The 57331-nt window shown below is 54.4% G+C and carries 56 protein-coding genes (1 of these 56 cut by a window edge); 21 read left to right on the top strand and 35 right to left on the bottom strand.

Translation table 11 applies throughout. The features are described from left to right. From rseP to X474_RS19130, 13 genes are all read right to left on the bottom strand, one after another. A protein-coding gene (gene rseP, locus X474_RS19190) for an RIP metalloprotease RseP (protein ID WP_044351207.1) crosses the window boundary here: on the bottom strand, window positions 1-1021 show its 5' portion. The gene continues 53 nt to the left of window position 1, outside the view; only the first 1021 of its 1074 coding nucleotides appear in the window; it begins with the start codon at window positions 1019-1021; its stop codon lies beyond the left edge, outside the window. A 6-nt stretch (window positions 1022-1027) separates the two neighbouring features. After that, window positions 1028-2194 carry a 1-deoxy-D-xylulose-5-phosphate reductoisomerase gene (locus X474_RS19185; RefSeq protein WP_044351224.1) on the bottom strand — a complete coding sequence of 389 codons (1167 nt, stop codon included), beginning with the start codon at window positions 2192-2194 and terminating at the stop codon, window positions 1028-1030. Further along, window positions 2191-3018: a phosphatidate cytidylyltransferase gene (locus X474_RS19180; protein WP_044351206.1), complete on the bottom strand. Its 828-nt coding sequence runs from the start codon at window positions 3016-3018 to the stop codon at window positions 2191-2193. Before X474_RS19180 ends, X474_RS19185 begins: the two co-directional genes overlap by 4 nt. Then, window positions 3018-3782 (bottom strand): undecaprenyl pyrophosphate synthase, encoded by a 765-nt coding sequence (gene uppS, locus X474_RS19175; protein WP_044351205.1) that lies wholly within the window; start codon window positions 3780-3782, stop codon window positions 3018-3020. Before uppS ends, X474_RS19180 begins: the two co-directional genes overlap by 1 nt. A gap of 60 nt (window positions 3783-3842) precedes the next feature. Beyond that, window positions 3843-4400 carry a ribosome recycling factor gene (frr, locus tag X474_RS19170; protein ID WP_044351204.1) on the bottom strand — a complete coding sequence of 186 codons (558 nt, stop codon included), beginning with the start codon at window positions 4398-4400 and terminating at the stop codon, window positions 3843-3845. 2 nt (window positions 4401-4402) lie between these two features. Beyond that, the gene (gene pyrH, locus X474_RS19165) at window positions 4403-5134 is read right to left on the bottom strand and encodes a UMP kinase (RefSeq protein WP_044351203.1); all 732 of its coding nucleotides are present in this window, start codon (window positions 5132-5134) and stop codon (window positions 4403-4405) included. After that, window positions 5134-5733, bottom strand: a complete 600-nt coding sequence (gene tsf, locus X474_RS19160) for a translation elongation factor Ts (RefSeq protein ID WP_052515414.1) — start codon at window positions 5731-5733, stop codon at window positions 5134-5136. Before tsf ends, pyrH begins: the two co-directional genes overlap by 1 nt. Before the next feature lie 145 nt (window positions 5734-5878). Beyond that, window positions 5879-6748 carry a 30S ribosomal protein S2 gene (gene rpsB, locus X474_RS19155; protein WP_044351202.1) on the bottom strand — a complete coding sequence of 290 codons (870 nt, stop codon included), beginning with the start codon at window positions 6746-6748 and terminating at the stop codon, window positions 5879-5881. 330 nt (window positions 6749-7078) lie between these two features. Then, window positions 7079-7675: a recombination mediator RecR gene (gene recR / locus X474_RS19150; protein ID WP_231688353.1), complete on the bottom strand. Its 597-nt coding sequence runs from the start codon at window positions 7673-7675 to the stop codon at window positions 7079-7081. 140 nt (window positions 7676-7815) lie between these two features. Next, window positions 7816-8136, bottom strand: a complete 321-nt coding sequence (locus tag X474_RS19145; protein WP_044351201.1) for a YbaB/EbfC family nucleoid-associated protein — start codon at window positions 8134-8136, stop codon at window positions 7816-7818. A 27-nt stretch (window positions 8137-8163) separates the two neighbouring features. After that, window positions 8164-10062, bottom strand: coding sequence for a DNA polymerase III subunit gamma/tau (dnaX, locus tag X474_RS19140; protein WP_052515413.1), 1899 nt, complete (start codon window positions 10060-10062; stop codon window positions 8164-8166). Between the two features lie 86 nt (window positions 10063-10148). Further along, window positions 10149-10877, bottom strand: a complete 729-nt coding sequence (locus X474_RS19135; RefSeq protein ID WP_044351200.1) for an SPOR domain-containing protein — start codon at window positions 10875-10877, stop codon at window positions 10149-10151. Window positions 10878-11191: 314 nt separating this feature from the next. Continuing rightward, entirely contained in the window at window positions 11192-12076 is an 885-nt protein-coding gene (locus X474_RS19130; RefSeq protein ID WP_044351199.1) for a hypothetical protein, read from the bottom strand. A 553-nt stretch (window positions 12077-12629) separates the two neighbouring features. Between X474_RS19130 and gap the strand changes: the two genes are divergently transcribed. The 4 genes from gap (at window position 12630) to coaD (ending at window position 16320) form a co-directional block, all read left to right on the top strand. Next, entirely contained in the window at window positions 12630-13640 is a 1011-nt protein-coding gene (gap, locus tag X474_RS19125) for a type I glyceraldehyde-3-phosphate dehydrogenase (protein ID WP_044351198.1), read from the top strand. A gap of 527 nt (window positions 13641-14167) precedes the next feature. After that, on the top strand, window positions 14168-15190 hold the full coding sequence (locus X474_RS19120; RefSeq protein WP_044351197.1) for an aspartate-semialdehyde dehydrogenase: 1023 nt from the start codon (window positions 14168-14170) through the stop codon (window positions 15188-15190). Window positions 15191-15199: 9 nt separating this feature from the next. Then, a complete protein-coding gene (gene rsmD, locus X474_RS19115) occupies window positions 15200-15772 on the top strand; it encodes a 16S rRNA (guanine(966)-N(2))-methyltransferase RsmD (RefSeq protein ID WP_044351196.1) in 573 nt (190 codons plus the stop codon). 20 nt (window positions 15773-15792) lie between these two features. Next, a complete protein-coding gene (gene coaD / locus X474_RS19110; RefSeq protein WP_044351195.1) occupies window positions 15793-16320 on the top strand; it encodes a pantetheine-phosphate adenylyltransferase in 528 nt (175 codons plus the stop codon). A 3-nt stretch (window positions 16321-16323) separates the two neighbouring features. On the opposite strand, the gene amrA is transcribed toward coaD, so the two are convergent. The 4 genes from amrA to X474_RS19090 are packed head-to-tail and all read right to left on the bottom strand — an operon-like array spanning window position 16324 to window position 18263. Continuing rightward, complete coding sequence (gene amrA, locus X474_RS19105) at window positions 16324-16893, bottom strand: AmmeMemoRadiSam system protein A (RefSeq protein WP_044351194.1); 570 nt, start codon at window positions 16891-16893, stop codon at window positions 16324-16326. A 35-nt stretch (window positions 16894-16928) separates the two neighbouring features. Continuing rightward, window positions 16929-17411, bottom strand: coding sequence for an NUDIX domain-containing protein (locus tag X474_RS19100; RefSeq protein WP_044351193.1), 483 nt, complete (start codon window positions 17409-17411; stop codon window positions 16929-16931). After that, on the bottom strand, window positions 17411-17809 hold the full coding sequence (locus tag X474_RS19095; RefSeq protein ID WP_044351192.1) for a hypothetical protein: 399 nt from the start codon (window positions 17807-17809) through the stop codon (window positions 17411-17413). The genes X474_RS19100 and X474_RS19095 overlap by 1 nt, the downstream gene beginning before the upstream one ends. 22 nt (window positions 17810-17831) lie before the next feature. Continuing rightward, complete coding sequence (locus X474_RS19090) at window positions 17832-18263, bottom strand: MOSC domain-containing protein (protein WP_044351220.1); 432 nt, start codon at window positions 18261-18263, stop codon at window positions 17832-17834. Window position 18264: 1 nt separating this feature from the next. Between X474_RS19090 and tilS the strand changes: the two genes are divergently transcribed. The 11 genes from tilS (at window position 18265) to X474_RS19035 (ending at window position 30732) form a co-directional block, all read left to right on the top strand. Then, entirely contained in the window at window positions 18265-19731 is a 1467-nt protein-coding gene (gene tilS / locus X474_RS19085; protein ID WP_082464504.1) for a tRNA lysidine(34) synthetase TilS, read from the top strand. 44 nt (window positions 19732-19775) lie between these two features. Then, window positions 19776-21716, top strand: coding sequence for an ATP-dependent zinc metalloprotease FtsH (gene ftsH, locus X474_RS19080; protein ID WP_082464503.1), 1941 nt, complete (start codon window positions 19776-19778; stop codon window positions 21714-21716). Further along, window positions 21688-22557: a dihydropteroate synthase gene (folP, locus tag X474_RS19075; protein WP_231688352.1), complete on the top strand. Its 870-nt coding sequence runs from the start codon at window positions 21688-21690 to the stop codon at window positions 22555-22557. The genes ftsH and folP overlap by 29 nt, the downstream gene beginning before the upstream one ends. Before the next feature lie 8 nt (window positions 22558-22565). Continuing rightward, a complete protein-coding gene (gene cdaA, locus X474_RS19070; RefSeq protein ID WP_044351190.1) occupies window positions 22566-23381 on the top strand; it encodes a diadenylate cyclase CdaA in 816 nt (271 codons plus the stop codon). Continuing rightward, the gene (locus X474_RS26305; protein WP_044351189.1) at window positions 23362-24057 is read left to right on the top strand and encodes a CdaR family protein; all 696 of its coding nucleotides are present in this window, start codon (window positions 23362-23364) and stop codon (window positions 24055-24057) included. Before cdaA ends, X474_RS26305 begins: the two co-directional genes overlap by 20 nt. Window positions 24058-24403: 346 nt before the next feature. Next, a complete protein-coding gene (glmM, locus tag X474_RS19060) occupies window positions 24404-25780 on the top strand; it encodes a phosphoglucosamine mutase (protein WP_044351188.1) in 1377 nt (458 codons plus the stop codon). Between the two features lie 8 nt (window positions 25781-25788). Beyond that, entirely contained in the window at window positions 25789-26556 is a 768-nt protein-coding gene (locus X474_RS19055) for a type III pantothenate kinase (protein WP_044351187.1), read from the top strand. Then, window positions 26553-27458, top strand: a complete 906-nt coding sequence (locus X474_RS19050; RefSeq protein ID WP_044351186.1) for a S66 peptidase family protein — start codon at window positions 26553-26555, stop codon at window positions 27456-27458. Before X474_RS19055 ends, X474_RS19050 begins: the two co-directional genes overlap by 4 nt. Then, window positions 27451-28515: a serine hydrolase domain-containing protein gene (locus X474_RS19045; protein WP_044351185.1), complete on the top strand. Its 1065-nt coding sequence runs from the start codon at window positions 27451-27453 to the stop codon at window positions 28513-28515. The genes X474_RS19050 and X474_RS19045 overlap by 8 nt, the downstream gene beginning before the upstream one ends. Continuing rightward, complete coding sequence (locus X474_RS19040; protein WP_044351184.1) at window positions 28512-29993, top strand: UDP-N-acetylmuramate--L-alanine ligase; 1482 nt, start codon at window positions 28512-28514, stop codon at window positions 29991-29993. The genes X474_RS19045 and X474_RS19040 overlap by 4 nt, the downstream gene beginning before the upstream one ends. A 19-nt stretch (window positions 29994-30012) precedes the next feature. Further along, window positions 30013-30732 carry a class I SAM-dependent methyltransferase gene (locus tag X474_RS19035; RefSeq protein ID WP_044351183.1) on the top strand — a complete coding sequence of 240 codons (720 nt, stop codon included), beginning with the start codon at window positions 30013-30015 and terminating at the stop codon, window positions 30730-30732. A gap of 48 nt (window positions 30733-30780) precedes the next feature. Here the strand turns inward: X474_RS19035 and xth are convergent, their stop codons facing one another. Beyond that, the gene (gene xth / locus X474_RS19030) at window positions 30781-31572 is read right to left on the bottom strand and encodes an exodeoxyribonuclease III (protein WP_044351182.1); all 792 of its coding nucleotides are present in this window, start codon (window positions 31570-31572) and stop codon (window positions 30781-30783) included. A 185-nt stretch (window positions 31573-31757) separates the two neighbouring features. Here xth and X474_RS19025 point away from each other — a divergent pair, with 185 nt between their 5' ends. Further along, complete coding sequence (locus tag X474_RS19025; protein WP_044351180.1) at window positions 31758-32018, top strand: FmdB family zinc ribbon protein; 261 nt, start codon at window positions 31758-31760, stop codon at window positions 32016-32018. A 79-nt stretch (window positions 32019-32097) separates the two neighbouring features. Here the strand turns inward: X474_RS19025 and X474_RS19020 are convergent, their stop codons facing one another. Then, a complete protein-coding gene (locus X474_RS19020) occupies window positions 32098-33108 on the bottom strand; it encodes a TIGR00266 family protein (protein WP_044351179.1) in 1011 nt (336 codons plus the stop codon). Window positions 33109-33551: 443 nt separating this feature from the next. Here X474_RS19020 and X474_RS19015 point away from each other — a divergent pair, with 443 nt between their 5' ends. Next, complete coding sequence (locus X474_RS19015; protein ID WP_197282191.1) at window positions 33552-34493, top strand: ROK family protein; 942 nt, start codon at window positions 33552-33554, stop codon at window positions 34491-34493. A 17-nt stretch (window positions 34494-34510) separates the two neighbouring features. Then, complete coding sequence (locus X474_RS19010) at window positions 34511-35212, top strand: tetratricopeptide repeat protein (RefSeq protein ID WP_044351178.1); 702 nt, start codon at window positions 34511-34513, stop codon at window positions 35210-35212. A gap of 80 nt (window positions 35213-35292) precedes the next feature. Here X474_RS19010 and X474_RS19005 read toward each other — a convergent pair whose 3' ends face one another. Further along, window positions 35293-35877, bottom strand: coding sequence for a D-sedoheptulose-7-phosphate isomerase (locus tag X474_RS19005; protein ID WP_044351177.1), 585 nt, complete (start codon window positions 35875-35877; stop codon window positions 35293-35295). A gap of 860 nt (window positions 35878-36737) precedes the next feature. Continuing rightward, complete coding sequence (locus X474_RS19000; RefSeq protein WP_052515411.1) at window positions 36738-38012, bottom strand: sensor domain-containing diguanylate cyclase; 1275 nt, start codon at window positions 38010-38012, stop codon at window positions 36738-36740. 132 nt (window positions 38013-38144) lie between these two features. On the opposite strand from X474_RS19000, the gene X474_RS18995 reads away from it, so the two are divergent. Next, entirely contained in the window at window positions 38145-38585 is a 441-nt protein-coding gene (locus tag X474_RS18995) for a hypothetical protein (RefSeq protein WP_044351176.1), read from the top strand. Window positions 38586-38668: 83 nt separating this feature from the next. Here X474_RS18995 and amrB read toward each other — a convergent pair whose 3' ends face one another. Beyond that, a complete protein-coding gene (gene amrB, locus X474_RS18990) occupies window positions 38669-39472 on the bottom strand; it encodes an AmmeMemoRadiSam system protein B (RefSeq protein WP_044351174.1) in 804 nt (267 codons plus the stop codon). Window positions 39473-39901: 429 nt separating this feature from the next. Here amrB and X474_RS18985 point away from each other — a divergent pair, with 429 nt between their 5' ends. Next, window positions 39902-40519 (top strand): Yip1 family protein, encoded by a 618-nt coding sequence (locus X474_RS18985; RefSeq protein ID WP_197282190.1) that lies wholly within the window; start codon window positions 39902-39904, stop codon window positions 40517-40519. Window positions 40520-40691: 172 nt separating this feature from the next. Here the strand turns inward: X474_RS18985 and X474_RS18980 are convergent, their stop codons facing one another. Further along, window positions 40692-42431 carry a glutamine--tRNA ligase/YqeY domain fusion protein gene (locus tag X474_RS18980; RefSeq protein WP_044351172.1) on the bottom strand — a complete coding sequence of 580 codons (1740 nt, stop codon included), beginning with the start codon at window positions 42429-42431 and terminating at the stop codon, window positions 40692-40694. A 414-nt stretch (window positions 42432-42845) separates the two neighbouring features. On the opposite strand from X474_RS18980, the gene X474_RS18975 reads away from it, so the two are divergent. Next, complete coding sequence (locus tag X474_RS18975) at window positions 42846-43373, top strand: type 1 glutamine amidotransferase domain-containing protein (protein ID WP_044351170.1); 528 nt, start codon at window positions 42846-42848, stop codon at window positions 43371-43373. A gap of 161 nt (window positions 43374-43534) precedes the next feature. Here X474_RS18975 and X474_RS18970 read toward each other — a convergent pair whose 3' ends face one another. From X474_RS18970 to X474_RS18915, 12 genes are all read right to left on the bottom strand, one after another. Next, the gene (locus X474_RS18970) at window positions 43535-43780 is read right to left on the bottom strand and encodes a phage tail assembly protein (RefSeq protein WP_044351169.1); all 246 of its coding nucleotides are present in this window, start codon (window positions 43778-43780) and stop codon (window positions 43535-43537) included. A gap of 175 nt (window positions 43781-43955) precedes the next feature. Then, entirely contained in the window at window positions 43956-44528 is a 573-nt protein-coding gene (locus X474_RS18965) for a transglycosylase SLT domain-containing protein (protein WP_052515410.1), read from the bottom strand. Window positions 44529-44534: 6 nt separating this feature from the next. Further along, window positions 44535-45086, bottom strand: a complete 552-nt coding sequence (locus X474_RS18960) for a hypothetical protein (protein WP_044351167.1) — start codon at window positions 45084-45086, stop codon at window positions 44535-44537. 245 nt (window positions 45087-45331) lie between these two features. After that, window positions 45332-46900, bottom strand: coding sequence for a purple acid phosphatase family protein (locus tag X474_RS18955; RefSeq protein WP_044351165.1), 1569 nt, complete (start codon window positions 46898-46900; stop codon window positions 45332-45334). 390 nt (window positions 46901-47290) lie between these two features. Continuing rightward, window positions 47291-48301, bottom strand: a complete 1011-nt coding sequence (locus X474_RS18950; RefSeq protein ID WP_044351164.1) for a P1 family peptidase — start codon at window positions 48299-48301, stop codon at window positions 47291-47293. Between the two features lie 213 nt (window positions 48302-48514). Further along, on the bottom strand, window positions 48515-49291 hold the full coding sequence (locus X474_RS18945; RefSeq protein WP_044351163.1) for an enoyl-CoA hydratase/isomerase family protein: 777 nt from the start codon (window positions 49289-49291) through the stop codon (window positions 48515-48517). 10 nt (window positions 49292-49301) lie between these two features. Further along, window positions 49302-50186, bottom strand: a complete 885-nt coding sequence (locus tag X474_RS18940) for a 3-hydroxyacyl-CoA dehydrogenase family protein (RefSeq protein ID WP_044351161.1) — start codon at window positions 50184-50186, stop codon at window positions 49302-49304. 39 nt (window positions 50187-50225) lie between these two features. Further along, window positions 50226-51059 carry a DUF169 domain-containing protein gene (locus tag X474_RS18935; protein ID WP_044351159.1) on the bottom strand — a complete coding sequence of 278 codons (834 nt, stop codon included), beginning with the start codon at window positions 51057-51059 and terminating at the stop codon, window positions 50226-50228. Beyond that, window positions 51043-53004 carry a TRAP transporter permease gene (locus X474_RS18930; RefSeq protein WP_052515409.1) on the bottom strand — a complete coding sequence of 654 codons (1962 nt, stop codon included), beginning with the start codon at window positions 53002-53004 and terminating at the stop codon, window positions 51043-51045. The genes X474_RS18935 and X474_RS18930 overlap by 17 nt, the downstream gene beginning before the upstream one ends. 81 nt (window positions 53005-53085) lie before the next feature. Beyond that, window positions 53086-54228 (bottom strand): TAXI family TRAP transporter solute-binding subunit, encoded by a 1143-nt coding sequence (locus X474_RS18925; protein ID WP_044351157.1) that lies wholly within the window; start codon window positions 54226-54228, stop codon window positions 53086-53088. A gap of 219 nt (window positions 54229-54447) precedes the next feature. Further along, complete coding sequence (locus X474_RS18920) at window positions 54448-55815, bottom strand: phenylacetate--CoA ligase family protein (RefSeq protein WP_052515408.1); 1368 nt, start codon at window positions 55813-55815, stop codon at window positions 54448-54450. Continuing rightward, window positions 55799-56590, bottom strand: a complete 792-nt coding sequence (locus X474_RS18915) for a FadR/GntR family transcriptional regulator (protein WP_044351156.1) — start codon at window positions 56588-56590, stop codon at window positions 55799-55801. The genes X474_RS18920 and X474_RS18915 overlap by 17 nt, the downstream gene beginning before the upstream one ends. Window positions 56591-57331 lie beyond the last annotated feature (741 nt).

The raw sequence follows: 57331 nt of genomic DNA, 5'->3' as shown, positions 1-57331 counted from the left end.
CCATGAACATCAGCAAAATGGCAAGTCCCGCCTGCTGGGCCCTTTCCCTGGTAACCACGCGAACCGGCTTTCTGCGCACCGCCTCGATCAGGAAGAAGAACAGATGCCCTCCATCCAACACCGGTATGGGCAGCAGGTTCAGAATAGCCAGGTTGATGGATATCAGGGCCATGAACTCCAAAAAGGAGGCCATGGAGTGTTTTGCCGCCACTCCGGCCACCTGGGCAATCAGTATGGGGCCTCCCAAATTTTCCATGGAGAGCTTGCGCTGAATCATATAAATTACAGAATTTATAATATTTTCAGTTGCTTGCCAGGTTTTTTCCAAAGCCATACCAAGGCTTTGGCCCAAGCCGATCTCTTGGATTATCACCTCTGGGCTGGCCTTGATGCCGATGCGATACACTTTTGTATCAGCCCCCAGGGCGTCCTTGGCCATTACCTGTTGCGGTTCAAGGCCTGCTATGGTGACAATCTTTCCCTGACGATCGACCGTCAAGTTGAGGGGCTTGCCCCCGCTGTTCCGCACCATATCCAAAAGATCATTCCAGGTGACAATCGACTGACCGTTTATGGTTTTGATCACGTCGTCTTTTTGGATTCCGGCTATGGCCGCCGGTTCACCGGGGATGATATCGCCCACCTTGGGGGTCAGGGCGGGGTTGCCCCAGGCGACAAGCACCAGATAATAGGCTAAAACCGCAAATACCACATTGGCCACAGGGCCTGCGGCCACAATGGCGATACGCCATTTCAAGGGCTTATGGGAAAATGAGCGGGGTATGTCTTCAGCCGCAAGTTCATCTGACGGATCTTCGCCCACCATGCGGACATATCCCCCCAGGGGAATTGCAGAAATACGGCAGTCTGTCCCTTTATAATCAAAGCCCCAAAGCCGGGGGCCAAAGCCAAGGCTGAAGGTGTTCACCCCCACACCTGCCGCTTTAGCTACCAAAAAGTGCCCCAGCTCGTGGAAAAAGATAAGCAGGCTTAAGCCCAAGACACCTATAACTATGCTCATTATTTTTTAAACTCCCCTGGCCTTGAGCCAGTCACTGGCTTTTTCCCTGGCCCATCGGTCCGCTTCCAGGACCTCGGCCACACTATCCGCCCCATTGTGCCCCGAACTTTCCAACACAGCCTGGACACAGGCGGTTATGCCGCAAAAATCAAGGTTGCCATTTAAAAAGCTGGCTACCGCCACCTCATTGGCTCCGTTTAAAACCGCCGGCGCGGCTCCCCCCGCACGCCCGGCCTCAAAGGCCAGAGCCAGGGCGGGAAAACGTGTCAGGTCAGGCTCCTCAAAGGTGAGATCACTCATGGCTGTAAGGTCAAGGGTCTCAAGCCCCCAATCCAGGCGTTCCGGGTAGCCCAGTGCAAAGGCAATGGGAATCCGCATATCAGCCGGACCCATTTGGGCTACAAAAGATCCGTCCACATACTCCACCAGAGAATGAATCATGGACTGGGGATGAATGACTACTTTTATCTCATTAAAACCTGTATCAAAAAGCCAGCGAGCTTCTATGACCTCCAGGCCTTTATTCATCAAGGTAGCTGAATCGATTGTTATTTTAGGCCCCATACTCCAATTGGGATGCTTAAGGGCCTGTTTGGCGGTGACCGCGGCCAATTCATCGGCCGGGTAATTTCTAAAAGGGCCGCCGCTGGCGGTAAGCCAGATATGGCGCACCTCGTTTTTGTGATTGCCCATCAGGCACTGGAAAATAGCTGAGTGCTCGCTATCCACCGGGATAAGGGAAGCGCCTTTTTCCCCGGCTTTGGCCATTACCAGTTCTCCGGCGGCCACCAGAGTCTCTTTATTGGCCAAGGCCACGTCTATTCCGGCCTCAACAGCGGCATAGGTGGGCAAAAGCCCGGCTGAGCCCACCATGGCGCTCAAGACAAGGTCGGGATCATTGGCCAGGGTGGCTTCAAGGTATCCTGCCGAGCCAAAGACCACCTTGTTTTTAAGGTTGGCGGGCAAAAGCTTTTTAAGGGCGCGGGCGGCCTGTTCATCCAAAACAGCCAGGATCTCCGGCTCAAACAGGCGGGCCTGCTCAGCTAAAAGCTCCACAGAGCGGGCGGCGGCCAGGCTGACAACCTCAAACATCCCGGACTTTTTTGCCACCACGTCCAAAGTGTTCCTGCCGATGGACCCGGTGGAACCCAATATGGCCAGACGTCTTTTCACCACAACAGAAACCTTGCCAAAAGAAGCGCCGGCATAGCCAATAAAAGCCCGTCCACCCTGTCCAGCACTCCGCCGTGACCAGGCAGCAGGCAACCGGAATCCTTGGCTCCGGCTCTCCTTTTAATTATGGACTCCAATAAATCTCCCGCAACACTGATCAAGGCCAGGACCAGGCCTAAGCCTGCGCCCCAGACAAAACCGGTGTCAGCCAGGAAAAGGGCCGTATAGGAGCCGCCCACCAGAAAAGCCAGCAAAACGCCACCGGCCATACCCTCAATTGTCTTGCCTGGACTCAAGTTGGGGGCCAATTTGTGCTTGCCTAAAAAACGGCCGGTGTAGTAGGCCCCCACATCAGCGGCAGCCACACAGGCGACCAGGAAAACCGCCAAAATCCGTCCCTGTTCCAGTCCTATCAAAAGGGTGAGGCAGGCCAGGTGACCACCGACATAAAGAACACCAAAAACCCTTTTGGTCAGGCGATCAAACAACTGGTCAAAATCACCGCCCTTGATCAAGGAAACCGCAAACAAAAGAGGCAGGCTTAGGCATGTCGCAGCCAGGGCCGCGGAAGGCCCGGCCAGGGCCGCCACGGGAACCAGGGCAGCGGCCAATAGCCCGGACATGGCCTCTACATCCCAGGCGGAGCCCAGGGCCAGGGCAGTGTATTCACGCATACCCAGCACAGAGACCAAGGCCACAACCAGGCCGATAATCCGGTACGGCGCAGCCAATACCAGGGCCAGGACTGCTGCGGCCAGGACAATCCCGGTGGCTATCCTGGCGCCATGGCCGGAGACCAGCCAGTCGAATTTTTTATTAGTCATTATTTTGCCACCTGTTCCCCGGTCTTACCGTAACGGCGCTGTCTGCCGGAATACTCGGTTAAAGCGGCTTTTAATTCCTCTTCACCGAAATCGGGCCAGGGTGTCTTGGTGAAATAAAACTCTGAATAGGCTAATTGCCAGGGAAGAAAATTGCTGATGCGGATTTCACCGCTGGTCCGGATCATCAGATCCGGGTCCGGTAGATCATGGGTGTAAAGGGCCTGGGAAAAATCCTCTTCCGAGATCTGTTCCGGGTCCAAGAGACCGGAAGCGACTTTTTGGCAAAGCTTTTTAGTTGCGTGCAAAAGCTCCGCCCTTCCGCCATAGGAGAGAGCCAGGGTGAGAACCATGTCGTTTAGGTGAGCGGTTTTTTCCATAGTGCCTAGAAGTGCCTGGCGCGTGTTTTCCGGAAGCAAATCAATATCGCCTATGGCGTTTAGCCTTATGCCCCTGGCCAAAAGCTCGTCGAGCTCCTTGCTCAAAAAACGCCTTAAAAGTGACATAAGTGCGGCGACTTCCGTCTTGGGTCTTCCCCAATTCTCGGAACTGAAGGCGTAGAGTGTCAAATATGGGATATTCAGCTTGCGGCAATTCCTGACGATCACCCGGACCGTCTCGGAACCAGCTTCATGGCCACGGATGCGCTGCCACCCCCTTTTTTGGGCCCAACGTCCGTTCCCGTCCATAATTATGGCTACATGACGGGGCGATATCGCCCCATCCGGCCCCTGGGGAGCCGGTGGTGTGATTAAGGGCTTCTTCATAAGTTTAAGGTATGGGGAAAAGGCCCAAGGGCGGTTTGAACCGCCCCTTTTCAGGCAGGCCTAAAACTCCATGATCTCCTTTTCCTTGCCTTCCACCAATTCGTCGACCTTGGTCACAAATTCATCGGTGACCTTTTGAATTTGATCCTGGCCGCGGAAGGCATCGTCTTCTGAGATCTCACCTTCTTTTTTGTATTCTTTCAACAAGTCGTTGGCATCCCTGCGAGCGTTGCGCACTGCCACCTTGGTGTCTTCGCCCATTTTGCGGACAACCTTGACCAGTTCTTTTCTACGTTCCTCTGTCAAGGGGGGCACTGTGATGCGCACCAGTTTTCCGTCGTTTGAGGGTGTAAGCCCCAAGTCGCTCTTAAGGATTGCTTTTTCAATGGCCCCACAGGTGCTGGGGTCCCAGGGTTGGATAACGATCTGTCTGGGTTCGGGGACTGAGATGCTTGCCATCTGGTTCAGAGGGGTGGGCACGCCAAAGTAATCGGCGCGTATTCCATCGAGCAAGGCCGGTGTGGCCCTTCCGGTGCGCACCCTCTTGAAATCCCTCTTAAGTGCTTCTATTGAGGCCTGCATGGCCTTTTGAGCGTCTTGCTTGGTCTCCTCGATCATAGTTATACCTCCACCCGGGAGCCGATCGGTTCCCCCATAAGCACCCGCTTGATATTACCCGGTTTACGCAGATCAAAAACCACTATGGGAAGCTGGTTTTCTCCGGCCAGACTGATGGCGGTAAGATCCATGACCCTCAGCTTGCGCAAAAGCACCTCGTCATAGGTAAGGGCCTCCAACTTGTTGGCATTGGGATCTTTCACCGGATCGGATTCGTAGATGCCATCGACTTTGGTGGCTTTAAGCAGCACCTCGGCCCCAATTTCCTCGGCACGCAGGGCGGCGGCCGTATCTGTGCTGAAATAGGGGTTTCCCGTACCTGCCGCCATGATGACCACCCTTCCCTTTTCCAGGTGGCGGACCGCACGGCGGCGGATATAGGGTTCGGCGACCTGGGGCATCTGCACAGCGGTCATAACCCTTACGGATATGCCCTTCTGCTCCAGGGCGTCCTGCAGGGCGAGGGAATTCATCACAGTGGCCAGCATGCCCATGTAATCCGCCTGGACTCTGTCCATGGACTGGGCGCTCTTGCTCACCCCTCTGAAAATGTTGCCCCCGCCCAGGACCACGCCTATCTGAACCCCAAGTTCGTGGGCGACCTGAAGTTCATGAGCCACATAGGACAGGACCTCCGGCTTGATGCCGAAACTTTCCTCCCCCATCAGGGCTTCACCCGAAATCTTCAATAATACGCGGCCAAAGGCGGGGCCGGCTTGATTGCCTTCCTGCATTATTTCTTTTCACCCAACTGGAAGCGGACAAAACGACGAATCTGAACGTTTTCACCGGTCTTGGCCCGCATCTCGTTCACCAGGTCGGAGATGGTCACGTCGTTGTCCTTGACAAAGGCCTGATCCATCAGGCAGACCTCGGAGACGAACTTCTTCATCTTGCCTTCAATGATCTTTTCCACGATCTTCTCGGGCTTGCCCTGCTCCAGCGCCTGGGCGCGGTAGATCTCTTTTTCACGCGCGATTACGTCTTCGGAGAGTTCTTCCGCATTGACGCAGATGGGGTTGGCAGCGGCGACCTGCATGGCCAGATCCTTGGCAAAGGTCATGAACTCATCGGTCTTGGCCGTGAAGTCGGTCTCACAGTTTACCTCGATCATCACGCCGAGTTTGCCTCCGCCGTGGATATAGGTCATGATCTGACCTTCGCTGACATCGCGGCCGGCGCGTTTGGCGGCCACAGCCAGGCCCTTCTGGCGCAGCCAGTCCACAGCCTTGGCCATATCGCCGTTAGCCTCGGTCAGGGCTTTTTTGCAATCCATCATACCTGCGTTGGTTTTATCACGCAGCTCTTTTACCATGGCAGCGGTGATGCTCACAGCTTTCGCTCCTTGCAAATAGGCTTAAGGGGCGTTTAAGAATCCGCCCTCGAATTTTGTTTATTCTTTCAAGTCTTTCAATCAAACCCGGCTTATAAGTCGGTTTTCAGGCCTCCTTAAAGCCGGGAATGTCTTTCGATCCGAATCAGCCCTCGGTCGGGGTCTCGGTCTTTTCGGTCTTCTCGGCAGCGCGGCTGGCGTAGACCACCTCAGGTCCGCCCTGTTCCTCGGGACGTCCCACCACCACTTCAGGCATATCCTTGGGCACCTCAACCTCGGCCGCTTTCGGGGCCTTTTCCTGACCCTCGTCCTTGAAGCCCCTGGAATCGCGCAAGGCAACACCCTCCAGGGCGGCATCGGCTATTTTACCGGCCACCAGGCGAATGGCGCGAATGGCGTCATCGTTTCCGGGGACCACGTAATCGATGTCATCGGGATCGCAGTTGGTGTCCACCAAGGCCACGGTGGGGATGCCCAGACGCCTGGCCTCGTTCACGGCGATCTTCTCTTTTTTGATATCCACCATGAAAATCACGCCGGGCAGCTTACCCATATCCTTGATGCCTTCCAGGTTGGTCCGCAGCTTCTCAAGCTGGCGCTCCATCTGGATGGCTTCTTTCTTGGGGAACTTGTTGATGGTGCCGTCTTCAAACATACCTTCCAGGTACTTGTAACGGTCAATGGATTTTTTGATGGTGGAGTAGTTGGTGAGCATGCCGCCGAGCCAACGGTGGTTCACATAGTACATGCCGCAACGCTGGCTTTCCTCTTTGATGATATCGGCAGCCTGGCGTTTGGTGCCCACAAACAGAACATCGGCGCCCTTGGCCACAGCATCTACCACAAAATTGTAGGAAGTGCGGAACTTGGCAGCGGTTTTCTGCAAGTCGATGATGTAGATGCCGTTCCTGGCCCCGAAGATGTAGGGCTTCATCTTGGGGTTCCAACGCTGGGTCTGGTGGCCAAAGTGCACGCCCGCTTCCAAAAGCTGACGCATAGTGACGTCGTAACTCATTCTATGAATCTCCTTTTCATGGTTTTTTCCACCGCCTTTATCCTCCGGCCTATGCCCTACCCGGAAAAACCCTTTTGCCGGGCACCAAGAGCAGCCGTCCAAAGGCGTGTGTGTTCAAATCGTGCAAAAATAACACAGCCTGTAAAAGGGTGCAAGTTGAGCGCACCCTATCCCTACGGGCGACATTAAAATGCCGCCATCCTGTCGGAAAAACCTTACATGACTGTCTGAGGGCAAAAGCCTTCCTGTCGGTAGCATACCAAAAAACCTTACTTCCGACAGGTTTGCTTTGCTCTTTTTTTCTACAAAAATATAAGAGGCGCTAATTTTTTAATCTATTTTACGCCTTGATTCCAAAGACCTGGATAAGGTAAGGCCATCCATGTATTTCAGATCGCCTCCCACCGGCATGCCATAGCCGAGCCGGGTCACCTGAACCTCCGCCCTTTCCAGAAGCCGGGCCAGCATATCCGCCGTGGCCTCTCCTTCGGTGGTGGGGTTTGTAGCTATCACCACCTCCCGCACCTTCCGGTCCCGCACCCGGCGTAAAAGATCACCGGGTTTCAACTCATCGGGGCCCATGCCCTCCATGGGACTCAAGGCCCCGTAAAGGACATAATACTTCCCCCTGTAACAACCGGCAGCCTCCAGGGCGGCCAAATCCGCAGGGGTCTCCACCACGCAGAGCACAGACTCGTCCCGGTCGGGGGCCCCACATATGGAACAGGGGTCCCTGTCGGCCAGGTTATGGCAGGACGAACAGGTGCAGACCTCATCCTTTAAGCGGGCCACGGCCTTGGCCAGGCCCAAAACTTCATTGGAAGGGGCGCGCACCATGTGAAGGGCGAGCCTTTCCGCACTTTTGGGGCCCAATCCCGGCAAACGGGAGAGATGGCTTATAAGGTTCATCACCGCACGGGGATACACGCTATGCACTCCGGATCAGGCCTTGAGCCTGGAATAAAGGCCAAATACAACTAAAGGCCCCTGCCCCGGTCAAGGGGCGGGCAACCATAATCAGTTTTAACAGTCAGCCGTCGCAAGCAAAGTTTGCAAGGGCCGGAAACTCAACCGAACAGGCCGGGAATATTCATGCCGCCTGTGAGTTTACCCATCTCTTCCTGCATCATCTCCTGGGCCCTGCGCTGGGCCTCGTTCACGGCGGCCACCACCAGGTCGGTCAGCATTTCAACATCCTCGGGGTCCACAACCTCGGGCTCCAGTTTGAGTCTAAGCATCTCGCCCTTGCCGTTCACCACAGCCTCGACCATACCGCCGCCGGCCTGGGCCGCGACTTCCTTTTCGCCCAGCTCCTCCTGGATCTTGGTCATCTGCTGCTGCATTTTTTGGGCCTGTTTAAGCATATTGCCCATGTTCTTGGGTAACATATCAAAATCTCCGTATGGTCATATGTTTCATTTGGAAGGCCTTTCCGGATTCAGGGAAACCACCTGGGCCTCAAAGACCTCAAGCGCCTCCTGCACAGCCGAATGATTGGCCAGTTCGTTCAATAACTCCATTTGAGAAGCCCCTTGCTCCTCGGGAGACTGTTGAGGCGCCTCCCCGGCTTTAAGCAGCACCGAAACAGGGGAGCCGAACAGCTCGGCCAGCATTTCCTCCAGCTTTGCCTGGTTCTCCTCCGTGGCGCAGGAAGCCGCCAGGGGGCTTGAGGGCAAGGTTATCACCAGCTTATCGCCCTCAACCACCGCCCGGGAGCGGCTTAGATAAGATGCCAGGGAAGGTTCGGAGCGGCCCGCGTAACGGGAAAGCTCCTCCAGCACCTTTTCCGGCGGAGGAAGGGCGCCGCCCCGGGGATTGGCTCCCGGCTTTGGGGGAGCCTTCTCTTGAGGCTCCCTGGCCGGGGTTTCAGGGGCTGCTTGAGGCTTGGGGCCCTGATAGGAGGGAGTAAAGCCTTGTTTTTCTTCAGGCTCTTTTACTCCCGGCCCCCTATATGAAGGCAACGGGCCTTTTTCGGTCAAGCCATCCGGCGCAGACTTCCCCCCCCCCTGATAAGAAGGTGTAAAACCGCCTTCACCCTGATTTTCCGGAGAGAAACCCGAATTCATCTTCAGGTCGGGAGCCGCCCGGTGACCAGAAAAACCTCCTGATCCTCCCGACGCGCCCTGCACGGACGAAGGGCCAAAATCACTGCCCGGCAGGGGAGGCGGCTGTTGGCCTCCGGCTATGGCGGACAGACGGTTGACTATCTGATCCAAACCCAGCACCGGCTTCACCTGGGTGAGCTTCAGAAGGGTCATCTCCATGACCAGCCTGGGTTGGGCCGCCCGGCGGAAAAGGTCTTCCGAACGGGCCAGGACATCGAAGACCTCATGCAGGGTCTCCGGGCTTGTGGCCATGGCCTCTTTTTTCAGATCCGCCAGTTCATCCTGGGTGAGCCCAAAAAGCTCCGTGCCCTCGGCCACATCCCTGGCAGCGGCCAAATTGCGGAAATGTTCCTGAAGCCCCGCGTAAAAGGACTGCATCTCACCACCGGCCCCGTAAACCTGTCCCACCAGATCCAGCACCTTGGAAGCGTCGCCCGCCAGCACGGCCTGAGCCGTCTCATGGACCAGCGCCTTATCCACCAGGCCCAACAGCTCCACCACTTCCTGATGGGAATATTCCTTTTTCCCGACACTCAAGACCTGGTCCAGGATGGAAAGGGAATCCCTTACCGAGCCGTCCGCCTCCCTGGCCATGAGGTTAAGGCTCTCAGGCTGCATCACACAGCCTTCGGCCTCCACGATTGAAGCCATGTTCCCGGCCAGAACAGCCGGGGAGAGCCTTCTGAAGTCATATCTCTGGCAACGGGACAAGATGGTCAGTGGCACCTTGTGCACATCTGTGGTGGCCAGGATGAAAACCGCATGCTCGGGCGGTTCTTCCAGGGTCTTCAGCAAGGCGTTAAAAGCCGCCTTGCTCAGCATGTGCACCTCGTCCAGTATGGTCACCTTAAAACGGGCCGACTGGGGTCGGTAGCGGATAACTTCTCGCAACTCCCGCACATCTTCCACTCTGGAGTTGCTGGCTGCGTCTATCTCCTGCACATCCACCGCCCTGCCTTGGTCTATTTCCAGGCAGTGCACACACTTGCCGCAAGGGTCTTTGGTCGGGCCGTTTTCACAGTTAAGCGCCTTGGCCAGGATACGGGCCACGGAAGTCTTGCCCACTCCCCGGGGGCCGGTAAAACAAAAGGCATGGGCAAGGCGGTCTGTCTCCAGGGCTCCGGCCAGAGTGCGGGTGATGTGCTCCTGACCAACCACATCGCTGAATGTGGAAGGCCGGTATTTACGGGCCAACACCAGATAACTCAACTGATGCCTCCGGCCGGAAAGAACCCTTTCATAAGGGAGCTTTTTTGTAATTTAAACAGGAAAATCATTTATTCCACCAACCCGGATTATCTAGGGCGCATAACCGTAAGATCGCTTTTCAATCCTTTTTTACGCATTGAGCGGGCCAGGCGCAAGGCCTTGTCGCGGCTTTGGCAGCATCCAGCCCAAACCCGATGCCAGGTGCGGCCCTTGGAGTCCTTATGCTGTTTTATCATGGTCTCATAGCCCATGGATTTAAGCCTGATAAAATCCTTGCGTGCATTTGATTCTTTTAGATTGGAGGAATAAAGAACTGCGTAGTTACCAGCTTTAACAGGTTTTTTTACTTTAGGTCCCGGTTTGGGAGGCGCAGGTTTAGGTTCTATGGGAGTCTCCACAGGCCTATGCTCAAGACCTGTCAGCGCGGCCTGCATCTCCGCAATGGCCTGCTCCTTGGGATATTCGGGCCGATCCGGAGATTTACGGGCCTCTTCCAGGCCGTATTGCCAGGCCTGACGGGCCAGGTCCGGCTGATTCAGATCTTTGTAAACCAGGCCCAATTGATAATAGGCCTGATACATGCTGCGGTCGGCCTTGATGGCCCTTTCCAGTTCAGCGGCCGCGGATTCCAGCTGGCCTTCGGCGCGAAACTGAAGCCCCTGGTTCCAATGTTTTAAGGCCAGAGACTCTTCGGGCGCAGGATCTGTGTCACCAAACCAGCCTGAAACAGTGGCGCAGGCAGGTAAAAAGGCAAGCAGGCAAAAAACCAGGGCCAAACCGGAAAAGCGCCGAATACCGCCGAAATTTGCTGTCATGTTCTCCCTCCCTGGTAAAAACTCAATATACCTGTTGCCGCCCTATAAATCCGTTGGAAGCGCCTTCGGTCCTGGCCCGAACGCAATAAGCCGACAGCAGAATTCAAACCCTATGTGCACCGGAAAAATCTGTTCTTCAATTTCCCGAAAAATCTAAAGTTTGTCCGCCCCCCGAACCGCCTTGAAAGGGCCTTTCAATCGAGCCCGTTTCTTTGCAAGGGCCTTTATACAGAACACTACACCGGATTCGACCAGGATCAAATCCGGGACAGTCCCCTAGCTTAACATGAGGGAGGGCAAGGTTCCAAGTTGGTCTACTGGTCTGAATTGTCTTCCGGATCAAAGTCTTGGGGTGAATTCACAGACGGGTGATCCTGATCTCTTCTAGGCAGGGACAAAAGCTGTCCACCCTTGGTCTGACTCCCCTGCCTGCCTTGGGAGGTGAGATACTCCCTGGACCAGCGTTTTTGTCTGCGCTGAATCTCCGCCGGATCATAAAAACGCATCCAGTCGTCCCGGTAGTGCCAGGTCTCGAGCTTGTTCTGGCGAAAGGCCCAATCCACATCCTCGACTGTAAAGGCAAAAGGAGGCCAAAGGTCAAAGCTGCCTCCCCATTCTTCCCGAGCCAGTTTCAAAAGGGCCATGCGATAATCCTGCCGCCGGAAATCAATAAGTATCTGACCGGCCATGTGGCGCACCACACGGTCTTCACCCTCATCCATCAGGCGTTCACCGATAATCCGGAAAACATGCTCCGTGGAATCGGGATTACCCAAGGTGACGGCGGCAAGGCCCTTGAGGGCCAGATCCCTGGCCGACCAGCCCGCAGTACAGTCTCTGACCACGGCAGTAAGCCCGGGTATCATGGCCGGGCCCACCTTGCCCAATATGGAGGGCAGGACCTCGGAGACCCAGTCGCAGTCATAGGCGTCTGCCCAGCGCAAGGCCGCCAGCAAGGGGGTGACTACTTCCTCCCCGCCTCTTTGGCCTAAAATAAAGGTGGCATGCACCACTGCCCACCACTCGGGAAGTTCAGCCAGCCAACTTTGTTTTTCCATCACAATGTGACTGAGGTAGGGCAACATGGATTCTCTGTCGCCTATCTCCAGGGCCAAACCCAGAGGAAGCCTGTCCTCACCTGAGAACAAAAGATCCAGCAAACGTTCGTCAGGCCAGGATTTGAATTGATTGGCAGGCATTTTGTTTCCTTTTATGGTCTCTCGATTAATACCCCGGGCAAACAAGCCAAAGGGGTTCCCTTGATTATTTAAATTTTATCATGCTTTTTAAAAAGACAATAGCCGGGACAGCCCGCCCGCAAGCACCTATAAAAAACTCTAAGTTCCACATAAAAAAACAAGCGGCTTCCACCGCTTGTGAGAAATAATATACTCCACAACCTCCTTACCTACAAGTAACAAATCCAATTTATTTTTTTAAATTAAATAGTTACCCAAATCAAACTCTTATCCTGTCAAATCAGGGGCAAAGGGGCCACATTCTTAATATAAAGCCACTAGAATAAACTATAAGCATTCGTTGCCTTACTGCCAGTCTTTTAAAAAACCGGTTTGAACACCCCGACCGGGCCCGGCCCAAGCACAGGCCGGGAATGCCCCTGCCCCTGGCGGCGTCAATAGTGCATAATATAGCTAGAAAATGAAGGATTTTTACATAGGGTCTGCTGATGAGAAAGCATTACCCTACAGCAATTTCAACTTTCACTACAAAAGGCCAGTCAAGGAGGAGATTATGGGCGTGAAAGTAGGCATCAACGGATTTGGCCGGGTAGGCAGGTTGGTGACCCGTCTTTTATGCGGGACTCAAAACGGATTGGACCTCGCAGCCATTAATGCCAGAGCTGATTCCGGTCAACTGACCCACCTTCTGAAATACGACTCCGTGCATGGTGTATTTGACCAGGATATTGCTTTTACTGAGAACTCGCTCACTGTGGGGGAAAAAACCATCGCCATAACCCGTAAGGGTTCTCCCGCGGAAATTCCCTGGCGCGAACTGGGTGTGGATCTGGTCTTTGAAACCACCGGCAAATTCAAGTTTAAAGAAGATATTCAAGGCCACTTTGATCAGGGGGCCCGCAAGGTGCTCTTGGGTCTGCCGGGCAAGGGGGCGGAGGATATAAGCCTGGTGATGGGTGTCAATCATACACTGTACAATCCCGCCCTGCACAACTACATCAGCAACGCCTCCTGCACCACCAACTGCCTGGCCCCGGTGGCCAAGGTGTTAAACGATACTTTTAATATTGAACACGGTCTGATGACCACCATCCACGCGGTCACCATGAGCCAAAGGGTGCTCGACGGATCTCATAAGGATATCAGACGGGCCCGTTCCGCCCTGACCTCAATGATCCCCACCTCCACCGGCGCGGCCAAGGCCATCGGGCTGATAATCCCCGAACTATCCGGAAGACTTCACGGTATTGCCATCAGGGTCCCGACTCCGGACGTATCGCTGGTGGACTTAAACGTGCGGGTGACAAACGCAACCACTATAGAAGAGGTTAACGGAGCGCTTAAAGAAGCGGCCCAAGGCCCCATGAAGGGCGTACTCAAGGTAACCGACGAGCCGCTGGTAAGCATTGATTACACAGGCTGCCGCTATTCGTCGGTGGTGGACGCCCCCCTGACCCAGGTGATGGACCGGCAAATGGTGAAGGTGATTGCCTGGTATGACAATGAAATGGGCTTTTCTGCCCGCTTGGTGGACTTGGGAGCCTTTGTGGCTGAATCTCTTTAGAGCGCGCCCCAAGCGGTGATTGCCCCCGCTTGGGCTCAGATTTGTTGTGCCCTGCAAAAACCAGGAAAAAACTCCAAAGGCCTGCCGAACGGCGGGCCTTTGACCAGCAGGTAAATGCCCTGCCGATTTCGCCGGATATCACCTAACAAAAGCCTATCAATGTATTTTCACATCAGGGGCAGAGGATAGTCTAAAACAACCTGACTTCAAACAGCGGCCAGGCCCCCTGTTTTTAAACTAAAAAGCAAGCCCCACCCCGGCGTAGGCAATAACCGGCCTACAGGGGCCGCCAATGGCGAGCGTGCTGATTTAATTGATTTTTTAAACAGGATAATTCAAAATCAAAATATCTTGTTTTCGATTCTCCCTGCTTTGTTATTCTCCGAACCAAAAAACAATTCAGCTATTCAAAAACAACAAGGCAAAATTATTTGCATTTATAGGCTTCCTTGGCTAAAAAAGGGGGACTATAAAGGCCATGAGCCCCACAGGGGGGCAGGTCGGAGCAACAAAAAGGAAGAAAAACAATGAAAAACCCTTGCCGTGTAGCAGTCTGCGGCGCAACCGGCGCCGTGGGAAATCAGATGGTCCGTTGCCTGGAAGAACGGGATTTTCCCCTTTCGGAATTAAAGCTTTTGGCCTCCAAACGCTCTTTAGGCAAAACCGTCCCCTACAAAGGCGAGGATATCCCGGTTCAGGTCCTGGACAAAGACAGCTTCCAGGACGTTGATATCGCTCTATTCTCAGCCGGCGGGTCGGTAAGCAAGGAGTTCGCGCCGATCGCTGCGGCCTCAGGCGCTGTGGTGGTGGACAACTCCTCGGCCTGGCGCATGGATCCCGAAGTGCCTCTGGTGGTGCCCGAAGTAAACCCCGGGGATATTGCCCAATACAAAACCAAGGGCATAATCGCAAACCCAAACTGCTCCACTATCCAGATGGTGGTGGCCTTAAAACCGCTGCACGACTTGGGCAAGATTGAGCGAATTGTGGTCAGCACCTATCAGGCAGTCAGCGGCACCGGACAAAAAGGCATCTTTGAGCTGTTGGATCAACTCAGGGCCATGCATGAAGGGAGGCATTTCGAGCCCAAGGTCTATCCCCAGCAGATAGCCTTGAACGCCCTGCCCCACATCGCGGCCTTTGACCCCAACGGCTACACCGAAGAAGAGCTGAAGATGGTGAACGAGACCAGAAAGATCATCGGCGACGCTTCGATAATGGTTTCGGCCACCTGTGTGCGGGTGCCGGTTATTTACGGCCACAGCGAAGCGGTGAACATCAAAACCGCTCGGAAAATAACCGCGGATCAGGCCCGTCAGGCCCTGGCCAAGGCCCCCGGAGTAAAGGTTGTTGACAACCCAGCTGAAAACGAATATCCCACACCGCTCATGTGTGCGGGCACAGACCCCACCCTGGTGGGTCGCATAAGAGAAGATATAAGCCAGGAAAACGGCCTGGACATGTGGGTCTGCGCCGACAATATCAGGAAAGGCGCGGCCACAAACGCCGTCCAGATAGCCGAGATTCTGGCGGCAGAGCATCTTGGCTAAGGCTTTGAAATGCGAATAACAGGCGGGGCCTTGCGCAGCAGACGGCTAAAGGCCCCGGCCGGGCGGGAAACCAGGCCCACCGCCGACCGGGTGAAGGAGTCGATCTTTTCCATCTTGGGCCCAGTGGTGGTGGAGGCCAGGGTGCTGGATCTGTTCGCAGGCTCCGGCGCCCTGGGCCTGGAAGCCTTAAGCAGGGGAGCCTTGGAATGCACCTTTGTGGAAAAGGCGCAAAAGGCGGCAGGTGTCGTATCTGCCAATATCAGGGATCTGGGGCTGGACAAAAAGTGCCGAATCATGGTAATGGACGCCTTGGCGCCCAGAGGGCGGTTGGAGTCCCTTAAACCCTTTGACCTTATATTCTGCGACCCGCCCTATAACAAAGGGCTGGCTTCGGCCACACCAGCCCTGGTATGGGACGAGGGGCTTCTGGCCCCGGGCGGCTGGTTGGTAATAGAGCACTCACCACAGGAAAACATAGCGCAGACCGGGGAGCTTGAGTGTCTGGACCAAAGGAAATACGGACAGACCATGCTCAGTTTTTTCAGGAACCAAAAGAAAGTTGAAGGGCCCAACAAAAAATAGGGCCATGGAAAGGATTATTCATGAAGCGGGCGATTTACCCCGGCTCATTCGACCCCATTACCAACGGCCATGTCTCGATTATCAAACGAGGCTTGGAGATTTTCGACGAAGTTGTGGTGGCAGTTGCCATAAATCCGGAAAAAAAGTGCCTATTCACCATCGAAGAACGCATGGAGATGATCCATCGCACAATTGACCAGATGCATATGAAAGGCCTGAGGGTCGACACCTTCAACGGCCTTCTGGTGGATTATGTCCCCACCCAGGACAGCAATGTTATCCTCAGGGGATTAAGGGCGTTAAGCGACTTTGAATATGAATTCCAGCTGGCGCTCATGAACCGCAAACTCAACCGCAAGGTTCAGTCTGTTTTTTTAATGACCGATTACAAGTGGTTCTATGTAAGCTCCACCATAATCAAGGAAGCCGCCGCCTTGGGAGGGGATATCAACGGGCTGGTTCCCAGACTGGTCAGGGACTGCCTGGCTGCAAAATACCCTCTTCTCAAAAAACGCCTGGAAAAAAAATTTAAAAAAAACCGCACCTGAAGTCTATTCGCCCAGGTCTTTTTCTCCGAAGACCTGGGCCGAGAAGATAAATATCCTGGTCTGGGGCTCTTTCCAGGCGCCTTTGGGTAGTCCGGCCTTGAAACAGGTCTGATCCAAAAATTCCTCCCTGTCCCAACCGTATTCCGTGGCCACCTGAGGCAGCAACACACCCCTTCCCATGGGGCTAACCAGAAAAATTCCGTGTTTGCCGACCTCTATTTGCAGAGGATCGCCGGTCTCTTTCAAGGGGGAGAGCACGCTTATTTCAAACTCGAGGTCATCCAGCTCATAGGGCGCAACCGGCGGGAACCTGGGGTCTCTTTGTGCCGCGGAGATCGCCATATCCTTAACCGTCTCCAAAAGAGAATCTTCAGAGACAAAATTCCCGATGCAGCCTCTGAGTCTGCCGTTTCTGTTCAGGGTGACAAAGGCTCCCCTTTTAAAGGCAAGTCCGGCAAGCTTGCTTTGCGGTTTTTTTTCAGCAAGGCCTTTTACTGCGTTTTCAACCGTGGCCCTGGCCAATTCAAGCAGTTCTTTTTTTTCTTCCAAAGTGAGTTCACGGTCATCGGTCATTTTGCATAAACTCCTTGCCCCGAAACAATTCAGGCTCATTCCTGACAAGGGGCGGCGCTTCTTTCCCCCCTTTTCCAGGCCAAGTAATGTTCTATGATTTGGGCGTGGTCAAAACAAATCGGCTCGGGCAGGTCCTTGGGATCAAAAACCCGGGCCTTATCCGCATCACTGCCCGCCTTGGGGCTTCCTTGGGCCCTAGCTGCGTAAACCGTTGTGAGGGTGTGGAAACGGGGATCCCGATCTGGTCTTGAATAGACTCCCAAAAGGGACTTGAGCTCAACCGAAAGCCCGGTTTCCTCCAAGGCCTCGCGCCGGGCCGCAGTCTCGGTGCTCTCCGCGTAATCCACAAATCCGCCGGGCAAGGCCCAGCCATGGGGCGGATTTTGCCTCTCAATCAGGACAATGCCCTTACTTTTTCGGCCTTCGGAAATTTCTATGATGATATCCACGGTGGGGAAGGGATTTCTATACTTCTCCACCCGGCCCCCGCACTGGGGGCAGGTGAGGGATTGTTTCACTAAACACTCCTTTGGGCCGAGTGAGACAGAGCGGCTGAGCGAATATATTTGATACAGCGCCCCTGGCACTCGGGCAGCTTCAGCAGGCAATAGACCAGATGCTGGTGCCAGCAGATGGAACCAGCTCCGCTGCTGGGCACAAAATTAGGGCAGGTTATACCGCTGATAGCTTCAAGGTTCTTTTGAATCACATGCCGACGGGCGACTTCCCGGTCCTTGGCATTGGCCAGACGCTTGATCCTCTCCAAACGGTCCAGGGTGCGGGCGCCCACCTTTCGGCGGGCATCCAAAAGGGTGCATTTGGCATCTGCGGGAGACTTAATGCCCTTTGTGCCGGTGCAGCGGCCGCGCTGAAAAAAGGCGCAGCCCTCGCCGCTTAATCGCTGCACTTCGCCCAAGCTAAACCCCCTTTAATGCGGCTTACGCCAAGCGAATCTCATCCCCGGGACGCACTATGCCCGGCTGAAGGACCTTAACAAAGACCCCCTCCCTGGGCATGACACAGTCCCCGGCCTGTTCCCTTATGGCGCAGCCTTTGTGGCACTCCTTGCCGATTTGGGTCAGCTCAACCTCCACGTCTCCCAAGAACAACCTGGTTCCCACCGACATGGTATGTAGCCTAAGTCCGCTGGTGGTTATATTTTCGGCGAAATCGCCCGGTTTTACATCCAGGCCTTTTTTTCGCATCGAATCAATGGATTCTTCGGCCAAAAGGGAGACCTGCCTGTGCCACTCTCCTGCATGGGCGTCTCCTATGACTCCATGAGCAGGCTTAAGCTCCACCTGGGGCACAGGCTGTTTGCGCACACCCTTTTGAGTGCTAATATTAACTGAAACTATTTTGGCTTTAATCATGATCAAACGTCCAGGGAAAAACCTACCTAATTTGAGCTTATACGGCCTGAACAAACGAGTCAAGGCCAAGGAGGCCAAGACCGGCCCCTGCCTTGCTTCCGGTATTTTCCCGGAGTCCGGCGTCATTCTGGCCGCAGTCAGCGGGGGCAGCGACTCCGTCGCACTTTTGCGTCTTTTAAAGAAATCCGCCGCCCAAAAGGGGTGGAAAATCATAGTGGCTCACATTGACCACGGGCTGAGAAAAGAATCTTCAGAAGACGCACTTTTTGTAAAGCGCCTGGCCCGGGAGTTGGGGCTTGACTTTGAATTGATAAAAGTAAAGGTCAAGTCCCAAGGCCGTTCTTTGGAGGAAGCAGCCCGTACAGCCAGGCTCAAAGCCCTTTTTGAACTGGCCAAAGAGGTGAAGGCCAAGGCCATTGCCCTGGGGCACACGGCCGATGACCAGGCCGAGACCCTTCTTACCAGGATATTGACCGGCACCGGCCCCACCGGCCTGGCCGGCATCAGGGCCAACAACGGCCTTTTGTGGCGTCCCTGTCTACACTTGACCAGAAAAGATCTGGAAGGCTACCTGAAAAAAGTGGGCCAAAAATGGCGCTTGGACCAGACCAACCTGGAGGATCGCTTCCTGCGCAACCGGGTTAGGAACCATATAATTCCCCTGGCATCCGATCTGGTCAACCCCAAGGCGGTTGAGGCCATGGGCAGGTTGGCCCTGATCTGCCAGCAGGAAGAGGATTTTTGGCTTAAATGGGGGCAAGAACAGTTTGTTAAGCATGTGCGTAAAAACGGGACCAGCCTGGAACTTCCCCTGAAATGGCTTAAAAACCTGCATCAGGCCCAGTTAAGAAGGGTTTTGCGCCTGGCCCTGGCCCAAACGGCTGATCTCAACCAAGGCCTGCCGGCTGCCTACGTGGAGATGCTCACCGATCTTTTGCAAGGTAAAGCAGGGCGCAAACTGGACCTCCCCCGAGGGATTTGGGCCGCCCTGGAGCCGGACCTCATGCGCCTGGACAGTCAGTCCCGGCCCCATGACTTCACCACCCGGTTCCACGGACCGGGGTGCCTGAATCTGCCTCACCTGAAAAAAACCCTGATATTGAAACCGGCGGAGTATCAAGGCCGACTCACTGCCAGAGGAGACTCGGCCTGGGTGCCCCGGTCAGCCGTTCAATGGCCGTTAACCGTAAGGCCGCCGAAGCCCGGGGACAGGTTTCAGGCTTTGGGAGCGCCGGGGTCTAAAAAGTTGGCCCGTTTTCTGCAAGATTTGAAACTGCCCCATTGGCACCGGACCAGAACAGTGGTAATTGAAGGCCAAAACGGAATAATCTGGGCCGCGCCCTGGTCGGTGGCCGAAAAAACTAGGAGAAAAGAGGGAGAAAGCCGAGGCTTATCCCTTAGACTCATTGACACCCCCGGCCAGGGACCCTATACTATGCTATTTGATAACCATGACCCTGGCTAAGGGTATCAATTCATTCTAACAACCCGTAATCGGGGAGAAAACACTTGAACCCCCTGTATAAGAACCTTGCGCTTTGGCTGGTGATCAGCCTGATGATGGTCCTGCTTTTCAATATGTTTCAAAGGCCGGGCCGAAATGTGGATGCCATGAGTTATTCAGACTTCCTCTCAGCCGTAGAGCAGGGTGAGGTCACCAAAGTGGTCATCCAAGGTCAAGATGTCAGCGGCAACATGGGCCCGGGCAAACAGTTTCACACCTATGCGCCAGAAGATGTGGACATGATCAAAATCCTGCGGGAAAAGGGCGTGCAGATATCCGCCAAACCCGCCGATGATTCGCCCTGGTATATGACGGTGCTGGTTAGTTGGTTCCCCATGCTCCTTTTGATCGGAGTGTGGATCTTCTTTATGCGACAAATGCAGATGGGCGGCGGCAAGGCCATGAGCTTCGGAAAAAGCCGGGCCAGGCTGCAGACCGAGCCCGACGGCAAGAAAGTCACCTTTGCGGATGTGGCCGGCGTCGAAGAAGCCAAGGAAGAACTTGCCGAAATAGTTGAATTTTTACGCGATCCCAAGCGTTTCACCCGCTTGGGCGGCCGTATCCCCAAAGGCGTGCTTTTGGTGGGAGGCCCTGGCACAGGCAAAACCCTTTTGGCCAGAGCCATTGCCGGTGAAGCCGGAGTTCCCTTTTTCAGCATCAGCGGTTCGGATTTTGTGGAGATGTTTGTCGGCGTCGGCGCCAGCAGGGTTCGCGACCTGTTCAACCAGGGCAAGAAAAACGCTCCCTGCATCATATTCATAGACGAAATCGACGCTGTGGGGCGTCACCGCGGAGCCGGTTTGGGCGGCGGCCATGACGAGCGGGAGCAGACTCTGAACCAGCTTCTGGTTGAAATGGACGGATTTGAATCCAACGAAGGCGTGATTCTGATCTCGGCCACCAACCGGCCCGACGTTCTGGACCCGGCGCTCTTACGCCCCGGCCGTTTTGACCGCCAGGTGGTGGTTCCCACTCCGGACGTAAAGGGCCGCGAGGCCATCCTGGAAGTGCACACCAGGCGCACCCCCTTGAACCCGGACGTGGATCTGGCCGTTCTGGCCAGGGGCACCCCCGGATTCAGTGGTGCGGACCTTGAAAACATGGTAAACGAAGCCGCCTTGATCGCGGCGAGGGACAACAAAGACTCCATTGAACATGTGGACTTTGAGCAGGCCAAAGACAAGGTCATGATGGGAACGGAGCGCAGAAGCCTCATCATAAGCGATGAAGAAAAGAAAACCACCGCTTATCACGAGGCGGGTCACGCCCTGGTAGCCAGAATGACCCCCGGCACCGACCCGGTCCACAAGGTCACCATCATTCCCAGGGGCAGGGCTCTCGGCCTTACCCAGCAATTACCGGTGGATGACCGTCACACCTATCCCAAAGATTACCTCTTGGGCAACCTGGCGGTTCTTATGGGCGGCCGGGTGGCCGAGGAAATCGCCCTGGACACCCTGACCACCGGGGCGGGAAATGACATCGAAAGGGCCAGTCAGCTTGCTCGCAAGATGGTCTGCGAATGGGGCATGAGCGAAGCCATGGGCCCCATGAGCTTTGCCAAGCAGGATGAGCAGATATTCCTGGGCCGCGAGATCAGCCAGCACAGGGATTACTCCGAAGAGACAGCCCAGGACATTGATCATGAGGTGAGACGCCTGGTCAGCGAAGCCTATGAAAATGCCCGGAGTATCCTCAAGGAAAACCGCGAGATCCTGGAAAACATGGCCCAGGCCCTTCTGGAAAGGGAGACCCTGGACGCCAAGGATGTCGAGGCCCTGATAAAGGGTGAACCCCTGCCGCCCAACAATCAGAAAAGCAATGCCCAGACCAAGGCCAGGACTTTTTCCGAGACCAAAGAAGCCATCCAGGAAGAAGCCCAACCAAATACTCCGGAAGAAACCAAGACAGAGGGAAATGATGTGGACAACACCCCGGAGGCCTGAGATTCAAATTGAACTGCCTCACCAGCGGGTGATGACTCTGGGTGCAAAGACAGTAATCATGGGGGTGCTGAACGTCACCCCTGATTCCTTTTCCGATGGCGGCCTGTTCTTTAACACCGAGAAGGCAGTGGAGCAGGGCCTGACCATGGAAGCGCAGCAAACCGGCATCCTGGATATCGGCGGAGAGTCCACCAGGCCCGGGGCCGAACCGGTCAGCGCCAAGGATGAAACGGACCGGGTGGTTCCGGTGATACGCTCCCTGGCTGAGAAATCAAAGGCGCTTTTGAGCATAGACACCTTCAAGGCCGAGGTGGCGGCCAAGGCCATTGAAAACGGCGCTCATATCATAAATGATATAACTGCGGGTCAAGGCGACCCGGAGATGCTTTCCCTGGCCGCCGAGACCGAAGCCGGGCTGGTATTGATGCATATGCAGGGCACACCCCGCACCATGCAGAAAGACCCCCATTACGGTGACGTGGTGGCCGAGGTTAAGGAATACCTTTTGGACCGGGCTCAAGCAGCCCTTGAAGCCGGGGTGGCCAAGGAACGGATCATAATCGATCCGGGCATCGGCTTTGGCAAATCCCTTGAGCATAACCTTTTGCTTCTGCGCCATCTGGACGAACTGTGTTCCCTGGGCTATCCCTTACTTTTGGGAGCCAGCCGCAAAACCTTTATCGGACACCTCACCGGCCGCCCTCCGGAGGAAAGACTCTGGGGAACATTGGGTGTGCATGTCTTGGGAGCAGCCATGGGAGCGGCCATTGTCCGGGTCCACGATCCGGCGCCCGTGTCAGAGGCCCTTTGCGTCACAGATGCGGTAATGGCAGCGAGGTGAGGTGATCCATGAGCGAGGTGATTGCCCTTCTAAGCCAAATGCGCTGGCAGGATGTGGCCGACATCGCCTTGGTCACCTTCGTTGTATACCAGGTCATTTTAATGGTCCGGGGAACCAGGGCCATGCACATGCTTTTAGGCTTGGGCGTGGTCCTGGTCATGCTGGTGGTCAGCAAGCAACTCGGCCTTTACACCATCGGCTGGCTCATCAATTCTTTCCTTTCCTCCCTGATACTTGTTGTAATTATTCTTTTCCAGTCAGACATAAGACGGGCCCTGGCCAATATAGGCACCGGTTCGTTTTTTGGCTCAAATATAGACCACAAATCAACCATCGAAGAAGTGGTGAGGGCCTCGGTAAATCTGGCCACCCGTATGACCGGTGGATTGATCGTGATGGAGCGCCAGATAGGACTGGCCGACTATACCGGTTCTGGAGTGGATATAAACGCAGATGTCAGCCGGGATCTTCTGGTGCAGCTTTTCCAGACCTCCGGTCCGCTGCACGACGGCGCGGTGGTGATCAGCCGGGACAAAATAGAAGCGGCCCGTTGCGTACTCCCCCTGGCGGCCAGCCTGCAACTGCCGAGGCATCTCGGCACCCGGCACAGGGCGGCTTTGGGACTGAGCCAGGAAACAGATGCCGTCTGTATTGTGATAAGCGAGGAAAGAGGAAGGGTGAGCCTGGCCGTGAGCGGAGAATTGAAGCAGGATCTGGAGGCCTCCGCCCTGCGCGACCATCTAACCCAACTCATTGGGGAAAAGCAAAAAAAACCCCCGAAATGGTTTATATCGAGGCCGAAAAGTGCTGAAACGTCTGAGTAAAAATTGGTCTTTAAAACTTTTGGCCCTTGTTTTGGCCCTTTCCATGTGGGTATTTGTGGTGGGCCAGGAACAGGCCGAAATAGCACTGATCGTACCGGTGGAGCTGACCAACATACCCAAGGGCACTGTGGTCGACGGCAATGTGGTAAGCGAAGTCAAGGTCAGGGTCAGCGGCCCCCGCAGTCTGGTCCGGCGCGTGATGGATGAACATCTTTCCAAAACGGTTGACCTCTCAGGCATGAAAACCGGTGAGCATGTCTTCCAGGTGGTGCCCAGAGAGCTGAAACTGCCTGCCGGAGTTGTAGCCAAGCATATAAGCCCGGCCTCATTCACCGTAATCCTGGCCCCCAGGGACACCAGGCAGGTGTCGGTGCATCCCAAGATAAAAGGCAAACCCGCTCCCGGATATGAACTGGAAGAAGTCACCTTCAAGCCGGACAAGGTCACAATCTTCGGCAACAAGGAGGATGTGCAAAACCTGGATTGGATATGGACGGTTCCCATCGATGTGACTAACATGAAACAGAACAAAGTTTTTAACGCCAATCTGCGTCTCCCCCCCGGACTGGCTCTGGGAGTGGACCCCGCTTCTGTGGAGGCAACCATCAAAATCCGGGCCGTTCAAATCAAGACCTCCCCGGAATCCGACCAAACACTGGACAGCCCTCAGTCATAAAAATAAAATCAGAACCTTTCCGACCGTGTGTTTGGGGAGAAAAAACTTTAAACAAAACCTGGCCCAAAGCAGCAGGTATTTGATACATTTGCCGATGGATTCATCCTCTAGTGGACGCCTGTGACCGAGTTGCTCTGCCGGTAGCCAGAACAGACACAAACAAGAACTCACAAGGCTTTCAAAAAAGACCCTTCCCCTTTATAAGCAACTTTTTCTTATCAAGAAAAATTCTGCCAAAGGGGATGAAACAAAAATGCCCTGCACAGGCGGGAATAAAGACAAAACCGGACAATTTAAGGTTTTTCATAAAAACTAAAACCAGATATTTCAAAAGAGATCAGAGCGAATGGATTTACCCACAAAAGTTTTTGGAACCGATGGAGTCAGAGGCCGAGCCAATGTCTATCCAATGACCGTGGAAATGGCCATGGCCATAGGCCAGGGAGTGGCTAAAACCGTGAAAAACGGTAAGGCTCTTAACCAGATCGTAATCGGTAAAGACACCCGCTTAAGCGGCTATATGTTCGAAAACGCATTGGTTGCCGGGATTCTCTCCGCCGGCGTGGATGTACTGCTGGTGGGACCGTTGCCCACTCCGGGCATTGCATTTATAACCAGAAGCATGAGGGCGAACGCAGGTATTGTTATAAGCGCCAGCCACAATCCCTATTACGACAACGGCATCAAGGTGTTTGGCCACGACGGCTTCAAGCTGCCTGACGAACAGGAGTCCCTGGTCGGAAAATTTGCTCTCCAGGCGGTGTGCCAAAACCACTGCGAATCCCATAACGCCTCTGCCAAACTGGGCAAGGCCAAGCGCATAGAAGATGCCTCAGGGCGCTATATATCCCTTTTGAAAAACGCGTTTCCAGAGGAGCACACCCTGGACGGCGTGAGGCTGGCGGTTGATTGCGCCAACGGCGCCACCTATAAAATCGCCCCGGCCGTATTCAGTGAACTGGGGGCTCAGCTTAAACTTCTGGGAGTGAATCCGGACGGCACCAACATCAACCAGGGAGTGGGATCTCTCTACCCGGAAAAACTCCAGGAGATGGTGCGGGCCGGTGAGGCGGACCTGGGGCTCGCCTTTGACGGTGACGGCGACCGCCTGATCATGGTCGATGAAAAAGGCGAGCTGATCGACGGAGACCAGATAATGGCCATCTCCGCCGAATACATGTCCAACCGAGGCGCCCTGGCCAAACAGACGGTGGTCGGCACGGTCATGTCCAACCTGGGGCTGGAGATGTGCCTCAGGGAGAGAGGCATAAAACTCTTGCGCACCAAGGTCGGCGACCGTTATGTGGTTGAGGCCATGCGCCAGACCGGGGCCTGCCTGGGCGGCGAGCAAAGCGGGCATCTTCTCTTCCTGGATAAAAACACCACCGGAGACGGCATCTTAAGCGCTATTATGGTGCTAAAGGTAATGATCGAAACCGGAAAGCCCTTGAGTGAGCTCAAAAAGATAATGCCCAGTATCCCCCAGATCCTGCTGAACCTGCCGGTTAAGGAAAGAAAAGCCATCAGCCAGGTGCCGGCCCTGCAAAAGGCTATTGCTCAGCAGGAAGAAATACTGGGTGATACTGGCAGGATCCTGGTGCGCTATTCAGGCACGGAACTGCTTTTGCGAATAATGGTGGAAGCCCAGGATGATGATAAAATGAAAAAAGCAGCCGAGGCCCTGAAGCAAGTTGCCCAAGACGCCCTTGGCCGGGAAAAGTGAGGCCTCAAATGCTTTTGGTGATAGACATTGGCAACACCCACTCTGTTCTGGGAATTTACAGGGATAACGAACTCCAGGCGCATTGGCGGCTGCACACCAACCGGGAGCGGACCAGCGATGAGCTGGGAGTGCTTTTGATAAATCTTTTCGCCTCAAGCCCCTATTCCATAGAATCCATCCAGGGGGTGATCATCTCCAGCGTGGTCCCGCCGGTGAACAACACATTCATCAACCTGTGCCAGCGCTATTTCAAAACCAAGCCCCTTTTCGTTGGCCCGGGCATTAAAACCGGCATGCCCATACTCTATGAAAACCCCAAAGAGGTGGGCGCGGACCGCATTGTCAACGCTGTGGCCGCTTTTGAGCGTTACAAACAGGATATGATAGTGGTGGATTTCGGCACAGCCACCACTTTTGACTGCATTTCCGCCCAGGGCCAATATCTGGGCGGAGCCATTGTGCCGGGGATAATGATCTCCTGCGAAGCCCTTTTCCAAAGGGCCAGCAAACTGCCGAGGGTGGAGATCTTCAAATGCCCCACCAGTGTGGTTGCCAAGGACACCATATCCTCCATGAATGCGGGCATTGTGTATGGTTATGCCGGCCTGGTGGACGGGCTGGTTCAAGCCATTAACCGGGAGCGGGGGATCAAGTGCAAGGTGATCGCCACCGGCGGTCTGGCTCCCTTGATCGCCTCCCAATCTCAAGCCATAGAAGAGGTTGACCAGCTTCTGACCCTGGAAGGCCTGCGCATCCTCTATCAGCGCAACCAATGACAACCCCGCGCCAGCCGGACTGGCCCCAAGGTAAATATCCCTTGGCCCTGGCCGCTCCCTCGGGCAGTTTTCCCAGGGAACGCTTTGAAAACGGCCTCAAGTCCCTGGCCGGTATCCTTTCCCAGGCCCGGCTGCGCCTGGATCAGCCGGTTTTGAGAAAAGAGGGCTACCTGGCGGGAGATGATCATAGCCGGGCCGCCCACCTGACCAAGGTCATGACCCAGCCCGGCCTGGATATGGTGCTCTGTGTACGCGGAGGGTTCGGGGCCAGCAGGCTGCTGCCCCTTTTGGACCTGGACGCCCTTGCCGCATCCGGGCGCTTATTGGTGGGGTTCTCGGATATAACCTGCCTCCTTTTGCCCTTGGCTGATCACGGGCTGATTACAGTGCACGGGCCGGTCCTGACCCAACTGCCGAACCTGGACCGGGCCAGCTTCAAGGCCATGACCGATCTTATCCAGGGAAGGCCGCCCTGGCCCATGACCTTAAGCGGAGAGGCTCTGACAAGCGGGCAGGTAAAGGCTCCTCTTTTCGGCGGCAACCTGACGATGATCTGCCATCTTTTGGGCACTCCCTGGTTCCCGGACCTGGAGGGTAAAATCCTTTTCCTGGAAGACAGGGGCGAACCAGCCTACCGCCTGGACCGGCTTTTGACTCAACTCAACCTGGCCGGAATTTTTAAGAAGGTGTGCGGTGTGGCCATGGGTCAGTTGGGAGGCAAGGGTAAAGACGCCGTACATCGCAGAAAAGCGGTTGTGAAAAATCTTGAAAAACTCAATATGCCTGTGGTCATAGGGCTTCCCTTTGGCCACGGTTCAGAGAATATGCCCGTGCCTGTGGGGGCCCAGGCCCTATTGGATGGTCAGACCGGCATCTTTACACCTGGAGTGGATATTGGCTGACTGGCGGGAAGTTTTTTCCCTTTTACAAAACGCGCATGATCATAAACTGGCCACCCACCTGGGCATAAGCATCTGGGGTAATGGGCGGGAACTCTTTAGCCGGAGCCTGGGCTCTGCCCGGCCGGATACGATCTATGATCTGGCTTCACTAACCAAGCCCCTGGCCTGCGGACTCCTGGCCCTGGAGCTTGGCAGTGCAGATAAAATCAACTGGCAGGTGACCCTGGAGCAGATCTGGGGAGACACCCTGCCCTCTGATAAAAAGCCCTTGACCATCAGGCAGATCCTGACCCACAGCGCCGGTTTTGCAGCCCATCACAAATTTTACACAGTGCTCGCAAAATCGCCTTTTCCCGCCAGAAAAGGCCTTTTGAAGGCCATGATACTAAACGACCCCCTGGAGTATGGACCAAGCGAAAAAAGCGTTTACAGCGACCTGGGATACATGCTTCTGGGGCTTCTGCTGGAAGATCTCACTGCAAACCCCCTTAACCGGGCAGTGGCTGATCTTTACCAATCCAAGGGCATCAAGGCCCCGTTTTATCTGCCTTTTGATCAGGTTTCGCCCGAAATCTTCGCTCAAACAGCGCCGAGTGGAGAGCTGGAGACCGGGGGTCCGGCCTTGGCGCAGGTGCATGACGGCAATGCCCATGCCCTTGGCGGCGTGGCGGGCCATGCCGGCCTTTTCGGCTCCCTTGAACAGGTGGCCGGACCGCTTCTGGCCTTGAGCAGCTCGCTTGAGGGCCGGGGCCCCTGGCCCCAAGGCCTCACCCAAGAGCTTTTGGCGCAAGATACGGCCACACCGGGCTCCACCCGCACTATGGGTTTTGACACCCCAAGCGGTGAAACAAGCGCAGCAGGCAGGGCCCCACAGGGAGTGGTGGGGCATCTTGGCTTCACCGGCACAAGTTTCTGGTGGCAACCGGAAAAGGCAAGCGGCATCATCCTTTTGACCAACCGCCTGGAAACCGGCACGGATATTGAGACCATGCGCTCATTTAGACATGAACTGCACACCAGGGCCTGGCAGGACCTGGATCGAATGGGAAAACTATGAAGGATCTGGAGCCTAAACTTAATACAGCCCGCGGAAATATAAATCACATTCATCTCATGGGCATCGGCGGGGTGGCAATGGGGGCCCTGGCTGCGGGGCTCAAGCAAAAGGGCTTCACCATCACAGGTTCGGACCGGCCCCTTTATCCGCCGATGAGTGATTTTCTGGCTGAAAAGGGCATATCCGTTGCCCAGGGCTATGACCCGGCCAACCTTGAACCAAGGCCGGACCTGGTTATTGTGGGCAATGTGATCAGAAAGGAAAATCCCGAGGCCCAGGCCCTGGCCGGGATGAATATTCCCTACCTTTCCCTGCCCCAGGCCGTTTCCGACTTCTTTATCAGGGACCGGGTGTCTCTGGTGGCAGCCGGCACCCACGGCAAAACCACCACCACCGCCCTTTTGGCCGAGACCCTGGAGGCCTGCGGCCAAAAAACCGGTTTTATGGTCGGCGGCATCATGGCCCGCACAGGCCGCAATTTTGTAGAAGGCGAAGGCGGCTTCTTTGTGACTGAAGGCGATGAATATGACACTGCCTTTTTTGACAAACGCCCCAAGTTTGTGCACTACCGCCCCGGCATAGGCATCTTGAGCAGCTGCGAGTTCGACCATGCGGATATTTATCAGGACTTTGCGGCCGTTAAAAAGGCCTTTGACCAGTTTGCAAGCCTGATTCCGGCCAAGGGAGCCCTGATTTCCTGGGCGGACTCGCCGGAGGTGATGACCAGGGCGGCAAGGGCCAAATGCAAGGTCTGGTCCTATGGACTTTCTCCCAGGTCCGACTGGCGCCTGGCCTCACTTGAGCCTAATGGAAACGGCGGTGCGGATATGGTCGTCATCACCCCCCAAGACCGGGAGCTTGAGGTTATGAGCCCCCTGGCCGGGGAGCACAACGCCTTAAACGCCCTGGCCGTAATCGCGGCGCTCAGCGCAGCCGGGCTGCCCCTGGGCCAAATCTCCAAAGGCTTGTCGAAATTCGGCGGAGTGAAAAGACGCCAGGAGGTCAGGGGCAAGGCCAAGGGTGTCATGGTGGTGGATGACTTTGCCCATCACCCCACCGCGGTAAGGGAAACCGTAAAAGCGGTCAAACAGTTCGGCCTGCCCGGCTGGCCCCCTGCCGCGGGCAGACTGGTTGCGGTCTTTGAGCCCCGCACCAACACCAGCAAACAGAATATTTTTCAAAAAGAATATGCCGGGGCCTTTGACCAGGCAGACCTGGTATTCTTGCGGGAGCCGCCGGACACGGAATCCTTGGCCCCGGAAAAACGTTTTTCTTCCGAAATATTAGCCCAGAGCCTTAGAGACAAAGGAATTCAGGCCAACGCCTTCGCCCATACTGAGGAACTCTTAACAGCCCTGTTAAAAGAGCTTAAACCCGGCGACCTCTGCCTTATAATGAGTAACGGAGGATTTGACAATATTCACAACAAGCTTTTAAACGGCCTTGGGCAAAACTCACAACCCATGCCCGTTAGCTAAACCATGATCAGGAGGCCGGATGTTTGGGATAGCCACCATACAGGAGACCTATGGTTTTTACAAAAGGGGATTGCCCCTCTCAGGCCTTCCTTTGCCCTTCAGCACCAGGCAATGGGAATATCCCTGGTGTTATCTGCGCCTGATGGATGCCGGTTTGGGACCTGGCGACAGGATCCTGGATGTGGGCTGCGCCAAAAACCAGTTCATGGTCGATCTGTCCCAGAGGGACTTTCTGGTAAAGGGCCTTGACCTTTACTCGGTGAACGACCCCAGAAACCCCAACCTGGGAGTAGACGGTTTTGACCGATCACTCGAAAGTGAGACCTTAAGTTTCTGCAAGGGAAACATGACCAACATCCCGGTCATGGATAATGAATTTGACGCTGTCTACTGCCTGGGTGTGCTGGATAACGCAGACGCAAGCACCAGCCTGGCCGGTCTGGCCGAAATGTTGAGGGTCTTGAAGCCCGGCCGCCCCCTTATCATCACCGAAAAATATATCCCGGAGCCAATACCCGCCTTAAAGGGAGCGCTGAAACCCTGCTCCAGAAAAATGAGCTATGACTTCAGGGAGCATATAAGGGCAACGGGCCGTTCCCTGGCAGACCCCACCACGGTTATCCCCTCGGACCAGGAGATAACCGAAATGCGGGACAAGGGCAGGCTTTTGCTGAACGCCAGTGAGGCGGTGGAGGATTTCTACCACTTCACCGCTGTGGGCTGGGTGGTGAACAAATAATTATTAATCCCCCTTGCCCCAACGAGACCAAGGGGGATTATAAATATCTTAAAACTCTTCCGGCAGGTCAAACTCACCCACCAAAAAAGTATGATCCGAAGGTTTTTCCCTTTTGCGTGGCTCGATATCCACCCAGGTGTTTTTGCAGGCCTTGGCCAGGGGTTCGGTGGCCAAAAGATGGTCAATGCGCCAGCCGTGGTTTCTTTCCAGGGCTGTTCGGGCGCGATAATCCCAAAAGGTAAAAAGCTCCTCATCTGGGTGATACTTGCGGAAAAGATCTGTAAAACCCCATTCCATAATCTTTTTCAGGGCTCCCCGGTCCTTGGGGTGAAAGCAAACCCTGCCGTCCAGCTTGACCGGGTCATATACGTCAATGGGCTCTGGCGCCACGTTTAAGTCCCCCAGCCAAAGCAAGGGTTTTTGCGGAGAGAACTCAGCCTCGAACCATTTGGCCATACGATCGAAGAAATCAAGTTTATAGGCAAAGGCCGGGTTCTCCGGGTCCCTGCCCTGGGGTACATAGGTGTTAACCACCCACACCCCCTTGGTTTTGACTGCGATCAGCCTGGCTTGGTCTTCATCAGATCCGTCCGGAAAGTTTTTCCGAACCTCTTCCGGCTCCTCGCGGCTCAGCACAGCCACCCCGTTATAGGATTTCTGCCCCCAAAAATAGGATTTCCAACCCGCCTCGGCCAAGGGATCTTGGGGGAAATCCTTGTCCTGCACCTTGGTTTCCTGGATGCACAACAAATCGGGCTGGTTTGTTTCCAGCCAGTCCAGGATTATGGGTAGGCGGGCGCGAATGCTGTTGGCGTTAAAGGTGGCCACTTTCCAGTTCACTTGCAATATCCTTTCCCAAAGCGGGTTATGTTCCTTATCCGGGTTAGTTGCCAGGGTCTTTTTGGTTTCTTTATGGCTTGACCCTAAAGGCTTTTCTTGTCAATAGTCAAGGTTGCCTATTTGGCGACTAAGGGTTAGACTTTCAGATCACAAGAATTTGAACAGGCCCACAGGAGGACAACTCAATGCCTATATATGAATTTCGTTGCGAAAAATGCGCCCTGGTCTTTGAACATCTGGCCATGGGGCAAGGTGACATGATAGAGGTGGTCTGCCCTGCCTGTAAAAGTGAGGAGATCACCAGGGTGATGAGCACCTGCAGTTCCGTGGTGAACGGCTCCTCCTCCGGCCCAAGCAACCAGGGAGGCGGCGTACAGGTGGAAAACCGGAGCTGTGCGGGCTCCAACTCCTGCACCAGCATCACCCTGCCGGGATTGGATTCCTGAAAACAAAAAAACACGTCTTTATAGAGGAAATCCCCGGCCCGATGGACCGGGGATTTCCATATCAACCAAGCTTTAGGCATCAATCATCGCTGAAAAAGGTGCCCAAGGCTCCGCCCAGTACCGAGCCTTCTCCCACCTGCTTGCCCCCGCCCTGGGGAGCCGCGGCGTAGATGCGGTCGGCCAGACGGCTCAAGGGCAAGGATTGCAGCCATACATGCCCCGGTCCGGTCAAGGTGGCAAAGAAAAGCCCTTCCCCGCCGAAAAAGGCGGTTTTAATGCCGCCTGTGAATTCCACGTCATAATTCACCGAAGGTTGCAGGGCCACCAGGCAGCCGGTGTCCACCCTGATTTTCTCGCCAGGCTTCAAATCCATCTCAAAAATGGTGCCGCCTGCGTGTACAAAGGCTATGCCGTCGCCCAAAAGGCGCTGCATGATAAAGCCCTCGCCGCCGAACAGACCGGCTCCGATCTTCTTTTGGAAAGCTATCTCCAGGGCCACGCCCCGGGCTGCGCACAAAAAGGAATCCTTTTGGCAAACGATCTCCCCGCCGAGTTCATCCAGATGCAGGGGTATTATCTTGCCTGCATAAGGCGCGGCAAAACCCACGGTCTGTTTGGGTGAGCTGCCCCCATGGGTGAAAACCGTCATGAAAAGCCCCTCGCCGGTGATGAGCCTCTTGCCCGCACCCAAGAGCTTATCCATGAAACCGCCGCCCTGGTTGGCTCGGCCGTCGCCGAAAATCGTCTCCATCTGGATCTCGGAAGTCATGTAGAGCATTGCCCCAGCCTCGGCCACGGCGCTCTCACCCGGATCCAGCTCAACCTCCACAAACTGCATCTCCTGGCCGATGATGCGGTAATCGATCTCATCCGCACCGGCCCCCGGCGAGGGCGGCGGCGGCGGGGATTCTCCCCTCAGGATTCCACCCAGGGGGGTCACATCCTTCATGGGCGTCCACTGGCTTAAGCCGGGGCCGTAAACCAAAAAATCAGAGGTAATCTGCCCGGAATCCAGCCGGGCCTTGAGATCCTGCTCAGAAAAAGGCCCCTCACTGGCCCCGTTTATCGCCAAATACCAAACAGCTGACATTAAATTTATCCCTTCCTTGCAGCAAGAACGCCCAATTCACCGGAAATTTCTCCCAATCCCCAATATAACCGAGAACCCCACCCCAGGTCCATGTCTGGAAACCAATTTCCTTATAAATATGATCAGGTCTTAACCCGTTGGTTATGGCCGGGCTCTTAAGCAAGGGCGCTAATACCTGAGCACCCCTTAAATCAGCCTTGTCGAGGTTTCTGCCCAATCAAAGGCGGGGGTTTCCAAGGCCCTTTGCCCGCTCATACCCATATGCCCTGGCCGCTCAATTGATCGAGCTGAAAAAACGATAATTTTCGAGCTATAAAACCTTTGCCGGAATAACCAGTTCCCCCTTTGTTGTGGTAGACTGTACGTTTAGAAAAATGGTAAGGTCCGGCTTCGGGCCGAGCCTGGTAATCTTGATTTTGATTCAGGCAAAAAAAGGCAAAAAAGTGGAAGCCTATCTGGCTATAGATGCGGGGGGCACCAATACTCGAGTGGGGTTGGTCAAAGCCGACAAGGTTATTGACAGCCTTTGTTTTGCCACCCTCCCGGCCTGCGGACCCCAGGACTGGCTAAAAAGACTCGGCCTCACCGTCCAAAACCTGTTGGATAAACTCAAGGATCAGGGGATTACCATCAAGGCGGTCGGTTTGGGTATGCCGGGCGTGCCGGCCAGAGACGGCGTTTCCTTTAGCACCTGCACCAATCTGCCTTCCTTTGCCGGTCAAAACTGGGCCCGGGCCCTTTCCGAAATGTTTGATCTGCCCACGGCAGTGGAGAACGACGCCAACCTCCACGCCCTGGGAGAATTCACCCACGGAGCGGGTAAAGACGTCGATTCCATGGCCTGCCTCACCCTGGGCACCGGGGTGGGCGGGGGCATAATCATGCAGGAAATGTTGCTCAAAGGCCCGTTGGGTTTGGCCGGAGAGATCGGACATATGGTGGTGGAGCCCAACGGCAGGCGTTGCGCCTGTGGTTGCAGGGGCTGCCTGGAGGCCTATGCCTCCAGTGTGGGCCTCACCGGTATGCTAAGGGAGGGGATCAGTCAGGGCAGGCATACCGCGCTTAAGCCCGGCGACTCCGTGGAGCTGATAACCCAGGCCGCCAGACTGGGAGACTCCCTGGCCCGGGACCTTTTAAAAATGGCGGGCATTGCCCTGGGCAGGGCCGTATCTATTCTGGTTTCCGCACTGGGGTTGGATCTCTTTGTTTTGGGCGGCGGCCTGAGCCTGGCCTGGCCCCAGATGGAACAGGAAACTAAAAGAGAATTGGCTCGCAGAATGCGCCTGGTTGAAATTTCTGGTATAGGCTTGATACAGGCTGAATTAGGAGAACAAGCCCCACTTTTGGGGGCCGGCGCCATGGCAGCCGGTTTGTTGAACAAATGATGATAAGGTGAATATCCATGGCCAAAATTAACCGCAAGGAACTGCTGAGAAAACCCGATGAGTTTCAGACATTCAGCGAGCGCGCCGTCAAGTGGGTGCGGGAAAACCAAAAGAAATTCTATATCACCCTGGGCGGGCTGGTGGCGGCGATCGCCCTGGTGGTGGGTATTCAAACCTATCTGGACTATAGGGTGCATGCGGCTGCCAATGCCCTTTCACCGGCCTTTCAGCAGTACATGAATGTGGTTTTTGGTGAAAAGACTCCTGCCAAACTGGCCGAGGCTGAAAAAGCCCTGGGTACCATTACCAAGGAATATGGAGCCACTCCCGCGGGGATACAAGGCAGGCTGGCCTTGGGCAACCTGCTTTTGGAGCAGGGAAAATGGGCTGAAAGCCAAAAGCTGTTCACAGAACTTTCCGAAGAGCCCGATCTGCCTGCCGAATTCATGCCCTTTGCCCTGCACGGACTGGGTTTAAGCCTGGAAGGTCAGGAAAAATATACAGAGGCCAAAGACGCCTATGCCGATGCCGCCCGCATCTCAGGACCCAATGAAAAGACAACCTATGAGCTGGCTCAGGCCAGAGTGTTGGCGGCCAAGGGCGACAAGCAGGCTGCGGCGGATATCTACCGCACTGTGGTGCAAAACGCCACAGATCCGGACAGCGCCCAGATCGCCCGTGAATCCCTGGTGTCATTGGATCTCGCCCCTGAAGCCTGATTTTTTTAAAAGCCGGGATAAAAACCCCTGCGGGCCGAACGCCTGCAGGGGTTTCTCAATTCAACCTATTGTTCTTTAAACTACTTATAATTTTCCGGAAACAGCCTGCGCTCCACTCCTTCGATAAGGATATGCAGGATCATCATATGCAGTTCCTGGATTCTGTCTGAAGTGGCCGCCTTGATTATGAACTTGGTCCCCGGCATGTCAGCCAAGACGCCGCCGTCTCCGCCTAAGAAAGAAACAACCTCCATGCCCTTTTCCGTGGCTGCTTCCACCGCCTTGACCACATTGGCTGAGTTCCCACTGGTGCTCAAGGCAATCAGAAAATCGCCCCTTTTACCGTGGGCCTCAACCCCGCGGGCAAAGACCATATCATAGCCATAGTCATTACCCACACAGGTGAGATGGCCCGGATCCGTAAGGGCCAAAGCAGGCAGGGCAGGCCTGGGCTTTCTGAACTTGCCGGTGAGTTCCTCGGCAAAATGCATGGCGTCGCAAGCACTTCCCCCGTTACCGCAGATAAGCGTCTTGCACCCCTGTCGATAGGCAAGGGCCAACCTTGCAGCCACCTCTTCCACCTTGGACATCTCATTTTTATCGCTGATAAAATCTTTTAAAAGATTCAGTCCCACCTCAAAGGAGGCGCAAAGATTATTCTCCATGGGTAATCCCTTCAGGCAAAGGAAAGCGCCTATATGAAAACCACCTTGGCTGGTGGTTCCCCTACGGCTTTTTAACGGCTTGAAGTATGGCAAGCAAGCTTTTATATGCAAACCAAGATCGTTGCAGCAGAATTCCGCCCCTCTTTGCTATCCGGACTTGCAAAAGCGTCATTCCCCAACTTTTACTAGTTACACCGCTTTCAGAGTCACGATTCGGTAGGCTTTCACCTGGAGTCCCCAAAAATCGCAGGTTTTTAGGGGTGCTGACCCGGGGTCCCCAAAAAACACCGTTTTCTGGGGTGCCAATTCTGGTCCCGTTAGAATTAAAGCTTACGTTAAAAAAATTTAACTATTTAATATTAAATAATAATTTTAACATTTCCTCCACAAAGGCCCCGAATCAGCAAAAGAATACAGACCCGCCTTGCCCCTTAAAGACCATAGGTGTTACTATATTTCAGTTTCCAACAATGAAGAGGCCTGATTTTTCATACAGGAGAGACCGCATGGATTGGACCTTCTACCTTATCGTCGGCGGATCGCTGGCACTATCCTTTTACATTGTCTACCTGGGTAAAAAAGAAAAAAAAGACGACACCCCTCCCGAATAAGACCTGAAATTCTCTAATTAACCGGTTCTTAAGCCGGGCGGGTCCGAGCAAACCGGGGCGGCATCCGGCAAGGCGCAGTTGTGCCTTGTTCAGCTAACTATTACGAATAGTTTTTCAGGAAAACTCAACCTGCAGGAACGGCAGGCTGCATTGCAATCAAGGCCAACCATCCTTGGGGACAGGTTCCGCCCCATTGGGAGGCTGAATTGGCGTCAGCCTTTCTCACACCCATCCACTGGCCAGGCAAGATCAGGCTTTACTCGCTCTGCGGTCCTCGGGTACGGATTCGCTCTGAGCCGGGGACTTCTTATGAGCCGCCCGCACCTTGTTACGCCCCCCCCTTTTGGCTTCATACAAGGCGTCATCAGCCAAGGCTATCAATTCCTTGGCCTTTTGTCCCAGGTTCCATTGGGCTGCCCCCATGCTCACGGTAAACCCGCCCATGGGGTCAAAAGGCGGAGTATTGGAACCCGATTCCACTTTTTTGCGCAATTTCTGGGCGACCATTATCCCGGATTCAAGATCACAATCCACCAAGATAACCAGAAACTCCTCGCCTCCGTAACGACCCACGGCGTCCACCCGGCGCAAATTTTCCAACAGGATTCGGGAAAAAAAACGTAAGGCCTCATCCCCCACCTGGTGTCCAAGCTGGTCATTAACCCTTTTAAAATGATCCAGGTCAGCCATGAGCACGGTAAGGGGATGCCCCTGGCGCTCGGCCCTCAAAATTTCCTCTTGCAAGCGTTGGTGTATGAAAAGGTGGTTGAATAGACCGGTGAGGCCGTCTGTCCGGGAGAGTTCTTCCAGACGGCTGTTGGCCTGCACCAACTGGCGATTGGTCTGATCCAGCTCCTGGGCGTAGCGTTCCGCCTCGGTCTTGATCTTGGTCATTTCGTTTAAGTTGTCCAAAAGCCCATTGACCAGGCCTGCATGATCCACGGCCAGCCCCACCAGCCTGCCCATAATCAGCATAAAGTCAGAACGGTCTTCATCTTCTGGAACTTCCCGTCCCTGGGGCCACATAACGCTGATGGCCCCCACAGGGAAATCGCCGCCTTTGATGGGGGCCGAGGCCATGGCCGCCAAACCGGCCGGGGCCTGATCACCAAAATATAAAACCGGTTTTTCGGCCGCATGGGTGCGGGCCGGAGGGGAGACCCCATCCAGAGAAAGAGTGTTAAGGGCCTTTTTATGAAAAGCATTGAGGCCCAGAGAATAAAGCAGGTTCAGCTTGCCGTTTTCTTCATCAGATAAATGCAGACATGCCATGGGAGCGTTGAGGGCGTGACTGGTTTTTGCAATAGCCTCTTCAAATATGGGGTGGATATCCATCTCCACCCGAGTGGTGATAAAGGCTATGAGCTTCCGCACCGCCTTTTGCTTGGCTAAAAGTGCGGCCACCCTTTCATTGGCAGGCTGTAAATTCAAAAGGTTCCCCAATTCAACGGCTTTCCAGTACTGAATCGTTTTTAAAAAGTATACGCCCTTTTCCCCGGCTGTAAAAGGTGCTCCTTGGCGCAAGGAACATCCTAACCTTCTCGCCCAAAGGCAAACCAGGTTCCAAAATAGTTTAGGCCTTGTCAAAAGGCCGGGTCATTGCCATATACAGTGGTAACTGTTTTACAGCCAAATTTCATCAGGGAAAAACAACTCATGAAACCAAGCGGGCACCTAGCCGCATCCGTTCCCCTGGGGCTTACTCTCTATCTGGCCAGCGGGAAGTTATGGCCTTCCCTTACCGGCATGGCCTTCAGCATATTGATAGACGTTGACCATCTGCCCGATTACCTTCTCTGGAGAGGTAAAAAAGCCGGGGTTCATGATTTTTTTGAAAAGCACTTTAATCACGACACCCCCTACCTGATGCTGTTTCTTCATTCCTGGGAATGGATCCCTATCGCAGCCCTGTTATTATGGCATTTTTCAGGAACAGATTGGGCAATATGCCTCACCTTAAGCTGGATTTATCACCTGCTCTGGGACCAATGGATCAACCCGGTGGGGTTAAAGTTTTATTTTTTCTTTTACCGGGCCGCTCATGGTTTTTTAAGAAAAAACCTCTCGCCCCTCCCGGTTAGTCACCCCCGGGGTTAGCAACCGCATTTTAAAGATAATGAAAAGGCCTGCCGCCAATTTAAAGGAGCAGGCCCGTTAACAACTAAGCGTTGTAACAATGCTCAGCTGACCACCACCCCGGCATAGCCAACCACCTGTCTGTAGTCGTTGTTCACAGCTCCACTATTGGTGTATTCCAAAAGCCGCGCCTCTTTGGCGCCCAATTCCAGGGAAGCGACCAGGCATACGGTTGTGGGCAACACCCCGCACATGGAAATGCGGGCTTTCCTGACCACTTCGTAAAGGCCTTGGGGGTCCAGAGCCATAATCCTATCCAGGGCCTTTTGGTCTTTTTCTTTTGCAACCTCGGCCGGTTCGTAATGGGTCATGTCCGTACTGGCCAGCAAGAGGACCGGCTCACCGGCTTCCTTGACAGCCCTGGCCAAGGCCATGCCCAGATCCTGGCAATGTTTCCATTCCAAAATGGAAAGGCAGATTGGAGTTAAAAGCAGATCGTCCCTCAAATATTGCAAAAAAGGGACCTGCACCTCAAGGGAATGTTCCATGGCATGGGCGGTTTTATCCTCGCGCAGCAAGGGACAATGGCTTTTCAGGATAGTGCCCAAATCTTCATCCAGCTTAACCAGGCCCAAGGGGGTCTCCCAGGCGCCTCGGGACATGATGGCGGCCGGGCTGCCCATGCCCCGATGGTTTGGGCCCACCACCACCACCTTACGCGGTATCTTCACACTGGAGATGACCTTGCCTGCCACCGCTCCAGAATAAACATACCCGGCATGAGGGCTGACTATCATATGAGCCGGGCGGGCTTTTTCGCTGATAGACAAAAAACCTCGCAACATCCGGCTAAGTTCACTGGCGTTGCCCGGATAGAACTGGCCGGCAACCCAAGCTTGACGAACCATGTCTTGCCTCCAGAAACGTAATTAGACCAAGATGACCTTGGCAACGTGACGCATTTTGGCCGGAAAAAATTCCAAAATGTTCAAAGCCTGATTCCTTCCCCGACCAAAAGAGCCAATCCGAGAAAGACTCCTGGGCAAGCCGATGGCGGTCACCCAAGTCACACAGCCAAAACTACTTCATTCCAATGGCTTATCTGAAACCATTTATAAAAACCCCAAAAAACGCCAAAAGCGTGATTTTTCCGGAACACTTTTCCTTCCTGCTATTAAACTAGCTAATTAAGCCATAGCGCAACCTGTTTTTGGCTGCAACCCGGCTCACAATAGGTGTATTGTAGCGTGAGGATGTTTTTTATCTTTTTTCAACAAAACACCCCGGCACTTTATATTCTTAATCAGACATCTTTTAAAAACAACAAAGGAACGGTCATGGATTATCAGAATCAGTCCCCCGGCCAAACCCCGCCACCTCCACCACCGCCACCCAACAGCAATGAGGCCGGTCTGCTGCCTTGGGAAAAAGAGCAAGGCACCGTATGGGACCGGCTCTGGCAGACCTGGCAACTGGTGATGTTCAAGCCCGCTCTGGCTTTTGGTCCCCTTTCTTATTTCGACTGGCGTCTGCCCTTGGCCTTTGCAGCCATAGTCACCCTGGCCCAAATGGTTATCAGTTTACTCTTCAGCGGCATGGGGGGCGGTTTTTCCTATTCCCTGACTTCAATCATATTCAGAAGCCTTTTCCTGCTGGCAGTGGGCCTGCCGATATTAAGCGGCCTGCTCATGTTCTTCCTGGGGCTTTTCGGGGCCAAAACCACTTTTTCCCCTATCTTCAGGCTGGTTTGCTATAGCAATGCAGCCTCCATCCTGACCCTGATCCCTGTTGTGGGGCCTTTCGCCAACCTTGGCTGGTCTATTTATATACTTATGAACGGCACCGCCCGCCTGACCGGAATGCCGCCGGGCAAGACGGCGCTGCCTGTGATAATCGCCATTTTCGCCCCACTCCTCCTGTTGGTTGTGCCTATTATGCTCATGTTCGTGGGCTAAAAAAGCCAAAGACCGATTTTATGGCCTTTGGCTTTTTTTGCGGGACATGGACGACCCGCCGAATTGCGAGACTTGCTAAAGACGAGTAACTCGAGCCAGCAGGCAAAACCACATTTTTGCCTACTGGCAATCTGCCAAAGTCCAGGAGGACTTTGGCAGCAAGAATAACCTGTTATTTTTTCTTTTTAGCAGCCTTTTTATTTTTACCGCCCTGAGCCGCGGCCTGCTGCTTAAGTATCTTGGCCCAGGTATCGCGCAGGGTGACTATACGATTAAAGACCAGGTGGTCTTCTGCGGAATCCTTGGTGTCCACGCAGAAATAACCGGTGCGCTCAAACTGGTACCTCTCACCGGGCTTGGCCTGCCCCAGGCTGCGCTCCACCCGGCTCTCGGGAAGGGTCTCCAGGGAATTGGCGTTCAAGTCCTCGACAAAATCCTTGCCTCCCTCACCAGGCCTGGCCACCTCAAAGAGGCGGTCATAAAGCCTCACCTCAACCGGCACGGAATGGGCGGCGCTCACCCAGTGGATGGTGCCCTTCACCTTGCGGCCGTCCGGCGCGTCTCCGCCCTTGGTCTCAGGATCATAGGTGCAATGCACTTCCAGGATCTCGCCTGTTTCTTCATCCTTGACCACGTGGGTGCAGGTGACAAAATAAGCCCAGCGCAGGCGAACCTCCCTGCCCGGAGCCAGACGCCAGAACTTTTTAAAAGGCTCTTCCATGAAGTCGGTCTGTTCCACATAAAGCTCCTTGGAAAAAGGAACCTTGCGGAAGCCCATCTTGGGCGGATCATCCGGGAAGTAAGGAGCTTCAAGCTCTTCCACCAGATCATCGGGATAATTGTCTATCACCAGTTTCAAGGGGCGCAGGATGCCCATGACCCTGGGGGTCTTGGTGTTAAGGTCTTCCCGGATGGCGTTTTCCAATTTGTCTATACCGATCCAGCTGTCTTTTTTACCCACGCCGATGCGTTCGCAGAAGTTGCGTATACTCTCGGGGGTGAAGCCCCTTCTGCGCAGACCGCTGATGGTGGGCATGCGCGGGTCGTCCCAGCCTGAAACATATTTCTGTTCCACCAGCTGCAGGAGCTTTCTCTTGCTCATAATGGTGAAATCCAGATTCAGGCGGGCAAATTCAATCTGCTGGGAATGATACACTTCAAGGGCATCCAGAACCCAGTCATAAAGGGCCCGGTTGTCTTCAAACTCAAGGGTGCAGATGGAGTGGGTTATGCGCTCCAGAGAATCGGACAGGCAATGGGCAAAGTCATACATGGGATAAATGCACCATTTGTCCCCGGTGCGCTCATGCCTTACCTTGCGTATCCTGTACAGGGCCGGGTCCCTTAAGATCAGCTTGGGAGAGGCCATATCTATCTTGGCCCTTAAAAGCCTGGAGCCGTCCGGAAACTCACCGGCCCGCATGCGCTCAAAGAGATCCAGGTTTTCTTCCACCGAACGCTCCCGGTAAGGACTGTTCTTACCCGGCTCGGTCAGGGTTCCCCGATACTGGCGGACCTCTTCCGGGCTCAAGTCGCAGACATAGGCCTTACCGGACTTGATAAGCTGAACCGCAAACTCATAAAGCCGTTCGAAATAATCCGAGGCATGGAAGAGATTCTCGCCCCAGTCAAAGCCCAGCCACTTCACATCCTCGATAATGGCCTCTTTGTATTCCTCATCTTCCTTGGTGGGGTTGGTGTCGTCAAAACGTAAATGACACTTGCCGCCCTCGTATTCCTTGGCAATCCCAAAGTTAAGGCAGATGGATTTGGCGTGGCCGATATGCAGGTAGCCGTTGGGCTCGGGTGGGAACCTTGTCACCACTCTTCCCCCCCACTTACCGGTCTTGGTGTCTTCGGCCACAATGTGGCGGATAAAGTTGGGTGAAGGTTTGTTACCATCCGTAGCCATGGTAAGGCTCCTTTATTGATTGGGTTATAAGGTGAAAAACGATATACGGACGCAGCCAAGCGGCCCATCAGACGCATATTCGCCCCTGAGGCCCGGCTTGTCAACCAAGTCATACATATCTGTCTGAAAAGGAACAAGCGCAAATCTTGTCCTTTAACGGAAAACTACTATGTCGGGGCCAAGTCTACCACTCAATAAAACCAACGGGCAAAAACCAATTGGTATTTTTTTGCTTAGTCAAAGGTAGTCTTTTAAGAAATCCCATGCAATCGGTAATTGGTGGGTAAAGATAAAGATGGAAGAAAAGCCCCCTCATTGGGCGCCCCCTGGGCAGACATTGCCCCTGAAACTGCATTATAATAACTATAATACTCAGCGGCCCTTTTTCGTAAACCATAAAAAAGGACCAGAGCCATGGAGCTTAAAGGCAAAAAAGCGGCTATCCTGGTGGAGGATATGTTTAACGAGCTGGAGTTGTATTATCCTTTTTATCGCCTCAAGGAAGCCGGGGCCAGGGTGGCCCTGGTGGGATCATCGGCCCCTCACACCTATCAGGGGAAGTCAGGTCTTACAGCCACCTCGGAACTCTCGGCCGTGGACACCATCCTGGATGATTTCGATGCGCTTATAATCCCCGGCGGCTATGCCCCGGATCACATGCGCCGGCACCAGGCCATGGTTGATCTGGTGGAAAAAGCCAACAGGCAAAACAAAACCCTGGCCGCCATATGTCATGCGGGTTGGCTGCTGGCCTCGGCCCGGGTTTGTCCGGGCAGGCGTTTAACTTCATTTTACGCGATTAAAGATGACCTGATCCACGCAGGTGCAGACTGGGTGGATGAAGAAGTGGTGGTGGATCGAAACCTGGTAACCAGCCGCACCCCGGATGACCTGCCCGCCTTTATGCGGGCGGTGATCCAAAACATGCTTAAAGAAAAATAAGCCGAGGCCATGGACGGCCCGCCTAATTGCGAGGCTTTCATAAGGCGTGTGATCCGGAAACGGTTGGTAAAACCACATCTTCACCAACCGGCATCTGGCAAAGCCTGGGAGGATTTTTTCGGCGAGCCGGCCCTGCGGATTTTTCCGTAGGGCCTTTCAGGTTAATCCAAATATTTAAGAAGCGTCTTTTGGATATTTAAAAAATCGGCCATATCCAAAAGAGCCAGGTCTTTTTCAGAACACCCGCTTAAACGTGCGGCCAGAAACAGGTCCTTGGCCAGTCCGGTGTCCTTACCGGCTTCAGAGACAGCCAGGAAATCCGCCACCAGGGGTCGTCTGAACTCAAGACAGCGAACGGTTTGACCTGCCAGGTTTATAGGTCTTTTTAAAGTGATTTGTTTTCCCATGTGAGGTTACCTTTAAACCGGTTGTTCGAACGCCCGGAACCCATATAAAAAAAGATTTATCCAAAGGTGCTTGCCAGGGCTCAGGCGGCATTAAGAGCCTTGACTTCACCTGGCGGAAAGGCCGCCTATCCTTACCCTTTTTCCCGGGGCAACAGGCGTTCGAAGCCGGTTTAATTCATTTTTTTCTCAACCAAATAAATTCATTAAAATATTTAAGAACTTTCCATACATAGCCCTTTGTCTCTTGAGCGTGACCACCTGTAACCCGCCCCAACATGGGAGCCAGGCATTCCCAGGTGCGGCTGCAGAGCCCTTTTCTCTCTGCCAGCTTCTGGGCCTTAAGCAGGTTGCCCGGTCCTGCGTTATAAGAGGCGAAGACCAGCATCAGCCTCTCCCTTCTTGTCCTCGGTGCATGCCAAAAATCCCAGAGTTTTCGATCATAGGCCACGCCCATCAGAATATTCAGCCTGGGATCAAAGGGCAGATCAAACACGCCCAATTTTCGGCTCACCTCACGGGAGGTAAAGGGCATGAGCTGCATAAGGCCCCTGGCCCCGGCCCGGCTCACAGCTAAGGGGTCCAGGGATGATTCAGCCATGGCCTGGGCCTTGAACCAGCGCCAATCCACAGCCAAGGCAAAAAACCTTTTGGCGCTTTTCCGGAAGTGCCGGTCATAGTCGGGGTGAGCAAGCGCAAATCCGGGCAATAAAAGAGCCAAAGCCAGGACCAGAGGCAAAAGGTGTTTCATAATCGATCAACCCACCACCAAACCCACCATTACGGCCAGGCCCAAAAAGCCCAGCCCGGCAAAACAGGCTGCGGCCAGGTTGCCTTGCTTAATGGCGAGGGAAGTGGAAAACCCGCGCAACATGAGTTTGTCCAGCACGCAGAACCAAAGCAGCGCGGTCACCAAAAATGCAATCAAGGCATAAGTTAGGTTAAGGGCCAAGGGCAAAAGGCTCATTTGCATAAGCTCAGATTGCCAGATGCCCTCTCCTGCCCAGGCACTGTTTGGAACAATCAGTAAAAACAGACAGATAATGGCGGCTGAACCTCCCTTACCTGGCAACTCCAAGGGTTGCTTGGCCTTCAGGCGGCCCCAAACAGCCAAGCCCAGGCCCCCGCCCTCCAGAATCAGAAAAGACCCGTCGATAAGTTGCCCGGCCAGTTCACGGGTTGTTTCCTCATCCAAGTTTGCTCCGAACAGCCTTTGGCCCAAGATGCCCAACCCCGCGGCCAAGATGCCCAACATGGTCTTGGACTTGAAAAAACTCTTAGCCTGGCTCGAATTTCCAAAAACAGCCATTTTTATTCCTTTCCCAGCCAACAGAGGGATTACAACAATTCAAGCTGATTAATTGCCTGGTTGCTTACTGAAAGGAGGATAACGCCTGTTTTGAGGGGTTTTGCCGATTACGGCTCATGCAGGAAAAAACAGAAAGAAGTACACGGGAAAACGCCTGGATAAGCTTCTTTGTGCTTGACGGAAATAAAAAAACCGCCCCTTAAAGCAATTGCTCGGGGCGGTTATCAGTACAGGATTAAAGAAGACTATTTCTTGGAGCCTTTTACGGGACGATTGATTGAAAAGGTGTCAATCTCCTGGCCGCCCGGCTTCATAACCGAAACAACCATGGCCTCGGGATTCACATCCACCCTGGCAAAATGATAGTCCAAGGCAAACACCCCCTGGTAATCCTTGGGCGGCTTGCCGTCCTTGGGCCAGGGGCTTTTCAGGGCGGCTCCTCCGCCTCCCAGAGTCACATAGGATATACCTTCCACGTCTTCTCTGGCATAAAAGGGATTCTCACCCTGCAGCACCAGATTCACCCCGTATTTTTGGAAAAGGGGTTCAAAAAACTCCCTCACCTTGGGATCGCTTTTGATCGGGGCATACAGGGGGCTGTTGATCATAACCACCAGCCATTTACCCTGATTTTCATTTAAATCCTGTTCAAGCCATTTATACTGCGCACTCACCGGCCAGGCATTCCAGCTGACTTCAAAACCAAGTTTGGGGTCCATACGGGTGGGGAATGGATCCAACACTATAAAATGCACCTGACCATAATCAAAGGAATAGTAAAAATCCTTGGATTTGGGCAGCCGGGTGGTAAGCATGGATAATGGCCAATATTTATGAAAGAAATGCCCCCCTGTGCCGTCTCCGGGCGGTAAAAACCAGGGATAACGGGCGATCTCGTGTCTGCCCAGGGCTCCAACCAGGGGAACTGACCCTAAAAACTTTTGTATGTGCTCGAAATCCGGGTTAAAGAACTCGGAATCCCAGTAAGACTCATCCATACCAAAGGTCACAAAGTCCCCGGTATGCAGACAAATTGTCTGGCGGCGGGCCGGGTCCTGGGCTATGTCCTGCCTTATGCCCGCGGCCACCAGGTCATGGGCCTGGGGAAAACGGCGGGTGTTGCCATAGGCGTAAAAGCTGACCTCAGGGGCTTGACGTGAAGGCGGGGTTTTAAAAGAGCCTTTATAGGTCTCGCTATTCACAAAAACCCGATAAAAGATGGTGGTGTCAGGCGAGAGGTTTTTAATGGTAAAGGAATACAGATTCTCATCCAGACCCAGGCTGTCCACCCCAACGGGCAACTCCCCATAGCTGGAGTCCTTGCCGCCGGAACGTTTGAACTGGGGGTCTGTGGACCACTGAATACTGGTGGAGTCCGGCTCGCCGGTTGTCTGCCACATCACGGTCATGGTGTGAGGGTCATCGTTAAAAATCAGGTAAGGGGTTTTTCGGATGATCTGTTCGGGCCTGGTGCGGGCCGTAACCCTGGCTACAACCCCTTCTTCACCAACCATACGGTATTCATAGGTGGTATCGGGCTTAAGCCCCGTATCCTCATAGTCTTGCCTGGCGTCCTGGGTCAGAATCTCTTTTTCCCGCACCAGTCTGCAGACACAAGTTGGACAGCTGCATTCTTTACCTGGGAACCATCCCAGATTGATCTGATTGTCGCTGGCTGCATAGGCGTGCAGCCTGGGAGGTGTGTAAAGCGCTGCCGGGGGCTTTTCTTCAACCGGAGCGCAGCCTGCAAAAAACAGCAACAGATTGGCCAAAACCAATGGCCACCCTAAAAAAAACCAAGATTTGGTACGCATTTATGCCCCCTTACCCATCTACCTGATACTTGCCCCAAACCTGTGTAAGGCCTGGCCAAGTTTATAAAAATCGTATTAACAGGAAAAAAATGTGCAGCGCGACAATCCCTTTTACGCAGCCTTTTTACACTACCTCAAAAAGCCAGGCCGCTTATGCACCCCCCCGGACACGCACCCAAAAAAGAATAGACCAATAATAATCATGCCTGTTTTAAGCAGCCAATACGGATATATAGTGACATAAAAAAGCCGCATCTGTCCAGCTAATGAATCCGGCCTAGTAAATGATCCGGCAAAGCGGATTTATGCACAGGGTTTATTTATAAACCTAAAGGAAAAGTAAAAGAACGTGTTGCACCACCTCAGCCTAAAAGCAAAGCCCTCAACATATCAGTCCCTGGGGGAAAGATCCTTGAACGAAGGCCACCCCCCCATGGTCTTGGCCGCCAGAACTCCCTTGATTATGGCCCGGCTCAGACAATCGGCCGCGGCATGGCCTATCTCACTCACAGCCGTGGCTTCGGCAGGGCCAAAGACCCCCGGTTCTCTTGGGAGTTCCTTTTCACAGGTGGCAAGGGCAAAAATGGTATCGCCGTCAAACATGGTGTGAGCCGGACGAATTGATCGGGCCAGGCCGTCCTGGGCCATCTGGGCTATCTTGGTGCACTGGGCCTTATCCAGGACGGCATTGGTGGCCACCACCCCAATGGTTGTGTTGCGGGCCGGCTCAGGCGGCCAGGGAGGAAGCACCTTGGGCTGATTCACAGCTTCCCCCATCTCCCCATCCAGTTCCAAACGAGCCTCCCAGAAAAGGCCGTCCAAGGGATTCAGCAAAGAACCCAGGGAGTTCACCGCCACTAAAGCGCCCACTACAATACCGCTTTCCAAGATCTGGCTGGCTGATCCCAAGCCTCCCTTGACCCCGCCGGCCACAGCACCGGCGCCCGCACCACAAGCGCCCTGCTCCACCTGGCCCTCCTTTACCGCCTTAAGGGCCCGCCTGCCCCACTCGGCATTCACCGGAGGCACAAATTCCGCCCCGCGCCCCAGGTCAAAAAGAACCGCGGCCGGAACAATAGGAGCCACATGGCCCTTGTCATCCAAGGGAAAACCCACTCCTTTTTCCGAAAGGCCCCTGACCACGCCATCGGCGGCAGCCAGGCCATAGACCGACCCACCACTCAAAACCACGGCATGCACCCTTTGCACCAGGTTCACCGGGTTAAGAAGATCTGTCTCCCTGGTTCCCGGAGCAGCCCCCCTGACATCAACTCCGGCCACCGCCCCTTCCGGGGGGCAGAGAACACAAGTTGTGCCTGAAAAGGCCTTTTCATCGCTAAAAGAACCAACCTTAAGTCCAGCTACATCTGTTATGCAGTTAAATTCTCCGCTTGTGGGCATGATCGGCCTTTCCGTCCAGGTTAATGATCAAGGCATAACCAGCATAGCCTTAAGCTCTTGAGGGGACAAGCAATAAGCAGATAAAAAACCGGGCCCATGCGGACCCGGTTGGCAGATTTATTTCAACTTGATCTTCTGGAAAGCCGTTTAACAATAACCTGTTTTCAAAACGCGGATCAAACAACCCACAGGGAGATAGCCTTAAACCCGGCTTCATTTTCCTTTATAAACCGGCTTCCTTTTCTCTATAAATGCCTTTGCCCCTTCTTTCATGTCGTGGGTGGCGCTGAGCCCGGCCCAGATATCGCTCTCCACTTCCAGGGCCTCATGCAGGGCGAGGTCCCTGGTGCGGTTGATGGCCCTTTTGGCCGCGGCCACGCCCAAAGGCCCCCTTTTGGCGATCTTGCCCGCCAAATCCAGGGCCGCCTCAAGAGATTCGCCTTCGGGCACCACTTTTTCCACCAGGCCGTATTGCAAAGCCTGTTCAGCGGTTATGTTCTGGCCGGAATAAACCATCTCCTTAAAACGCCCCAGACCAAGAAAATGCAAGGCCCGGGCAGTGCCGCCGTTCCCCGGAAAAATGGAAAGCCGCACCTCCGGAAAACCCATCACCGCATTTTCTTCGGCGTAGCGCACATCGCAGCACAGGGCCAGTTCCAGGCCGCCGCCCAGGCAGAACCCCTGAATAGCCGCTATGACCGGCCAATGGAAATTCTCAACCACTGAATAAACGGCATGGCTTTTCATAAGCCGTTTTTTGGCGGTCTCAGGCTCCAAATCCAAAAAGGCCTTGATATCGGCTCCGGCTGCAAAGGCTTTTTCCCCGCCGCCCTTTAAGACCACAGCCCTTATCAGGTCTTTTTTTTCGTCCAGCTCCCAAAACACATCCCTTATGGCCATTTTGGTGGGAACGTCCAGGGCGTTTAAGGGCGGATTATTAATGGTCACAACAGCGATTTTGTCTCTGATCTCATATTCCGCCAGGGGCATCTTTATCTCCTCACTCGTCGGCCGGGCCCAGGCGCTTGCCTTCATTATCGTAACGATACCAGCCTGTGCCGGTCTTTTTACCCAGTTGGCCCGCCTTTACCTTGCGCCTTAAAATCATGGGCGGGTGCCAGCGAGGGTCTTTGGTCTCTTCATAAACAGCGCTTAAGGAGCCCAGGGTCACATCCAGGCCCACAATATCTCCTGTCTCGAATATGCCCATCCTGCGTCCCAAAGCCAGTTTCACACCCTTGTCAATATCTTCCACCGAGGCAACACCCTCTTCAACCACCCGCATGGCCTCCATACTGGAAGGCAAATTTATGCGGTTGATTACAAAACCCGGGCAGTCGCGCATGACCATGATCGGCTCTTTGCCCATGCTCTCCACAAACTCCCTGGCCAGGCTCAAGGCCTCCTGGCTGGTCTGCTTGCCCTTTATCACTTCAACTGCGGCCATCATCGGCACCGGATTGAAAAAATGCAGCCCCAACACCCTGCTGGGATTGGGCACAAAAGCGGCCAGATCGGTGATCGGTATGGCGCTGGTGTTACTGGCCACCAGGGCGTCTTTGGAGGCAACCTCACCTATCTGACCGAGCACCTTGCCCTTGACTTCCAGATTCTCAAAAACCACCTCGATTATCATCTCGGCGTCCGCAGCCTTATCCAAAGAGGTGCCGAACTCAATTAAGCCCATCACCTCATCCAATTGGCCCCTCACCTTGCCTTTTTCAATGAGCTTGCCCGCCGACCAGCTTATCTGCTTCTTTGCCTCATCCAGAACTTTTTGCTCCAGATCGCATAGAACTACAGAAATGCCGTTCTGGGCGCACACCTGGGCAATACCCCTGCCCATGGTGCCGCCGCCTACTATGAATACCTTTTGCACGGCCATATGCTACGCTCCAGCTTAAGCTTTAGATACCTTTAAAAATCAGCTCCCTTTTTGGGATTCGGCTTTTTCCCTGCTGTACTTTCGCAAATGTCTGGTGGCCTCGGAATAAGCCCCGGGCACCTTGAGTTCGGCCTTTACATAACTCGGCACAGGGTAAACCTGGCCTCCCTTGTGGCTAAGTTCAATCGCCTCGGCCATCTGGCCAATCAGCTCGCCGGGAAAGGAAAAACTCATCTGGCCCTCTTCCACGTGTCCGAATATGCGGTCTCCGTTACCCGGCACAATGTAGCGGGCCTCACCTTTTTTCACCACCTTGGTAATATATTGTGAACAACCCTGGGCTCCCGTGGAACTGCTCCTTATGGCTCCGCCCTTGTAGAACAAGGCCGCCTGCACCAGGCGCATGGCCTGGGCCGGGCTGCAATATACAACCACCACATGGGGCTCAAATCCGATCCTGCCCACAGGACCCGCCACAAGGGAGCTGACCGATCCCAAAGGCAGGGCGGGCACCTCTTCCATGCGCCTGGCCCTGGCCTCCTTGGTCTGGTTATAGGGTGTTACGGCCAAGTCTCCGTTTCGGTAGGCCGGGCTCATCTCCACCCAGCCCAAGGTTATCAGGCCGGTGGGGCAATCCAAGGACTCCCTGGTGACCATTACCTGCCAGCCGTAAAGCCGCACCATGGCCATGGCCTGGCAGGTGAGCACCATCTCGGGCAAGCCTTTGCCCGGCCTGCGCACCTTTTCCAAAAAGGAAGGGTTTTCCTTTTCTTCACTTTCATTCAAAAGGCGTATTCCCACTGCGGCCTGAGAGAGATAGAGCCTTTTTTTCAAAACCTTTGCCAAGGCCTCGCAATCATCGCGCCAGGACATCCGTATTTTCCTTTCCCCGCAACCAAAGCAAGCGGCGGCGCTTGAGCCATATTAGCAATACGCAGGCAAGTAACAAGACAAAACCGATTATGTCGGTAGTTAATTCAGGCGCGGCCAGCAAGATGCCTGCCGCAAAGAGAAAAGGCCTGATCCACAGATCCGGTTTGCCCAGGCCCAAGACCCAGCCTTCCATGGCCGCGCTGATAACCAGCACACCCAACAGGCAGCCGATTATGGCCTGGGCCACCTCCCAGGCGGGCCCTTGAAAAATCAGCCCCGGATTCAACACGAAAAAGAACGGCACAAAATACTTGACCACGCCCAGTTGCATGGATTTGAACCCGGTGCGCATGGGGTCTGAACCGGCGATCCCGGCGCCGGCAAAGGCGGCCAAGGCCACCGGCGGGGTTATGTAGGAGGCCATGCCCCAATACATGATGAACAAATGCACGGCCAATGGATTCAAATCGGATTGAACCAGGGCCGGAGCCAGGACCATGGCCAAAAACACATAGCAGGCGGTTATGGTCATCCCCATTCCAAGCACAAAACTGGTCACCGCCCCTAAGGTCAGTAAAAGCCAGGTCTGCCCCTGGGCCAGCTTGATTATCTCGCTGGAAAAAGAGTGGGCTACACCGGTTATGGAAAGGGCGCCGATTATCATGCCGATTGCGGCTAAAAGCGCGGCCAGCTCGGACAGGACAGTGCCCACCCCACGCATGAAACCGGCCCATTTGGCCAGGCCCATGCCGTCTTTTCTCTTAAGGCTGGCTTTCAGAAGAAGCACTCCTGCCGCCACAAAGGGAGCCCAGACTTCCCATCTGAGGTAAAGCAGCATCCAAACCAAGAGCAAAAGTGAAGCCGCATACACCCAACCTTTTTTAAGGGTCTCGCCCAGGCCGGGGAGCTGATCCCTGGGAATGCCCTTGAGCCCGCTTTTAGCGGCATAGGCGTCTGCCTGCAGGAAAAGCCCGGCATAATAGAGCACCGAAGGCACCAACGCGGCCACGCAGATATCCACATAGGGAAGCCCCAGGAATTCAGCCATGACAAAGGCGGTGGCCCCCATGACAGGCGGCATCAAAACCCCGCCGGTGGAGGCGCAGGCCTCGATGGCTCCAGCGTAGTAAGGCGGGTACCCGGCTTTTTTCATGGCCGGAATGGTTATGGAGCCTGTGGTCAGCACATTGGAGATGGAGCTGCCGCTTATACTGCCGAAAAGCGCGCTGGAAAAAATCGAGACCTTGGCCGCGCCGCCGCGTACAAACCCGAACAAGGCAGAGGCCAGGTCCAAAAAGAACTTGCCCCCGCCTGTGACTTGCAGGGCCACGGCAAAGACCATGTAGCCGATCAAGATATTGCCCACCACCCGCATGGGCAGACCGATTATGCCTGAAGGCCCCAAGGAAAAATAGGCCGCCAGCCTGGAGGGTCCGTAGGACATGCCCTGTAACAGGCTAGGCAAATGGCTGCAGTAAAGGCCAAAGGTGGCGAAAAAAAGGCACAACCCGCAGAAAACCGGGCCGCCCACCCTGCGGGCCGCCTCAAGCACCAGAACAACCAATAGGCCCGCGCTGATCAGGGGAATAAGGGGCGGGTAGACCTCCCAGCCCATATAGGCTATTTCCTCGGCATGCCAACAAAAGTAAAAATTGCAGGCCAGGGTGAGCCCGGCAAGTATGTAGTCGAAAAAAGGAGGGTTATTGGTTTTTGCCCTGCCCTTGACCGGATAGATCAAAAACACCGGGGGCAGGAACCAGGCCAGGAGCAGGTAATAATAGGCGCTTCCCATCAAGGTGCCTAAAAAATCAAAATGAAAAAGCTGGTAAAGGGCAGAGAAGACACCGGCCAGAGAGGTGGCTATCAGGTATCTTCCTGGCCATCCCTTTAAGTCTCTGCGGCGGGGCGGTGGATCCACTTTTTTTTCAGCCGCTTTCAGGTTCATGTCTTTTACCTCCCGCAGATGGCGGCAACAAATCTCGGTTTAAAAGGCCCTGACGGGACAACTCCCGCCAGGGCGTAATTTCTAGAAAAGTTTGTGATCCCGTGCGTATTGCTCCCAATACTGGGGCCATTTGGCCTGATCCCCGTCTTTTCCCTTAAACTCCTTTTGGGCTGCGGCATAACCGTCGAACCTGGCCTTTTCCTGGGCCAGGAGTTTTTCCTGCACCTTTTGGTGGTCAGCGGTCCAGACTCCGGCGGCCTTAAAAGCCTCTATGGATCCCTGGTGATAGGGCACCACAAAGGCGGAGTTATCCAGGGCCGCCTTTTGGGTCCATTTTTTCAGGGCGGCGTGCATATTGCAATACACGTCATAGCCTTTGTAAATGGAGTCTGTAATCTTCTGGCAAAGTTTGGGATTCTGGGCCGGGAAGGTCACCAGCCCGTAGTAATAAGAGGCGATCTCAGCCGGTTTATCAGAGGTGATGCCCGCGCCCTTTTTGGCTTCATAGGGGCGCAGATAAGGGCACCAGGAATTCAGCCGTTGCCAGCCGTCTTTATCCGAAGGGGGAGCGGCCAGCCATTGGATGCCGTGAGGCGAGGCGGCCAGTTCCAGGGCCGCGCTGGAGGTGACCAGGCAATGGGCCGTGTCGCTGGAACCTTCAAGCACAGACTTCCAGGCGGCTTTCCAGGAAGAAACCTTGACCTTTTTCACGTCTTTCCAGTCCAGCCCGGCAAAGGCCAGGTAACCTCCGTGGAGATAGGTGCAGGCAGGGGAGCCGGGGATAAAGGCCACCCTTTTGCCCTTGAGATCGGCCAGAGTTTTGATCCCCGCATCCCCCCTGGTAATCATCCCGGCCACAGCGCCCAGGTTGCAGCCATAGACCAGTCGCAACTGTTGGGGCCCCAGGTTGGGAGCGGCAAAAATCCGCAAGCCCCGACTGGCCATGAACTGGCCCGCGCCGGTCATAATGCTGAAGGCCGCCTCCTTGGTTCTCACCGGCATAAGCCTGGCCACGTCGGTTCCCGTGGGAGCCACCTTGACCTTTATGCCGCCCTTTTCCTCCACTGCCTTGCAAAGCCCCATGGATACGGCATAACCGGTTGATCCCACCGTGTATGTGGTGGCGCTGATCATCTTGGGCAGATCTGCGGCATGAGCGCAGACCGGGGCTGTCAAAAGTAAGAGCCCAGCCGCAAGCATCAATAGCTTTGCCGCTTTTTTCATCGCAAGCCTCCTCTTCTTGGCGAATTGTTGCCAGTGCATACCCCGCCCGTCTGAAGACACACCTCCCAGTCATGCCTTCAAATGGAAAGTAGGTTGCATGAATCTCTTGTTTGAAAGGGTTGGGCTAGTTAAAGTTTCGAAAATAGACTGGGCCAATAACAATGACGTCAGTAAAACAGGCTGTTGAGCTCACTTACAGACTGTTTTTACCAAACTCTTTTATTCATAGGCCTTTTCAAAAACAGGGGTTTTACTGGTTGAACGGGGCAGAGTTCCGGCCGGGGTCAGACTCACCTCAGGCCGCAGGCGCAGGCTGTCGTGAACCGCCTGGGCTATACGCTCGGCCAAGCCGTTTTGCTCGGCTCCGGCCAGCTGCCCGTTATATTCAACCTTAAGCTTTAAGGGCGGCTCCACCCTGGGCGGCGGTGCATCGAGCACAATGCGCATCTGACCGGTCACCCGGGGCTGGAACTTCATCACCTCCGCCTTGACCGCGGCCGGATACACGTTCACGCCCTTGACTATCAGCATGTCGTCCGCGCGCCCCACCAATTTGGCCCGAATGCCCTTGAACCCGCACCAGGGGCACTCGTCGAGTGAGATCTGAACCACATCCCCATAGGCGTATTTCACCAGGGGACAGGCTTGTCTGTGCAAGGAGGTGTGCACCATCTGGCCCACAGCACCATGCTCCAGGGGAACCGGCTCCTGGGTCACCGGATCGATAAGGTCAAAGTAGCTGGTGCAGACCTCGGGCGCCACGGCATGCAGCCCCTGATATAGAGGCGCGCCGCAGGAAACGCCCGGCGCGTGCCCGGCGGGAGACCAATAGTCAAAACTGGGGCATTGATAGGCTTCTTCAAGTTTTTGTTTTATGTTGGGGTCTTGAATGCCGGGTTCGCCGGTGGTCAAAAGCCCTTTGAGCTTAAGTTCCGAAACCGGATACCCCAAAAACTTTGGACATTTATCTATTAAGTAAAGGGCAAGGGAGGGTGTACAGGCCAAAAACGTCGGTTTGGTCAGGTTGGCGAACTTCAAGAAGGTCTCCGTGCCCGCCCTGGCGTCTATGTCTATGGGCAAGGCCCCTAAAAGGCGCAGCCCCCACAAGGTCATGGTGGTGGCATAGATGCCCAGGGTAAAGAAAAACAACCCCCTGTCACCCTTGCCCACCCCGCAAAGCGCCAGACGATGGGCCAGACGAGGGGCCAGAAAGTCCAGGTCATTTTTGGTAAAGGTGTAGGTAAAAGTCGGTACACCGGTAGTGCCCGAGGTGGTGCCGGTCAGATACAGATCCTCCACCGGGGCGCAAACATGAGTGCCAAAGGGATGCCCTTGCTCTAGCCTGGACTCCTCCTGACAGGCCCTTTCGTCTTCCTTGGTCATAAAGACCGGCAGCTTACGTAAATCATCAAAGGTTTGAATATCCTTGGGATCAGCCCCCGCTTCCTGAAATTTCCTTTTATAGAAAGTTGAGTTGGCATAGCAATAGCCGATCTGCTTTTGCAGGCTGGGGGCCAGTCTCGACTCAATCTCCGCTATACTAAGTCCCTCCATCTCTGATTCGTAGTAGCTAAACCGCTTTGTCATCAATTCCTCCCTGATCAAACAGATGTCTGGCAGGCATACCCATCTCAGCCTCTTTTTCCGCAAGCTTCACCAATTTGCGGCTTACGCTCTCCATATGTTCCGCATTGACTGAAGCGGCTTCTTCGCCCCTTCCCTGCTCCAAAAGATCCACAACCCGGCGATGACCACTTAAGGTGGCTTCAACCATCTCAGGAGAGGGCGGAATGGTGGCCAGATAATAGGAAAGCAACTTTAAGACCGCGCCTACATTCAGTTCCAAAACCGGATTATCGGCAATTCGCGCCAGCTGCTTATGAAACTCAAGGTTTTCGGCAACCCGCTTCTCCACATCCCCCTGACGGTAATAACTTTCCGCCAAGTCCACGTTTTGACGCAGTATTTTTATGTCTTCCCTGGTAATGCGTTGGGCCGCCTCTTTAATGACCAGCCCCTCTAAAAGCACCCTGGTCCTGGTGAGCTGGCTCACCTCCACCAGGGCCAGGCGCAGAATATCCGCCACCACCGGCACCAAGGAATTCATGTCTCTTTTCTGTACAAAGGTGCCCCCGCCATGACCCCGCTTTACGGTCAGCAGCCCGATGCTCTCCAAAATGCGGATAGCCTCTCGCACGGCGGAACGCCCCACTTCAAGCTGCCTGGCGAGTTCCGGCTCGGAAGGCAGTTGGTCCCCAGGCTTTAATTCCCCCCGGAATATGGCCACCCGAATCTGGTCCACCACCCTCTGATATAGGCTTTTTTCTCCCAAGGGCCTGAAAAGAGAGCCAGTTTCGGTCATAATAACCATCCTTGAACTTAATGTTATCTGATGTCTGACATCATATATCACACTAAAAAACATGGTGTCAATATGGTTTGTTGGATTACTGGGTGATCTAAGGAGGATCAGGCCTGAATTCATGCCCCAAAAAAGGTTTAAAAGCGGGACTATTCCTTGGATGCTACATAAAAAGCCTGTAGATATAAAACGTTACGCAGATTAACCGGTTTCAATTAAATAACAAAAATTAAAACCAAGGCGATTGCTTAACCAGGCCGAGGATTGGCAAGACACTAAGATGATGAAAAGGCGAACCACCTTAAAGAGAGCAAAAACTTAAATAGTGCCAGGCAGGTCAACCCTTTGGGATCGACGCACACGTCAGCGATTACCTCAGGCTGTTGACAAACAACCTGAACACGGGCCATGCCTCCCCCAAAAACCAAAAATTTCCGGGGATTCCGAATGACGGCCAGTCGAATCGCGAAGATTTCTAAAGACTCATAATTCGAGCCACTTGGCAAGACCGCATTTTTGCCAAGTGGGCTCTGACAAAATTCAGGAGGACTTTGTCAGCAAGCTATGACAAGACCGCAACCGTGGCTGCGGCCTTGCCTTACATCAATAAACTAAAAAACCCTTCACCTCTCCTGTCCCTGCTGACTTGGGCCGGGGCTCCACAGGGCGTGTCCGGCCTTTTGCCACCAGAGATAAAATGGAACCCCGGAAGCGGTGATGCCCAAGCCGATCAAAGAATCT

Origin of the sequence: Dethiosulfatarculus sandiegensis (assembly GCF_000931935.2) — a bacterium.
Lineage (GTDB): Bacteria > Desulfobacterota > Desulfarculia > Desulfarculales > Desulfarculaceae > Dethiosulfatarculus > Dethiosulfatarculus sandiegensis.
This window is presented reverse-complemented; position numbering and strand designations above follow the sequence as displayed.

What these genes read in the sequence shown, in the direction of transcription:
- X474_RS19180 (WP_044351206.1), bottom strand. Translation starts at nt 3,018, where the DNA reads ATGACTAATAAAAAATTCGACTGGCTGGTCTCCGGCCATGGCGCCAGG.
- uppS (WP_044351205.1), bottom strand. Translation starts at nt 3,782, where the DNA reads ATGAAGAAGCCCTTAATCACACCACCGGCTCCCCAGGGGCCGGATGGG.
- frr (WP_044351204.1), bottom strand. Translation starts at nt 4,400, where the DNA reads ATGATCGAGGAGACCAAGCAAGACGCTCAAAAGGCCATGCAGGCCTCA.
- pyrH (WP_044351203.1), bottom strand. Translation starts at nt 5,134, where the DNA reads ATGCAGGAAGGCAATCAAGCCGGCCCCGCCTTTGGCCGCGTATTATTG.
- rpsB (WP_044351202.1), bottom strand. Translation starts at nt 6,748, where the DNA reads ATGAGTTACGACGTCACTATGCGTCAGCTTTTGGAAGCGGGCGTGCAC.
- X474_RS19145 (WP_044351201.1), bottom strand. Translation starts at nt 8,136, where the DNA reads ATGTTACCCAAGAACATGGGCAATATGCTTAAACAGGCCCAAAAAATG.
- X474_RS19135 (WP_044351200.1), bottom strand. Translation starts at nt 10,877, where the DNA reads ATGACAGCAAATTTCGGCGGTATTCGGCGCTTTTCCGGTTTGGCCCTG.
- X474_RS19130 (WP_044351199.1), bottom strand. Translation starts at nt 12,076, where the DNA reads ATGCCTGCCAATCAATTCAAATCCTGGCCTGACGAACGTTTGCTGGAT.
- gap (WP_044351198.1), top strand. Translation starts at nt 12,630, where the DNA reads ATGGGCGTGAAAGTAGGCATCAACGGATTTGGCCGGGTAGGCAGGTTG.
- X474_RS19120 (WP_044351197.1), top strand. Translation starts at nt 14,168, where the DNA reads ATGAAAAACCCTTGCCGTGTAGCAGTCTGCGGCGCAACCGGCGCCGTG.
- rsmD (WP_044351196.1), top strand. Translation starts at nt 15,200, where the DNA reads ATGCGAATAACAGGCGGGGCCTTGCGCAGCAGACGGCTAAAGGCCCCG.
- coaD (WP_044351195.1), top strand. Translation starts at nt 15,793, where the DNA reads ATGAAGCGGGCGATTTACCCCGGCTCATTCGACCCCATTACCAACGGC.
- amrA (WP_044351194.1), bottom strand. Translation starts at nt 16,893, where the DNA reads ATGACCGATGACCGTGAACTCACTTTGGAAGAAAAAAAAGAACTGCTT.
- tilS (WP_082464504.1), top strand. Translation starts at nt 18,265, where the DNA reads ATGATCAAACGTCCAGGGAAAAACCTACCTAATTTGAGCTTATACGGC.
- folP (WP_231688352.1), top strand. Translation starts at nt 21,688, where the DNA reads ATGATGTGGACAACACCCCGGAGGCCTGAGATTCAAATTGAACTGCCT.
- cdaA (WP_044351190.1), top strand. Translation starts at nt 22,566, where the DNA reads ATGAGCGAGGTGATTGCCCTTCTAAGCCAAATGCGCTGGCAGGATGTG.
- glmM (WP_044351188.1), top strand. Translation starts at nt 24,404, where the DNA reads ATGGATTTACCCACAAAAGTTTTTGGAACCGATGGAGTCAGAGGCCGA.
- X474_RS19055 (WP_044351187.1), top strand. Translation starts at nt 25,789, where the DNA reads ATGCTTTTGGTGATAGACATTGGCAACACCCACTCTGTTCTGGGAATT.
- X474_RS19050 (WP_044351186.1), top strand. Translation starts at nt 26,553, where the DNA reads ATGACAACCCCGCGCCAGCCGGACTGGCCCCAAGGTAAATATCCCTTG.
- X474_RS19040 (WP_044351184.1), top strand. Translation starts at nt 28,512, where the DNA reads ATGAAGGATCTGGAGCCTAAACTTAATACAGCCCGCGGAAATATAAAT.
- X474_RS19035 (WP_044351183.1), top strand. Translation starts at nt 30,013, where the DNA reads ATGTTTGGGATAGCCACCATACAGGAGACCTATGGTTTTTACAAAAGG.
- X474_RS19025 (WP_044351180.1), top strand. Translation starts at nt 31,758, where the DNA reads ATGCCTATATATGAATTTCGTTGCGAAAAATGCGCCCTGGTCTTTGAA.
- X474_RS19020 (WP_044351179.1), bottom strand. Translation starts at nt 33,108, where the DNA reads ATGTCAGCTGTTTGGTATTTGGCGATAAACGGGGCCAGTGAGGGGCCT.
- X474_RS19010 (WP_044351178.1), top strand. Translation starts at nt 34,511, where the DNA reads ATGGCCAAAATTAACCGCAAGGAACTGCTGAGAAAACCCGATGAGTTT.
- X474_RS19005 (WP_044351177.1), bottom strand. Translation starts at nt 35,877, where the DNA reads ATGGAGAATAATCTTTGCGCCTCCTTTGAGGTGGGACTGAATCTTTTA.
- X474_RS18995 (WP_044351176.1), top strand. Translation starts at nt 38,145, where the DNA reads ATGAAACCAAGCGGGCACCTAGCCGCATCCGTTCCCCTGGGGCTTACT.
- amrB (WP_044351174.1), bottom strand. Translation starts at nt 39,472, where the DNA reads ATGGTTCGTCAAGCTTGGGTTGCCGGCCAGTTCTATCCGGGCAACGCC.
- X474_RS18985 (WP_197282190.1), top strand. Translation starts at nt 39,902, where the DNA reads ATGGATTATCAGAATCAGTCCCCCGGCCAAACCCCGCCACCTCCACCA.
- X474_RS18980 (WP_044351172.1), bottom strand. Translation starts at nt 42,431, where the DNA reads ATGGCTACGGATGGTAACAAACCTTCACCCAACTTTATCCGCCACATT.
- X474_RS18975 (WP_044351170.1), top strand. Translation starts at nt 42,846, where the DNA reads ATGGAGCTTAAAGGCAAAAAAGCGGCTATCCTGGTGGAGGATATGTTT.
- X474_RS18970 (WP_044351169.1), bottom strand. Translation starts at nt 43,780, where the DNA reads ATGGGAAAACAAATCACTTTAAAAAGACCTATAAACCTGGCAGGTCAA.
- X474_RS18965 (WP_052515410.1), bottom strand. Translation starts at nt 44,528, where the DNA reads ATGAAACACCTTTTGCCTCTGGTCCTGGCTTTGGCTCTTTTATTGCCC.
- X474_RS18960 (WP_044351167.1), bottom strand. Translation starts at nt 45,086, where the DNA reads ATGGCTGTTTTTGGAAATTCGAGCCAGGCTAAGAGTTTTTTCAAGTCC.
- X474_RS18955 (WP_044351165.1), bottom strand. Translation starts at nt 46,900, where the DNA reads ATGCGTACCAAATCTTGGTTTTTTTTAGGGTGGCCATTGGTTTTGGCC.
- X474_RS18950 (WP_044351164.1), bottom strand. Translation starts at nt 48,301, where the DNA reads ATGCCCACAAGCGGAGAATTTAACTGCATAACAGATGTAGCTGGACTT.
- X474_RS18945 (WP_044351163.1), bottom strand. Translation starts at nt 49,291, where the DNA reads ATGCCCCTGGCGGAATATGAGATCAGAGACAAAATCGCTGTTGTGACC.
- X474_RS18940 (WP_044351161.1), bottom strand. Translation starts at nt 50,186, where the DNA reads ATGGCCGTGCAAAAGGTATTCATAGTAGGCGGCGGCACCATGGGCAGG.
- X474_RS18935 (WP_044351159.1), bottom strand. Translation starts at nt 51,059, where the DNA reads ATGTCCTGGCGCGATGATTGCGAGGCCTTGGCAAAGGTTTTGAAAAAA.
- X474_RS18930 (WP_052515409.1), bottom strand. Translation starts at nt 53,004, where the DNA reads ATGAACCTGAAAGCGGCTGAAAAAAAAGTGGATCCACCGCCCCGCCGC.
- X474_RS18925 (WP_044351157.1), bottom strand. Translation starts at nt 54,228, where the DNA reads ATGAAAAAAGCGGCAAAGCTATTGATGCTTGCGGCTGGGCTCTTACTT.
- X474_RS18920 (WP_052515408.1), bottom strand. Translation starts at nt 55,815, where the DNA reads ATGACAAAGCGGTTTAGCTACTACGAATCAGAGATGGAGGGACTTAGT.
- X474_RS18915 (WP_044351156.1), bottom strand. Translation starts at nt 56,590, where the DNA reads ATGACCGAAACTGGCTCTCTTTTCAGGCCCTTGGGAGAAAAAAGCCTA.